This is a genomic window from Streptomyces sp. NPDC001927 (assembly GCF_053594455.1).
On the sequence record NZ_JBSFEN010000001.1, the window covers coordinates 1 to 55,752 of the forward strand.

Here is a 55,752-nt window from a genome sequence, read left to right on the forward strand (position 1 = left end):
AGGGCCTGTCGTTTGGATCAGGCCGGATCAGGGAGCGGGGTCTGGTGCGTGCGATCGCAAGGCGGAGGAGGGAGTCAACGCGGAGCGTTGGCGACCGACGACAACGCGGCGAGGCGCGGTGCCAGGGCCCGCGAGCCCGGCATGATCCAAACGGCAGGCCCTAGGCCGTACCCTCGACCCTTGCCGATCGTACGGTCGGGGTGCCCGGATAGCATCCGGCGCATGGAGCCCACCGAGCCGCAGCTGAAGGTCGTCGTCGCCGACGCGGTCGCCACCGTCGTCATCGCGAACCCGGCCAAGCGCAACGCGATGACGGCCGCGATGTGGCGGTCCCTGCCCGAGCTGCTCGCGCCGCTCGCCACCGACCCCGAGGTCCGCGCGCTCGTGCTCACCGGCGAGGGCTCCACCTTCTGCGCCGGCGCGGACATCTCGACGCTGCGGGAGCCGGGCGACGAGCAGCAGTCGCTCGCGGTACGGGCCGAGGAGGCGCTCGCCGCCTTTCCCAAGCCGACGCTCGCGGCCGTCCGCGGCTTCTGCGTGGGCGGCGGCAGCCAGCTCGCCGCCGCCTGCGACCTGCGGTTCGCCGAGGAGGGCGCGCGGTTCGGGGTCACCCCGGCGAAGCTCGGGATCGTCTTCCCCGCCTCCTCGACCCGCAGGCTGGCCGCCCTGGTGGGGCCCTCCGCCACCAAGTACCTTCTCTTCTCCGCCGAGTTGATCGACGCCGAGCGGGCGCTGCGCACCGGTCTCGTGGACGAGGTCCTGCCGGTGGGCGAACTGGACAAGCGGGTGGCCGAGTTCACCCGGGTGCTCGTCGGGCGCTCGCTGCTCACCCAGGCGGCGGCGAAGGAGTTCGCGGACGGCCGCACGGACCGGGACGCGCACTGGGCCGAGCAGGCACGCGGCAGCGGCGACACCGCCGAGGGGGTCGCCGCCTTCCTGGAGCGCCGCGCGCCCCGCTTCACGTACGGCCTCTGATTCCCCGGCCGGGGTCCGCTCAGCTCTTTTCGGCGAGGTCCTTCGTGGCCGTGCCGCGCCAGTGGGCGACGATCGCCGCCGGGGCCTTCTCCGGGGAGCCCGCGTCGTACGGCGGCTGAGGGTCGTACTCGGTCAGGAGCTGGATGGTCTGGGCGGTCTCGTCGCCGGCGATCCGGCCGATGAGGTGCAGCGCCATGTCGATGCCGGACGAGACGCCGGCGGCGGTGACGTACTTGCCGTCGAAGACGACCCGCTCGCCGGTGGGCTCGACGCCGACCGCCCGGAGCTCGTCGAAGGCGAGCCAGTGGGTGGTGGCGCGGCGGCCGTCGAGCAGGCCCGCGGCGCCCAGGATCAGGGAACCGGTGCAGACGGACGTCGTCCAGGTGCTCGTCGCGTCGGCGGTACGGAGCCAGTCGAGGATCTCCGGGTCGTTCATCGCCTCCCGGGAGTCGGGGCCGCCGGGGACGAGGACGATGTCCGGGTGCGGCACCTCCGCGAGGGTCTTGTCGGCGACGAGCGCGAGGCTGCCCTGGTCGTTGCGGACGGGCCCGGCCTCCTTGGCGACGAAGACGGTCTCGGCCCCGGGGATGCGGGCCAGGAGCTCGTACGGGCCGACGGCGTCGAGGGTGGTGAAGCGCTCGTAGAGCAGGACGGCGATCTGCACGGTAGGGTCCCTTCGGTCAGTGGGTGGGTGGCGATTTCAGAGCGTGGTCCGCGGTGCGTTCGGTACGGACGCGTTCGGTACGGGTGCGTGGAAGCGGCGGCGGTAGTCCGCCGGGGCGGTGCCCATGGCCTTGACGAAGGCTCGGCGCATGGCCTCGGGGGTGCCATAGCCGGCGGCCCGGGAGACCTCCTCGACGCCGTCGACCGACTCCTCCAGGAGCCTGCGCGCGTGTTCGAGCCGGACCCGGTCGACGTACCGGCCCGGGGTCGTGCCGGTCTCCGCCTGGAAGGCGCGGGCGAAGTGGCGCGGTGACAACCGGGCGCGGGCCGCGAGGGCCTCGACGGAGAGGTCTCCCGCCGGGTGTTCGGTGATCCACTGCTGGAGGTCCCGCAGCGGCGCGCGCTGGGCGGTCTGGGCGGCGAGCTGGGCGCTGAACTGCGCCTGGTTGCCCGGGCGGCGCAGGAAGACGACCAGGTGCCGGGCGACGGTCAGCGCGGTGTCGCGGCCCAGGTCCTCCTCCACGAGCGCGAGCGCGAGGTCGATGCCCGCGGTCACACCGGCCGACGTGGAGACGCGGCCGTCGCGGACGAAGATCGGGTCCGGGTCCACGTCGACCCGGGGATAGCAGCGGGCGAGGTGGTCGCAGGCGATCCAGTGGGTGGTCGCCCGGTGGCCGTCGAGGAGCCCGGCCTCCGCGAGCAGCAGGGCGCCGGTGCAGACGGAGACCAGGCGTTCGGCGCGCGGGGCGTGCTCGCGCAGCCAGTCGATCAGGCGCGGGTCGGGACGGCGGGTGCCCTCGCCGCCGGGGACGAGCAGGGTGTGCGGGCGGTTCGCGGCGGCGAGCGTCGTGTCCGGGAGCAGCCGCAGGCCGCTCTGGGTGCGGACCGGTCCCCCGTCGAGCGAGGCGGTCACGATCGGGTAGGTGCCGCCACCGGCGCGGCCCGCGCCGGCGAACACCTCCACCGGTCCGGTGACATCCAGGCTCTGCACATCGTCGAAGAGGACGACGAGCACGGGTCGCTTCGTCATGTGCACCATCCTTGGCGGAGCACGTGACGTCCGCAATGACGAAGAACCCACCTTTCCTGCCATCGGAACGGGGACGCGTCCCCCGGGGTTCCGGTCGTACCGACCAGTCGGTAACGTTCCGTCCATGACCTCTCTGCCGCCCCGCGCGGGCCGCCGCTGCCACCACATGCTGAACCCGATGCACTCCACGGTGTACTTCTCGCCCGACCTGGACACCGAGTTCAAGGCCCTCGGCTTCGAGGACCCGGCGGCCATGCGGCTCGCCTCGCGCAGTGCCGCGATGGGGGCGGTCGGTGCGGGAACCGTCGCCGCGGCGTTCTACAACTACAACGTCGAGTTGCTGGCCCGGCACCTGCCCGCCGTCTGGGACATCGCCTCGCCCGCCGAGGTGGGGGCCGCACGGCTGCGAGCCGTGGACAGCACCCTGCGCCGTCTCCTCGGCGAGGAGGCGATCGCCTCGGCCGAGATGACGGAGGCCGCCGAGCTCGCGCTGCGCGCCACCGAGGCCTGCACCCGGCACGCCCGGCCGCTCTACTCGGCCCACGCCGACCTGCCGGTCCCCGAGGCGCCGCACCTGCGGTACTGGTACGCCACGACGCTGCTGCGCGAGCACCGCGGCGACGGCCACCTGGCGGCCCTGCTGACCGTGGGCCTCGACCCGCTGGAGGCGATGGTCAGCCACACGGCCACGGGCCTGGGCATGAACCCGCGCTGGGCCCTGGGCACCCGGGGCTGGGGGCGCGCCGACTGGGACGCCGCCGCCGAGCGGCTGCGGGAGCGCGAGCTGATCGACGCGGAGGGCGAGCTCACCGCCGCGGGCACGGCGCTGCGCGAGGAGCTGGAGGAGCGGACGGACCAGCTGGACACCGCCCCGTACGAGCACCTGGGCGCGGCGGGCGTGGAGCGGCTCACGGAGCTGGGCAAGGCCTTCCGGAACGCGGCGTTCCTGGCCGGTGCCTTCCCGACGGACCTCAACGCCAAGAGCTGACCCGAGGCCGCCCCCGGTCCGCGGCCGCGCCACCGGACACGGCGGGGCCGGGGCGCGTGCGGGGTTCCGGAGCGTAAGACGGCACAATGCACTCGCAAGCTTGAGGCACGAGAAGGCGAGTCGGGACACCGTGACGACGTCCATCGAAGGCAGGATCGCCGAGGAACTCGGCGTACGTGAGCGACAGGTGAGGGCGGCCGTCGAGCTGCTCGACGGCGGCTCGACCGTGCCGTTCATCGCGCGCTACCGCAAGGAAGCGACGGAGATGCTCGACGATGCGCAGCTGCGCACGCTGGAGGAGCGGCTGCGCTACCTCCGGGAGCTGGAGGACCGGCGGACCGCCATCCTCGACTCCGTACGGGAGCAGGGGAAGCTGACGGCCGAGGTGGAGGCCCAGCTGCGGGCCGCCGACACCAAGGCCCGTCTGGAGGACATCTATCTGCCCTTCAAGCCCAAGCGCCGCACCAAGGCGCAGATCGCCCGCGAGGCCGGTCTCGAACCGCTGGCGGAGGGGCTGCTCGCCGACCCGTCGGTGGAGCCCGCGGCGGCCGCGGTGGCCTTCGTGGACGCCGACAAGGGCGTCGCGGACCCGGCGGCGGCTCTGGAGGGCGCCCGCGCCATCCTCACCGAGAAGTTCTCCGAGGACGCCGACCTGATCGGCGAGCTGCGGGAGCGGATGTGGGGCCGTGGCCGGCTGGCGGCGAAGGTGCGGGACGGGAAGGAGGAGGCGGGCGCGAAGTTCGCCGACTACTTCGACTTCGCGGAGCCCTTCACCGCGCTCCCCTCGCACCGGATCCTCGCGATGCTGCGGGGCGAGAAGGAGGACGTCCTCACCCTGGAGCTGGAGCCGGAGGAGCCGTCCGAGGTGCCCGGCCCGACCGCGTACGAGGGGATGGTCGCCTCGCGCTTCGGCGTGGCCGAGCGGGGGCGTCCGGGCGACAAGTGGCTCCTCGACACGGTCCGCTGGGCCTGGCGGACCCGGATCCTGGTCCACCTCGGGATCGACCTGCGGCTGCGGCTGAGGACGGCCGCCGAGGACGAGGCGGTCCGGGTCTTCGCGGCGAACCTGCGCGACCTGCTGCTCGCGGCCCCGGCGGGGACGCGGGCGACCCTGGGCCTGGACCCCGGCTTCCGTACGGGCGTCAAGGTGGCCGTGGTCGACAGTACGGGCAAGGTCGTCGCCACCGACACGATCTACCCGCACGTCCCGGCGAACAAGTGGGACGAGTCGCTGGCGAAGCTGGCGCGGCTCGCGAAGGAGCACGCGGTCGAGCTGGTCGCCATCGGCAACGGCACGGCATCGCGCGAGACGGACAAGCTCGCGACCGAACTCATCGCCAAGCACCCCGAGTTGACGCTCACCAAGGTCATGGTCTCGGAGGCGGGCGCCTCCGTGTACTCGGCCTCGGCGTTCGCCTCGCAGGAACTGCCGGGCCTGGACGTCTCGTTGCGCGGCGCGGTCTCGATCGCGCGGCGGCTGCAGGACCCGCTGGCCGAGCTGGTGAAGATCGACCCGAAGTCGATCGGCGTCGGGCAGTACCAGCACGACCTGTCCGAGGTGAAGCTCTCCCGCTCGCTCGACGCGGTGGTCGAGGACTGTGTGAACGGTGTCGGTGTCGACGTCAACACCGCGTCCGCACCGCTGCTTTCGCGGGTCTCGGGCATCGGCGCTGGCCTCGCCGAGAACATCGTGGCGCACCGCGACGCGAACGGCCCGTTCCGCTCGCGGAAGGCACTGAAGGACGTGGCGCGGCTCGGCCCGAAGGCGTATGAGCAGTGCGCGGGCTTCCTGCGGATCCGCGGCGGGGACGACCCGCTGGACGCGTCCTCGGTGCACCCGGAGGCGTACCCGGTGGTGCGGCGGATGGTGAAGACGACGGGTGGCGAGGTCGCGTCGCTGATCGGCAACTCCGGGGTGCTGCGGTCGCTGCGGGCGGATGAGTTCGTGGACGAGACCTTCGGTCTGCCGACGGTCACCGACATCCTGCGCGAGCTGGAGAAGCCGGGGCGCGACCCGCGGCCCGCGTTCAAGACGGCCACGTTCAAGGAGGGTGTCGAGAAGATCGGCGACCTCGTGTCGGGGATGGTCCTGGAGGGCGTGGTCACGAACGTGGCGGCGTTCGGGGCGTTCGTGGACATCGGCGTGCACCAGGACGGGCTCGTCCATGTGTCGGCCATGTCCAAGACCTTCGTCAAGGACCCGCGCGACGTGGTGAAGCCGGGTGACGTGGTCCGGGTGAAGGTCCTGGACGTCGACATCCCGCGCAAGCGGATCTCGCTGACGCTGCGGCTCGACGACGAGGCGACGGCGGACGCGGCGGGGGCGCCGCAGCGGGAGCGCGGGGAGCGGCGCGAGCGCGGTGACCGCGGCGAGCGCGGTGGCCGTCCGCCGCAGCAGCGGCGCGGTCAGGGGCAGGTGCAGGGCGGCCAGGGCCAGCGGTCGGCCTCGGCTCCGGCGCCCGCGAACAGCGCGATGGCGGACGCCCTGCGCAAGGCCGGCCTGCTGAACAACGAGGGCGGCGGCGGGAAGCGGCGCGGCCGCTGACGCGATGCGGGCCCGGCCGTGAGGCCGGGCCCGTCGCTTCCGTGCGGGCTCGCCGCAGCGCGCTGTGTCAGGCGTTCGGGAGGAAGCGGAGGGCCCATTCGGCTCGGTTGGCGACCGTCAGGTCGTCGTCCTCGGTCAGGGGCTGGAGGAGGGCGCGGGAGCGGGCCGGGTCGGCCTGGACCAGGTCGACGATCTCCGCCGCCAGGGAGTCCTGGTCGTCGCCGAGGTCCACGGAGGAGGCCCGCAGGAGCGCCGGCAGGGCGTCCGGGCCGCCGATCGCGGCGAGGACGCCGCCGAGCAGCTCGCGGGCGTAGGCGTTGCGCTCGACGAGGGCCCGGTCCAGTTCGGCCTGGAGCCGGGGCAGCAGCGCCGCGTCGCCCGAGGCGGCGATCTCGTCGGCGAGGTCGATGGTCTCGTCGACATCGGCGTCGAGGTCGTCCAGCATCTCGGTGAGCCGGGTCAGCAGGTCGGTCATGGTGTCTCCTGGAATGCGCCGTCCCTCAGGACGGGGACCGTCTCCGAGGTGTCGACCTCGGCGGCCACTGCGACGTCCTGCGGATAGCCGTACTCGTACAGTTCACGCCCCGAAGCGCAGCTGTGCAGCTCCGCCACCGGGTCCTCCGTCGCCTCCCACAGCGTGGCCGCCGCCCGCGCCTCGGGCGTCAGGGTGTACGGGCCGAGGCCGCGCAGGGCCGACAGGACGGCGCCCGCGCCGAGGAGGTCCTCCAGGGCGGGGCGCAGGGAGCCGTCGGGCCACCGCTCGCCCGAGGCGATCACCGCGAGTGGCCTCGACTCGGAGCCGTAGCCGTGGGCGGCCAGCCGGCGGGCGACCGCCGTGCGGTTGCGGAGCGAGGCGGCGACCACCGTGGCCCCGCCCGCCCCCGCAGCGATCGTGGAGCCGTTCGGGGACGGCAGGACCAGGCGCGGGGTCGGCGGGGCGGCCCGCAGGGCGGCCGGGGAGAGCGTCCACGGGGTCTCGGGCGTCGCCTCGCTCCGGCCGACGGCGAGGGCCGCGTCGCGCTCGGTCGCGTACGCGGCCGAGCTCTCGTCACGCCATCGGTACGGGAGGACGGACGTACCCGCCTCCACCGCCACGCCCACCGACGTGGTGAAGGAGAGGACGTCCACGACGACCAGGCACGCTGCGTCCTTCGCCAGGACGGCGGCCTCGGTCGGGCCCCAGCCGAGGGCGACACCCATCAGAGCTCGGTCACCTTGCCGGCCGCGACCTCGACGCGACGGGTCGTACGGACCGCGTCCAGCATCCTCCGGTCGTGCGTGACCAGGAGAAGCGTGCCGGTGTAGGTGTCGAGCGCGGACTCCAGCTGCTCGATGGCCGGCAGGTCCAGGTGGTTCGTCGGCTCGTCGAGGACGAGGAGATTGACGCCCCGGCCCTGGAGGAGGGCGAGCGCGGCCCGGGTCCGCTCGCCCGGGGAGAGCGTGGTGGCGGGGCGCAGCACGTGCGCGGCCTTGAGCCCGAACTTCGCCAGCAGGGTCCGTACCTCCGCCGGCTCGGTCTCGGGGACGGCCGCGCAGAACGCGTCGAGCAGCGACTCCGAGCCGTGGAAGAGCTTGCGGGCCTGGTCGACCTCGCCGACGACGACGCCCGAGCCGAGCACGGCGTCGCCCGCGTCGAGCGGGAGGCGGCCGAGGAGCGCGGCGAGCAGCGTCGACTTGCCGGCCCCGTTCGCGCCGGTGATCGCGACCCGGTCGGCCCAGTCGATCTGGAGGGTCGCGGGCCCGAAGCGGAAGTCGCCGCGCCGGACCTCGGCCTCGCGCAGGGTCGCCACGACCGAGCCGGAGCGCGGGGCGGAGGCGATCTCCATCCGCAGCTCCCACTCCTTGCGGGGCTCGTCCACGACGTCGAGCCGCTCGATCATCCGCTGCGTCTGGCGGGCCTTCGCGGCCTGCTTCTCGCTCGCCTCGCCGCGCAGCTTCCGGCCGATCTTGTCGTTGTCGGTGGCCTTGCGGCGGGCGTTGCGGACGCCCTTGTCCATCCAGTTGCGCTGCATCAGGGCGCGGCCTTCGAGGGCGGCCTTCTTGTCGGCGAACTCCTCGTACTCCTCGCGGGCGTGCCGGCGGGCGGTGTCCCGCTCCTCCAGGTACGCCTGGTAGCCGCCGCCGTAGAGCGTGATCTGCTGCTGGGCGAGGTCGAGTTCGAGGACCTTGGTGACCGTACGGGTGAGGAACTCGCGGTCGTGGCTGATGACGACCGTGCCCGCGCGGAGCCCCTGGACGAAGGATTCGAGCCGCTCCAGACCGTCGAGGTCGAGGTCGTTGGTGGGCTCGTCGAGCAGGAAGACGTCGTAGCGGGAGAGGAGGAGGGAGGCGAGACCGGCGCGGGCGGCCTGGCCGCCGGAGAGCGAGGTCATCGGCTGGTCGAGGCCGACGGTCAGGCCGAGGGACTCGGCGACCTCCTCGGCCCGCTCGTCGAGGTCGGCGCCGCCGAGGCCGAGCCAGCGCTCCAGGCTCACGGCGTACGCGTCGTCGGCGCCGGGCGCCCCGTCGACGAGGCCCTGGGTGGCCTCGTCCATGGCGGTCTGCGCCGCCGCCACGCCCGTACGGCGGGCCAGGAACTCGCGGACCGTCTCCCCTTCGCGCCGCTCGGGCTCCTGCGGGAGGTGGCCGACGGTCGCGCTGGGCGGCGAGAGCTTGAGCTCGCCCTCCTCGGGGGTGTCGAGCCCGGCGAGCAGCCGCAGCAGCGTCGACTTGCCGGCGCCGTTGACGCCGACGAGGCCGATGACGTCGCCGGGGGCGACGACGAGGTCGAGGCCGGCGAAGAGGGAGCGTTCGCCGTGGCCGGCGGCGAGATCCTTGGCGACGAGAGTGGCAGTCATCAGGGGATGAATCGTATGCCACCGGCCCGACGCACCGTGGTGCGCCCGGACCGGTCCCGGTACGGTCCGGCCATGAGCGACGACGTGATCGTGGTGGGGGGCGGGGTCATCGGTCTGACGACGGCCCTGACGCTGGCGGAGCGCGGCCTTCGGGTACGGGTCTGGTCCCGGGACCCGGCGCCGGAGACGACCTCGGCGGTGGCGGGGGCGCTGTGGTGGCCGTACCGGATCGAGCCCGCGGCGGAGGTGGGCAGCTGGTCGCTCGAGTCGCTGCGGGTGTACGAGAAGCTCGGCGCCGAACCGGTGGCGACCGGGGTACGGCTCGTGCCCGGCGTCCACGCCGAGGTGGACCTCGCCGACCTGGGCGACTGGGCGCGGGAGGTCTCGGGGCTGCGGCAGCTCGCGGCGCCGGAGGTGCCGGGGCCGCACGGGGTGGGTCTGGCCGCGGTGCTGCCGCTGATCGACATGCCGGTCCACTTGGCGTGGCTGCGGGGGCGGCTCGAAGCGGCCGGCGGGGCCGTCGAGCGGCGGACCGTGTCCGGCTTCGCCGAGGCGGCCCGGTCGGCGCGGGTGGTGGTGAACTGCGCCGGGCTCGGCGCCAGGGAGCTCGTACCGGACGCGGGGCTGCGGCCGGTGCGGGGGCAGTTGGTCCTCGTGGAGAACCCGGGCGTCGAGGAGTGGTTCACGGCGGCCGACGCGGCGGCGGACAAGACGACGTACTTCTTCCCGCAGCCGGGGCGGCTGATCCTGGGCGGGACCGCCGAGGAGGGCGACGAGCGCCTGGAGCCCGATCCGGCGACGGCTGCCGCGATCGTGGCGCGGTGCGCCCTGATCCGGCCGGAGATCGCCGGTGCGCGGGTCATCGGCCACCGGGTGGGCCTGCGGCCGGCCCGGGCGGGCGGGGTCCGGCTCGACATGGAGCCGCTGCCGTCCGGCGGCCGCCTGGTCCACAACTACGGCCACGGCGGCGCGGGCGTCACGGTCGCCTGGGGCTGCGCCCGGCGCGCGGCGGAGCTGGCGTGCGCCTGACCGCGGGGACGGGGGCGGGCGACCCCGCCCCCGGTCACGGTCCTTCGCCCGACGCGCTCGTGCCCGGGCCGATGCGGAGTTCGAAGTCTCCGTCGTACCTCTCGTGGCCCGCGATCACGGCGAGTTCGATGACCTCCTCGCCCACCTCGCCCCGGACGATCAGCGGGTCCCTGCGCAGGTCCCGCATGAGCGCCACGCACATGCCGATCATCACGAGGACGAACGGCGCGGCCACTAGGATCGTGAGGTTCTGCAGGCCCGCGAGGGCGTCGCCCTGGCCGTCGCCGATCAGGAGCATGATCGCGGCGACGGCCCCGGTCACCACGCCCCAGAACACGACCACCGGTCGGGTCGGTTCGAAGGTGCCGCGCTGCGAGAGCGTGCCCATGACGATCGACGCGGCGTCCGCGCCCGACACGAAGAAGATGCCCACGAGGATCATCACGAGCAGGCTCATCGCCCCGGCGAGCGGGAACTCCTGAAGCACACCGAAGAGTTGACCCTCGGGCGTGGTCTCCTCCGTCAGCCGGCCCTCCTCGCTCAGCTTCATCGCGGTGCCGCCGAAGACGGCGAACCAGACCAGGCTCACCGCGCTGGGCACGAGGATGACCCCGCCGACGAACTGGCGGATGGTCCTGCCCCGGCTGATCCGGGCAATGAACATGCCGACGAAAGGCGTCCAGGAGATCCACCACGCCCAGTAGAAGACCGTCCAACCGCCCAGCCACTCATGGATGTTGTCGCCGCTGGTCGCCTCGGTCCGGCCGGCCAGCTGCGGCAGGTCGCCGAGGTAGGCGAAGATCGAGGTGGGCAGCAGGTCGAGCACGATGATGGTCGGGCCCGCGATGAAGACGAAAACGGCGAGGATCAGCGCGAGCACCATGTTCGTGTTGGACAGCCACTGGATGCCCTTCTCGACGCCCGAGACGGCGGACACGACGAAGGCGACCGTCAGGACGGCGATGATGCCGACGAGCAGCCCGGTGCCGGTCTTCTCCAGCCAGCCCAACTCCTCGACGCCGCTGCCGATCTGGAGCGCTCCGAGCCCCAGTGAGGCGGCCGAGCCGAAGAGGGTCGCGAAGATCGCCAGGATGTCGATGAACCGGCCGGGTCCTCCGTTGGCCGCCCGCTTGCCGATCAGCGGGGTGAAGACGGCGCTGATGGTCTGCCGGCGGCGGCGCCGGAAGGTGGAGTACGCGATCGCGAGCCCGACGACGGCGTAGATCGCCCACGGGTGGAGGGTCCAGTGGAAGAGGGTGGTGGCCATCGCGGTCGTCATCCGCTCGGCCGAGTCGACGGGGTGGGTGCCAGGCGGCGGAGTGCCGTAGTGGGCGAGCGGCTCGCTCACGCCGTAGAACATCAGGCCGATGCCCATGCCCGCGCTGAACATCATCGCGATCCACGACACGGTCCGAAACTCCGGCCCCTCGCTCTCGTGGCCGAGGGTGATCCGGCCGTACCGGCTGATCGCGAGCCACAGGGCGAAGACGACGAAGCCGGAGGCGGCGAGCATGAACGCCCAGCCACCGTTGCGGATCAGCCCGTCGAGGAGGTCGCTGGAGACGCTCTCCAGGCTGTCCGTGGCCGTGGCGCCCCAGATCACGAAGGCGAGGGTGAGGACGGCGGTGACACCGAACACGATCCGATCCGTCCGGGCCTTGGGGTGGTGGCCGGGGCGGCGCGGAAGGTCCGCCGTCACCGACAGCCCCTCCCGGCCTCCCCGGCCACCGCCGCTCCCGGACTCCCCGGCTGGCTGATCATCCTGCGACACAGGTTCCGTACCTTTCACTGCATTACGGGACAAACACACTCCGTAAGGCAGCAGTACCACAGGTGACTCGCCAGTTCCGGGACCAACTCAGCCCGTCCGTTCGTCAGCCCGTCAACACACCTCCACCGGCCGTCCGGTGGTGAGCCGGTACGCCGCCCGGCCGTCCAGCAGCAGCGGGACCAGGGCGCGCCCGGACTGGCGCAGGGGCACCAACACCCCGTCGCCGTCCCGCCGGACCGTGATCCCGTGCAGCGCCAGCTCGTCGCCGAACTCGGCGTACTGCGCGGCGTCCAGGCGGTAGCCGCAGGGCGGGTCCTGGACGATCTCGGCGGGTTCGGCGGGGTCGTTGTCGGCGCCGCCGAGCATGACCGGTCCCCGGTCGGCGAAGCCCGTGTGGCGGGCCGCCGCCGTGGCCGCGCCGAGGATGCCGCGCCGCTCGTCGACGTACGCGAACGCGCCCTTCAGTGCGACGAGTTGGGTGGTCACCCGGCGCCGCTTGTTGCGCGCGTCGTCGTCGGCCTCGGCCTGGGTGAGGGCCTCGATCCGGGTCTCGACGAGCAGGCCGACGGAGTGCTTGACGCCGGCCGTGTTGCGCAGGATGCGCTCCTGGCCGTCGCCCGCGACCTGCTTCACCGGCTGACCGGTGTGCGGGTCGGTCCAGATCCCGTATATGCCGCTGCTGAAGCCGGAGATCCCGGCGGCCGACCGGACGTAGGACTCCGACAGGGTGTGGGCCTCGTCGTGCACATGGGTGTCGGTGTTGAGGTTGCGCGGCCAGAGGGCGAGCAGGTCCTTGTCGTAGTACGGCGAGGTGCCGTCGTACTCGTGCAAGTCGTAGACCAGCTCGGGGCGCCGGTCGCGGATGAGCGCGGCGAGCGCCCGGCCCTCGGCGGTCGCCAGCGCGAGGTGGTCGCGGTTGACGTCGACGCCGTCGGCATTGCCCCGGGTGTCGGCCTCGCGGCCGTCCGGGTTGGCGGTGGGGACGACAAGGACGGTCGTACGGGCGAGGAAGCGCAGGGTCTCCTTGTCCCGCGCGTACGCCAGGTCGCGCACGGTGGTCAGGCAGGCTTCACGGCCCGACGGTTCGTCACCGTGCTGCGAGCAGACGAGGAGCACGGTGGTGCCCGTCGTACGCGCGCCGACCGTGGTGAGCCGGATCGGGCGGCCCTGCTTGGTCGTTCCGACGGTCCGCACCGCGACCCGGTCGCTCGCCCGGTCGACGGCGGCGAGGAAGGAGGCCTCCTCCGTCTCGGTCGTCCACCGGGCGCCGTGGCTGGTCTCGAAGCCGGTCCGTGGGGGCTGCGCCGGGCCCGCCCCGCCGTGCGCCTCGGCGGGCACGGCGACGAGCGGGAGGCCGAGGGCGGTGACGCCCGCGACGAGGGCGAGCGTGCGCCGTGCGGGACGGCTCGGGCGGCGGCTTGGTGCGCGGGTCATCGGGCCTCACCCGGGACGGGGATGCCCGGGCGTGCGGGCCCGACACCCGTGAGCGGCCGCTCGGCCTGCGCCGAGCGGGCGTCGACCGTACCGGCGGTCGCCCGCGTGAACGCCTCGACGCCGCCGACGAGCGGCAGTTTCGCCGAGGTCCTGGCGAGGTCGAGGGTGAGCGTCGGGGTGGTCGACGGCGGATCGAGGAGGTCCTTGTCCGTGCCGCCGACGATCAGGGCGAGCCGGTGGCCGGCCGGGACGACGTGGTCGGTGGCCGCCAGCTTGAGCGTGATCGTGTACGCCCTGCCGGGGGTCAGCGGCCGGCCCTGCTTCGGGTTCGCCCAGGTGCCCAGGTCCGCCCAGCCCCGGCTGACGACGGTGTACCCGACGTCCGCCGTCCTGGCCTTCGTCTCCTTGAAGCAGGCGGAGTCGCCCTCGGTGCTCGCGCCCCAGCAGGTCCGTTCGGTGAGGGTGGTGATGCCCTCACCGGGGGCCGCGTAGTCCCGGATGGTGTCGGGGCCGAGGTCGACGAGTACGGCCGAGAGGTGGGCGGTCGCGGTCGTCGGGGTGGCCGTGACGGTCACCGCGGAGGAGCCGGAGAGCCGCAGGTCACGGGTGAGCGGCCGGGTGGTGAACCCGGCCTGGGCGGAGGTCGGGTCGTCGATCCGGGCCGCCCAGTCGGTCTCGCCGAGCGCCGGGTCGTCGGTGAAGGTCTCCGTGGCGCCGGGGGCCGCGGGGGTCCGGCCGAGAGTGCCGGCGCGGGGCTCCTGGCCCGTTCCGGGGCGCAGGGTGGTGGGCTCGGTGGCGCGCGGCGGCCAGACGCGGTCGGTGGTCCAGCGGTCCGGGGCCCGCTCGATGTCGGCCATCGGCTCGCGGTCGATGCCGTTGTCGTAGCCGAGGAGCTCGTGGTCGAACCAGCGGTGCAGGGTGCGGACCCAGTCGGCGCGCCGGAAGTCGAAGGGGTCGACGTGGCCGGTCTGGGAGAGCCAGATCTTGCGCTCGACGCCCTGCGCGGCGAGGGCGTCCCACCACTGGCCGAACTGGTTGGCGCGGACGTTGAGGTCCTGCTGCCCGTGCACGACGAAGACGCTCGCCTTCACCTTCCGGGCGTCCGGGACGTGGTTCCGCTCGCTCCAGGCGGGCGTCCAGTCCCCGCTGTACGGGGTGCCCGCGGTGACGCGCTCCTGGACCGCGCCACAACGGGCGGCCGCCTCGGGGCTGTTGACGTACTCGGAGAGCCAGCTCGGGTTGGCGTTGTAGAGCGGGGCGCCCTGCGAGTGGAAGTAGTCGTACCAGGAGGAGATCGCCCCGATCGGGACGATCGTCTCCAGGCCCTCGACCCCCGTGGCGGCGACGCCGTTGGCGATCGTGCCGTCCCAGCTCTTGCCGATCATGCCGACCTTGCCGGTGGACCAGTCCGTGCCCTTCGCCCGCTCGGAGCCGGTACGGGTCGTGTAGCCGCGCGCGCGGCCGTTCAGCCAGTCGACGACCGCCTTGGCTGACTGGACGTCCGAGCGGCCGCCGACGTCGTCGCAGCCGTCGGAGCGGTTGGTGCCGGCGAGGTCGACGGCGACGAAGGCGTAGCCGCGCGGCACGAAGTAGTTGTCGTAGAAGAGCGGGAACTGGGCCGGCTTCCCGGCGGCGTCGTAGGTCTTCTTCTGGCTCTCGTTGCCGCGTCCGCAACAGGCGTAGTACGGGCTGGCGTCCATGACGACCGGGATCTTCCGGCCGGTCGCGGCGGTCTCGCGCGGGCGGACGATGTCGGCGGCGACCCGGTCGGTGCGACCGTCCCCGTCGCCGTCGAGACCGGTGTCCACCCAGACGGACTCGCGTATCGCGTCGCCGTAGGAGTACACGGGCTTGGACTCGCGCACGGCCCAGTCGGCCGCCTGGGTGTCCGCGGCCAGAGCGCCGGACGGCGAGACGAGGGCGGACAGCAGGGCGGCCGTGGCGGCCACGGCGAGGGTTCTGCGCGACGGACGGGCTCCGCGGGTTCTCCGCACACGTATCGGCATGGGGCGGAACGTACCCCCGTCAACTCCCGCGCAAAAGAGTGCCGTCGGGAGCGGAGAGGCACGAGTGGGGCCGGAGGGTCCGTTTCGGCCGAATGGCGATCGTGTGAAAGGAGGTCCTCTGGACGTGACGGGGCATCACCGCGCTGAATAGCGTCGCTAAGGACCGAACACCATGCATGCTTCTTACCGACTTGGAGCTCTCGTGCACCGCAGACTTGTCGTTCCGAGCGCACTCGCGGCGTCCCTCCTGCTGGCGATCCCGGCATCCGCCGCCGACTACGTTCCGGGCGCATCGGGCATCGGCGACCCCTACTACCCGGCCAGTGGCAACGGCGGCTACGACGTCTCCCACTACGACCTGCGGCTGACCTACCAGCCCGCGACCGACCTCCTGGAGGGCACGGCGACGATCCTCGCCACCACCAAGCAGAACCTCTCCCGCTTCAACCTCGACCTCGGTCTGAAGGTCAGCGAGGTGCGGGTGAACGGCAAGAAGGCCCGGTTCACCACCAGCGGCGAGCAGGAGCTGGAGATCACCCCGGCGACCCCGCTGGAGAAGAACCGGACGATCTCGGTCGTCGTGCGGTACGCGGGCAAGCCCTCCGAGGTGAAGATCGGCGGCTGGACCGCCTGGCACCGCACGCCGGACGGCGGTGTGGCCGCCCAGGAGCCGGACTCGGCCGCCTGGTGGTTCCCGTCCAACGACCACCCCCTGGACAAGGCGACCTTCGACGTCTCGGTCTCCGTGCCGGACGGCACGCAGGCCATCAGCAACGGCGTGCTCCAGTCGCAGTCCTCGCGGCTCGGCTGGACCCGCTTCAACTGGCGCTCCAACAAGCCGCAGGCGACCTATCTGGCCACGCTCGCGGTGGGCAAGTTCGACATCACCACGGACAAGACCGCGAAGGGCCTCCCGGTCCTCAACGCGTACAGCAAGGACCTCGGCGACAACGCGGGCGCGGCCCGTGCCTCGATCGAGCGGACGGCCGAGGTCGCGGAGTGGCTGGAGGAGGTCTTCGGTCCTTACCCGTTCAACGCGCTCGGCGGCTACGTTCCCAACGTGACCAGCGGCTACGCCCTGGAGACGCAGACCCGGCCGTTCTACAGCCCGCGTCAGTTCTCCAACGGGGCGAACGTGTCCGTGGTCGTCCACGAGCTCGCGCACCAGTGGTACGGCGACAGCGTCTCGGTCGACCGGTGGAAGGACATCTGGGTCAACGAGGGCTTCGCCCGCTACAGCCAGTGGCTCTGGTCGGAGAAGGAGGGCGAGGGCACGGCGCAGGAGCTGGCGGACTACGTCTACCAGACCCGTACCGCCGAGGACCCGTTCTGGACGGTCGCACCCGGCGACCCGGGGCCGGACAACCAGTTCCACATCGCCGTCTACGACAGGGGCGCCCTGGCGCTCCAGGCGCTGCGCAACGAGATCGGCGACGAGGACTTCTTCGCGATCCTGAAGGGCTGGCCGACGGAGTTCGCGTACGGCAACGCCAAGGTCAAGGACTTCGTGAAGTACGCGGAGCGGATCTCGGGCAAGCCGCTGGCCGCGCTCTTCGACACCTGGCTGTACGAGCCGGTGAAGCCGGCCGCGTCGACGGCGGGCGAGTCGGGGATCTCGGCCGGGACGGCGCGTTCGACGGCGGCCGCTCCCGGTGCGCCTGCCGCGTCTGCGAAGCCCGTGCAGCCGAAGCCTGTTCAGCCGAAGTCCTGGAAGAAGATCGCGGAGACGAACACGATCCACGAGCACGGCGGCCCCGAGGGCCACGGCGGTCACTGAGCCGTCGCGTACGCGCCCCGCGCCGCCCCCAGGGGTGGGCGCGGGGCGCGTCCGTGTGCCGCGAGTAGGCTCACCGGCCGTACGGAACGGCAGGCGGGAGCGGGCGGTGGCAGTGGAGACGGAGCGGTACGGGGACCCGGAGGTGCGGGAGGCCGTCGCGCGGCGGGTCGGCGCGGAGTGGGGGCTCGAGCTGCCCGACTCCTTCTTCCGGTTCGCCGACTTCCTCGCCGCGCTCGGACCCGTCGAGCACCGGGCGCTGAGGGACCTGGGGCTCGCGCCGTACGGCGTGATGGACCTCTTCGCGGACCCGTCGGCGCTCCCCCGCGAAGGTCTCGACATCCGGGTGCACGGGCGGTACTACCGCGATCCGCCGGAGTTCCTCACCTTCCTACACGGCGGTACCGACGGCCTGCACTTCGGGCTCTGGTCCGACGACGGGCGCACGTGCGACGGAGTCGCCTCGTACTACACGAACGACGGCGACGGGATCGAGCGGTGCCACCGCACCCCGCTGGAGGCCGTACGGGCCCGGATCGAGCGGGCGGAGCGCGACCTCGCCGACTACGCGGCCGACGGGGACGAGGCGGAGCTCGCCCGCCTCGCCGACCTGGGGCGGCTGCGGGCGGTCCTGACCGGCTTCGAGACCGGGGAGCGTACGGAGACGGGGCTCGCGTACTCCGAGGCGTACGTGTACCGGCGGCAGCCCGTCGACAGCGCACGGATCACGACCATGGACGGCGCGGGGGCGCTGGTCTCCGGGGTGACGGTCCTCGACCGTCCGCCGCACGGCGCGGCCGACGTCCATCGCTTCGGCACCTTCATGGAAGACCTCCTCGACGACGCGGACGCGGCCCGTGCGGCTCGCGACGAGGCCCTTCGGCGGGCGGCGGCGGGCGATCCGGCGGAGGCGCTGGTGCTCGGGCGCGACCTGCACCGCGCGTCGTACGGCCGGGCGGAGCACGAGGCGTACGCGAGCGAACTGCTGGCCGTCGCGTACCGGGAGCTCGACCGCCCCGCGCTCGCCGAGGTCGCGGCGGCCCACCACCGCCACCGGGCGCTGCCGGACGTGGACGTGCTGCGACGGGCTCGCTGAGCGGGGCCCGCATGAGCGCGGCCGGCCGGGGACCAGCCGCCTGAGCCCGCCCACCTGAGCCCACCGACCTGAGCCCACCGACCTGCGACCAGCCGACCCGAGCCCGCCCGCCTGATCCCCGCCCGCCTGAGAGCGCTTTCGATCTCCTCCCTCGCCCGCTCCACCAGGGGTTACCCTCGACGCAGTCAGCACCGTCGCAGCATCGTGCCCGTGGGGAGCCAGCTTTGAGCGAAACGACGTCCGGGACGCGCCCGACCCTGGAAGCCGTGGCCGAGCGCGCCGGGGTGTCCCGGGCGACGGTCTCCCGGGTCGTCAACGGCGGCGCCGGGGTCCGCGAGGCGCTCGCGGAGAAGGTGCGCGAGGCCGTCGCCGAGCTCGGCTACGTCCCCAACCACGCCGCGCGGAGCCTCGTGACCCGGCGCAACGGGGCCGTCGCCGTGATCATCGCCGAGCCCGAGTTCCGGATCTTCTCCGACCCGTTCTTCGAGCAGCAGGTACGCGGCATCAGTCGCGAACTGACCGCTCACGACGCCCAGTTGGTCCTGCTCTGGCTGGAGGGTCCGGGCGACCACGAGCGGATCGCGCGGTACCTCGGCGGCGGGCACGTCGACGGGGCGCTCGCCTTCTCGCTGCACACCGACGACAAGCTCCCGGAGATCGTCCGGCGCGCCCAGGTGCCGACGGTCTTCGGCGGACGCCCCGGCTGGACGGCCGTCGGCGACCCCACGGTGCCGTACGTCGACTGCGACAACCGGGGCGGGGCCCGGGACGCTGTGCGCCATCTGCGCGCGCTCGGGCGCCGCACCATCGCGCACATCACCGGCCCCGGCGACCAGACCTCGTCGCTCGACCGGCTCGCCGGATACCGTGACGAACTGCCCGAATCCGGACCGGAGCTGGTGGCCGAGGGCGCGTTCACGGAGGAGAGCGGTGCGCGCGCGATGGCCGAACTCCTGCGCCGCCGCCCCGATCTGGACGCCGTCTTCGCCGCCAACGACCTGATGGCCTCCGGCGCGCTGCGCGTGCTGCGCGAACACGGCCGGCGCGTCCCGGACGACGTGGCGCTCGTCGGCTTCGACGACATGCTCCAGGTGGCCGAGGCGACCGATCCGCCGCTCACGACGGTCCGTCAGGACATCGAGGGCATGGGCCGGTTGATGGTACGGCTGCTCATGGGCACCCTCGACGGTACGGGCGTGCCCGAGCCCGTGATCACCACGACCGAACTGGTCCGCCGCGCCTCGGCCTGACCCTTCCGACCCGTCGGATCTCGCGGCGTACGGCTCCTGAAGAGCGGGGACAAGTCACGGCGTAGGCTGAGCTGTTACGCGTTCGACTCTTGACGGGAACCTGGCCTGGGGGGCACGCTCCAGACGCATTCCTGAGAGCGCTCTCAAGACGGAGGCTTCCCATGCGCACCCCTGCCCGAGCCGCCAGAACGACCGCCGTACGGACCACAGCCGTACGGATCGGCGCGGTCGTCCTCACCGGGGCCCTGCTCGCCGCCTGCGGATCCGGTGGATCCGACGACACGTCCGACGGCGCGGGCGGAAAGGTCACGATCACCGTCGACCTCTTCGGCTCGTTCGGCTACAAGGAGGCCGGGCTCTACGCCGCGTACGAGAAGCTCCACCCCAACGTGACGATCAAGCAGAGCGACACCGAGGACGAGCAGGACTACTGGAAGTCGCTCCAGACCCGGCTGGCCGGCGGGGGCGGGCTCGCCGATGTCCAGGGCATCGAGGTCGGCCGGATCGCCTCCGTCACCCAGCAGCAGGCCGACAAGTTCGAGGACCTGACGAAGTACGGCGCGGACGCGCTGAAGGGCGAGTTCGCCGACGCCAAGTGGTCCGCCGCGACCACCAAGGACGGCAAGGTCCTCGGCCTCGGCACGGACGTCGGCCCGGAGGCCATGTGCTACCGCACCGACCTCTTCAAGCAGGCCGGACTCCCCACGGACCGAACCGAGTTGGCGCAGAAGTGGGCCACCTGGGACGGCTATCTGGAGCTCGGCAAGCAGTACAAGGCCAAGGCCCCGGCCAAGAGCGCCTGGGTGGACAGCGTCGGCAGCCTCTACGCGGTCATGATCGGCCAGGAGAAGGAGCGGTACTACGACGCGTCCGGGAAGCTCATCTACGCCGAGAGCCCCGCCGTGAAGTCCGCCTGGGACGCCTCGACGAAGGCCGCCCAGGACGGGCTGAGCGCCAAGCTGGACCAGTGGTCCCCGCAGTGGAACCAGGCCTTCTCCACCGGCTCCTTCGCGACGCTCCCCTGCCCCGCGTGGATGCTCGGCTACATCAAGGGCCAGGCCGGTGACGCGGGCAAGGGCAAGTGGGACATCGCCAAGCTGCCCGGCGGCGCCGGGAACTGGGGCGGTTCGTACCTCTCCGTACCGCGCGCGGCGAAGCACAAGAAGGAGGCGTACGAGCTGATCAAGTGGCTCACCGCCCCCGAGCAGCAGGCCACGCTCTTCACGAAGCAGGGCAACTTCCCGTCCTCGACCGGCGCCATCTCCAAGGTCGCGACGGCGACGGACCCGTACTTCTCCGGCGCCCCGATCGGGCAGATCTTCGGCGACGCGGCCAAGGCCGCCCCGGTGCAAGTGCTCGGGGTCCACGACAAGAACGTCGCCGACCAGATCACCAACGCGCTCAGCGAGGTCGAGCGCAAGGGCACCTCGCCCGAGAAGGCGTGGTCCAACGCCCAGAAGGGTGTCGAGAACGCGGTCGGATGACGCGCGGGGGCGGGGGCCGGGCTTCCGGCCTCCAGGCGGCCGGCGCCGCGCCCGGGGTTCCAGCACCCCGGCGGCGGCCCGGCTTCCGGCCCACCGCCCCCACCCCTCCGTACCCGCAGGAATCGCACCCGCTCATCCGACCCGAAGGGCCGCACCGTGACCCTGACCGCCTCCGGGCCGACGGCGGCGCCCGTCCCGCCGTCGCCGGCCCGGCCCTCCGGACCGGCGCGCCGACGCAGACGGTCCGCGCTCGTCCCGTACGCCTACATCGCCCCGTTCTTCACCCTGTTCGCGGCCTTCGGCCTGTTCCCGCTGCTCTACACCGCGTTCGTCTCGCTCTACCGCGTCGAGCTGCAGACCCCCGGCGACATGGAGTGGCGCGGCTTCGGCAACTACACGGCGCTGCTCACCGACGAGTTCTTCTGGACCGCGCTCCGCAACACGTTCACCATCGGGGTCCTGTCCACCGTCCCGCAGCTCGCGATGGCGCTCGGCCTCGCCCATCTGCTCAACTACAAGCTCCGTGGCCGGACGTTCTTCCGTACGGCGATGCTGCTGCCCTACGCGACCTCCGTCGCCGCCGCCACCCTCGTCTTCGCCCAGCTCTTCGGGCACGACTACGGACTCGTCAACTACGCGCTCTCGCTGGTCGGTTTCGACCCCGTCGACTGGCAGAACAACACGGTCGCCTCGCAGATCGCGGTCTCCTCGATCGTCGTCTGGCGCTGGACCGGCTACAACGCGCTGATCTATCTCGCGGGCATGCAGTCGATCCCCTCCGAGCTGTACGAGGCGGCGGAGATGGACGGGGCGTCGCGCTGGCGGCAGTTCTTCCATGTCACCCTGCCCGGGCTGCGGCCCACGATCGTCTTCACCACCGTCGTCTCCACGATCGGCGCGACCCAGCTCTTCGGTGAGCCCCTGCTCTTCGAGGGGTCGATCTCGGGCGGCATCTCGCACCAGTACCAGACGCTCGGGCTCTACCTCTACGAACAGGGCTGGGGCTTCTTCCATCTCGGCCGCGCGGCCGCCATCGCCTGGCTGATGTTCCTGCTCATTCTCGTCCTCGTCGGGGTCAACGCCCTGATCGTGCGGCGCCGTTCACGGAAGGAGGGCCGCGCGTGACCACCCGTGTCGCCGGCCGTACCGGGCGCGGGGGCCGGGTCACGTACGCCGTCCTGATCCTCGCCGTCCTCGTCTCGGCCTTCCCGTTCTACTGGACGATCGTCGCCGCCAGCCGTTCCAACGCCGATCTCGCGCAGGTGCCGCCGACGCTGCTGCCGGGGCCGAACCTGATGCGCAACTTCGAGGCGGTGATGGAGGAGGCGGACATCGGCAAGGCCCTGTTCAACTCGCTCATCGTCTCCGGCTCCATCACCGTCGGCACCGTGCTCTGCTGCACCCTGGCCGGGTTCGCCTTCGCCAAGCTGCGCTTCCGGGGCCGGGGCGCGCTCCTCGCGATCACCGTCGGCACGATGATGATCCCGCCGCAGCTCGGCGTGATCCCGCTCTTCATGCTCATCGCCGAACTGGGCTGGGTGAACCAGCTGCAGTCCGTGATCCTGCCCGGTCTGGTCTCGGCCTTCGGGGTGTTCTTCATGCGCCAGTTCCTGGTGCAGTCGCTGCCCGACGAGCTGATCGAGGCGGCCCGGGTCGACGGGGCGTCCTCGGCGCGGATCTTCTGGTCGATCGTGGTGCCCGTGGCCCGGCCTGGCATGGCGGTGCTGGGGCTGCTCACCTTCATGGCCGCCTGGAACGACTTCTTCTGGCCGATCATCGCGCTGTCCTCGCAGGAGCCGACCGTGCAGGTCGCCCTCCGCCAGCTCGGCGGCGGCTATGTCCACGACCAGTCCGTGATCATGGCCGGCACCCTGCTCGGCACGCTGCCCGTGCTGCTCGTCTTCGGCCTGCTCGGCCGGCAGATCGTCGGCGGCATCATGCAGGGCGCCGTCAAGGGCTGAGCAGGTGGCCGACCGTACCCTCTTCCTCTCACAGGAGTTCTCCCTCCATGAACGCTCTCTTCCCTGACGGCTTCCGCTGGGGCGCGGCCACCGCCGCCTACCAGATCGAGGGGGCCGCCACCGAGGACGGCCGCACCCCGTCCATCTGGGACACCTTCAGCCGTACGCCGGGCAAGGTGCGCAACGGCGACACCGGTGACATCGCCGCCGACCACTACCACCGGGTCCGTGAGGACGTGGCCCTGATGAAGGAGCTCGGCCTCACCGACTACCGGTTCTCCCTCTCCTGGTCCCGGGTCCAGCCGACCGGTCGCGGCCCGGCCGTCCAGAAGGGCCTCGACTTCTACCGGGGCCTGGCGGACGAGCTGCTCGAAGCCGGGATCCGGCCGGTCGCCACGCTGTACCACTGGGACCTGCCCCAGGAGCTGGAAGATGCGGGCGGCTGGCCGGAGCGGGTGACGGCGGAACGCTTCGCCGAGTACGCGGGGCTCGCCGCCGAGGCGCTCGGCGACCGGATCACCACCTGGACGACCCTCAACGAGCCCTGGTGCGCGGCCTTCCTCGGTTACGGCTCCGGTGTGCACGCCCCGGGCCGTACCGACGACGCGGCCGCGCTGCGCGCCGCCCACCACCTCAACCTGGCCCACGGCCTGGCCGCCCAGGCGCTGCGCGCGGCCGTGCCCGCCTCGGCCGAGCTCTCGCTGACCCTCAACCTGCACTCGATCAGGCCGCTGTCCTCCTCCTCCGAGGACGCGGACGCGGCCCGCCGGATCGACGCCGTCGCCAACCGGATCTTCCTCGACCCGGTCTTCCACGGCCGCCTGCCGGCCGACCTGGTCGAGGACACGGCGGGGATCACGGACTGGTCCTTCGTCCGGGACGGCGACCTGGAGGCGATCTCGACCCCGATCGACTCGCTCGGCATCAACTACTACACGCCCACCATCGTGGGCGCCGGTGTCTCGGAGTCACCGTCGCCGTACCCCGGCGCGCCGGGCATGGTGCGGTTCGAGCCCGCGCCGGGGCCGCGTACGGCGATGGACTGGCCGGTGGACGCGGACGGGCTGTACGAGCTGCTGGTCCGGCTCCGGGACGAGCTGCCCGGGGTGCCGCTCCTGATCACCGAGAACGGCGCGGCGTACGACGACTACGCCGACCCGGAGGGCGAGGTCCACGACCCCGAGCGGGTGGCGTACCTCGACGCGCACCTGGCGGCCGCGCACCGCGCGCTCGCCGAAGGCGTCGACCTGCGCGGGTACTTCCTCTGGTCGCTCCTGGACAACTTCGAGTGGGCCTACGGCTACGGCAAGCGGTTCGGGATCGTGCACGTGGACTTCGCGAGCCAGCGCCGTACGCCGAAGGACAGCGCGCGCTGGTACGCGGAGGTCATCGGACGCGGGGGCCTGGCGCGCTGAGCGCTAGCGCTGGGCGGACGCGGCTTGGCGCCGGGCCTCCTGGCGCGCCTTTCGGGCGAGGGGGAGGTAGCGCAGCCGTTCGGGGAGTACGGGCACGACGGCCCGTACGACCCGGGCGAAGCGGCGGAGCCGGCGCTCCTGCTCGTCGGTCCACTCCAGGCCGATGGCCTCGCGGGCTTCCGGCGGCATCAGGCCGACGGTGACGAAGGCGCGGAAGCGGGCGAGGCGGGGAAGGAGTACCGGCCACAGGAGCCTGAGCAGCAGCCGCAGCGGCAGCGGGCCCCGGTCGGGCGGCGGGACGGGCTGGTCGACGGCGGTCAGCTCGCGCAGGACGGCGGTGGCCTCCAGCTCGTCGAGCCTCTTGCGGAAGTACGGCCAGAACTCCTCGACCGTCTGGGGCATGTCCCGGTCGTGGATGCCGAGGATGCGGCCGACCTGGAGCCACTCGGCGTAGAGCTGCCGTTCCTGGGCCTCGGTGAGCGGGCGGTAGAGCAGGCGCAGGCCGTGGTGGTAGACGGGGAAGCCGGTGGCGTGCACCCAGGAGTAGTGGGCCGGGGTGAGCGCGTGGTAGCGGCGGCCGTGGGCGTCGACGCCCTGGATGTCCCGGTGGAGTCTGCGGAGCCGGCGCCCCTCCTCGGCCGCGGCCTCGCCGCCGTACACCCAGAGCTGTACGGAGCGCAGGGAGCGCTCGCCCCGGCCCCAGGGGTCGGTGCGGAAGACGGAGTGCTCGTCGACGCCCGCGCCGACGGCGGGGTGGGCGACCTGGAGGGCGAGGGCGGCGGGCAGCATGAGGAGCCCCCGGACGTCCCCGGCGACGCTCCAGAGGACACCGCCGGCGGGCGGCGGCTGGGGCGTCTCGGCCGGGTGCGGTGCGGTCATGCGGGCGGTTCCTCTCACGTACTCAGCCTGCCCCGTTCCGGGCCTTTCCGGCAAAGGGCACAAAAGATCGGGGCCGCGTCCCGGGCGTCGGCCCGGGGCGCGGCCCCGATCACGTGGTGCGGTGCTGCGTGGTGCAGTACGGCGCTGTCCGTCAGGCGCGGTCGGCGCCGACCGGCTCGCCGACGATGCGGCCGGCCAGGGCGCGGGCCCAGGCCTCGACGTCCTGGTTGAGCTCGCGCTCGGCGGACTCGCGCTCGGCGGCGATGCTGGCGGTACCGGCGGCGAGGATGGCCTCGCGCTCGCGGGTGCCCTCGGCACGGGCGGCGGCGATGGCGGCGGCGCCCTCCTCGGTGGCCTGCGAACGGATGCGGGCGGCCTCGTGGCGCGCCTCGGCCAGCTCGGCCTCGTACTGCTCGCGGATCTCCGCGGCCTGGGCACGGAGGCCTTCGGCGCGGTCTTCGCCACCCGCGATGGCGTCCTCGCGCTGAGCGAGGGTGCGGTTGATCTTCGGCAGGATGCCCTTGGCCAGGATCAGGAAGGTCAGGGCGAACAGCACCACGCCAAGGATCAGCTCAGCCGTGACGGGGTTGAGCGGACCGAGGTCCATGTCGAAGATCGTCGAATTCTGCGCGAGGGTCATGCGCGCATCTTACCTGGTCCAAGAAGCGACAATTCAGGCATCAGGACGAGAGTTGACGGCAGAGTTGGCATGTTCGTGCCGGGCTCGCAAGATTCCCGGCATCCAACGGCTACCGGAAGGTAACTAGGGCTGATTGCATGTGCGTCGCCGGTCGAACCCCCACTCAGAATCGGGAGATCCTGTGTCCCCGCTCGCCCCGCTCCACCGCAGATTCCTCGGTGCCGCCGTGTCCGGCGCGCTCGCCGCCGCCACGCTCGCCGCGACCGCCCCCGGAGCGTCCGCCGCCTCCGCCGCCGAGACGCCCCGGCTGAAGGTGCTCACGTACAACGCCTTCCTGTTCAGCAAGACGCTCTACCCCAACTGGGGCCAGGACCACCGGGCCAAGGCGATACCCGCCGCGTCCTTCTACCAGGGCCAGGACGTGGTCGTGATCCAGGAGGCCTTCGACAACTCCTCCTCGGACGCGCTCAAGGCGAACTCGTCCGCCCAGTACCCGTACCAGACGCCCGTCATGGGCCGCAGCAAGAGCGGCTGGGACGCGACCAGCGGGGCGTACTCCGCCACGACGCCCGAGGACGGCGGCGTGACGATCCTCAGCAAGTGGCCGATCGTCCGCAAGGAGCAGTACGTCTACAAGGACGCCTGCGGCGCGGACTGGTACTCGAACAAGGGCTTCGTCTACACCGTCCTCAACGTGAACGGCACCAAGGTCCACGTCGTCGGTACGCACGCCCAGTCCACGGACCCGGGCTGCTCGGCGGGCGAGGCGGCGCAGATGCGCAGCCGCCAGTTCAAGGCGATGGACGCCTTCCTCGACGGCAAGAACATCCCGGCGAACGAGCAGGTCATCGTGGCCGGCGACATGAACGTCGACTCGCGGACCTCCGAGTACGGCACGATGCTCGCCGACGCGGGCCTGGTGGGCGCGGACGCGCGTACCGGTCACCCGTACTCCTTCGACACCGAGCTGAACTCGATCGCCTCCTACCGCTACCCGGACGACCCGCGCGAGGACCTCGACTACGTCCTCTTCCGCTCCGGCAACGCGCGCCCGGCGAACTGGACCAACAACGTGGTCCTGGAGCAGAGCGCGCCCTGGACGGTCTCCAGCTGGGGCACGCAGTACACGTACACGAACCTGTCGGACCACTACCCGGTGACGGCGTACTGACCTGATCCGGTCTGACCTTGTTTGACCTGGTCCGAGCTTGCCCGACCGGCCCGGGGTTCGAGGACGAGCCGTCCTTGAGCCCCGGGCCGGCGTCCCTACACTGGCCGGCATGGCATGCCGCATCAGTGAGCTGGTCATCGAGTGCGCGGACCCCGAGCGGCTCGCCGCGTTCTGGAGCGAGGTGCTCGGCTACGTCGAGCTCGTCCGCGAGGACGACGGCAGCATCGAGATCGGGCCGCCGGACGCCGGACCCGGCGGCGCGCGGCCCACGCTCGTCCTCAGCCCGAGCAGCGAGCCCAGGACCGGGCCGCGCCGGATGCACTTCGACGTCAACGCCACCGACCGGGACCAGGACGCCGAACTGGAGCGCCTGCTCGCCCTCGGTGCCAGGCCCGCCGACGTCGGCCAGACCGGCGAGGAGAGCTGGCACGTCCTGGAGGACCCGGAAGGCAACGCGTTCTGCCTCCTGCGGGCCCGACTGCAGGCCCTCTGACGTCGTCCGCGCCCAGTGCCTAGGGCCGGGCGGCGAGCGCGTCCATCACCGCCCCGGCCACCGCGCGCATCCGGTGCCGGCGGAGATCCAGGACGGGGGTGAGGGTCGAGAGGCCGTGGGTGGCCAGCAGATTCATCAGGGCCCAGATCGCGTCGGGGCGGCCCGTGAGGGGGAGCTCCCGGCCGTCGGGGGTGATGACCGTGGCCTCGGTGGTGCCGGCGAGGAGGTTGGTGCGGGACCAGTCGATGACGTACGCGCCGCCGTTCGGGCTCGCGTACAGGACGACGTCCTTGGTGCGGTGCAGGACCGCGAGGTAGTTCACGGGGACGGTCAGCCGGCGGGCGGCGTCGAACGGGGGTGTGCCGTCGGCGGGCTGGATGCGCAGCACCGTGTCGAGGACCGGCCCGTGGTCCTGGAAGGTGTCCGTCGGGCTCATCTTGAGGAACCGGCCGCGGACCAGGACTCCGCCGCGGCGCGACCAGCGCCGGCTGACGGAGCCGAAGGCCGCCGGATCGCCCGGGAGGCTGTCCACGATCCACCGGGACTCCTCGCCCGGCTCGGTCACCGGTGCGCGCTCCTCGGGAAACGTTCGGGCCCATTCGGCGACGGCGGTGTAGCGCGCCGCCGTGGCCGCGTCGAGGCGACGGAGGTCGATCGTGTCGCCGGCCATCGCGATGCCGCCGACGTCCCGGGAGATCCGCATCTGCCGCAACTGGCGCCCTGTGAACCGGGTGATGTCCGTCGTCCGGCCGTCGAGGTCGATGACCCTGCCGGTCCTGGTGCCCGCGAGCAGGGTGCTGCGCGGCCAGAGCGGGGTGACCTTGCCGGCCGGGTCGACGAGGACGGCCAGGCGGCCCGCGGTGACCGCCGACAGACAGACGGAGGGCACCCGCCACTCGTCCGTGACCTCGAACTCCCCGGCGCCGTCGGGCCCTTCCTCGTCGCGCACCCGCAGCTTCAGACGGACCAGGGGCGTGAACTCGTCGGGGGTGTACGTGCCCGAGTAGGTCGTGAAGGTCGCCTCGCCCTCGGGGCTGTACCGCACGAGCGAGGCCTCCAGGACGTCCGCCCGCTCCAGCCGTGCCTGCGGGTGGCCCCGCGGGGACTCCGGCGCCCACAGGACGAAGGTGTGCTCGCCGTACGGGACGACGTCCTCGTCCTCGGCCGTGTCCCGGCGGGTGATCCGGGGGAACTGCCTGCGTGCGGTCGTGCGGGCCATGAAGGGGATGGGTGCCGAGACGGCCAGTCCGGCGGCGAGCGCGATCCAGGCCCAGTCCTCCCCGTGGCTCCAGGCGACACCTCCGGCGACGAGCCCGATGGGGCCGGGAGCGCACAGGACGACGGCGAGCAGCAGGTGGCCCACCATCACCCCGCCGTAGCTGCGCTGCCTCTCCACGACGGCCACGGTGCCTACCCGCCGAAAGTGCTGTAGGCCCACAGTCCGACGACACCGGCGACGCATATCAGCACCGCCCATGAGGCGAGGCCCGTGTGACGTCTCTTCCGGGGCCGAGGGGCCTGGTCCTCGCTTCTGCCCTTGCTCTTGGCGGGGCGCTCGGTACGGGCCCTGGGCGGCCGGGTCTCCGCGGCGGCGACGTCGGCGAGCAGGCGGCGGCAGACCGCGGCCAGCTCGGTCGTACCGACGGAGAGGTCGACCACGATCTCCGAGCGGGCCGGTGCCGTGGTGCCGCCGTCCAGGAGGCGGCCGGCGCGCAGCCGCGCCTGGTTCCTGCCACCGGTCGGGGCCAGACTGATCCAGCGCTCCACGTGTTCCCCCCGGATCACGACACCGCCCCCGCGCTCCCGGTACACGGTGTGCTCCCGCCACAGGACCGCGGCCAACTCCGTGGCCGTCTCCCTGAGTTCCGTGTACATGACCCTCCCCTGTCAGCAAACCCCGTGGTCGAACAAGCATGTGACTCTAGCGGCAGGTACACGCCAGGCGCCGCGCGGGCCACCGCCTACGCCTCGAAGTCGTACACGGTGACCCCGATCCCCCGCCCGACCAGCCGCTCCACTATCAACGGCTCGACGAGCGCCCACTTCCCACCCGCAAGCCCGCACCCGATCCGCGGCATGTGCACGGAGGCCCCCAACTCCTCCGCCTTCACGGCAAGCCGCGCGAGCCCCGCGTCAATGGCCTCGTACCGCACGGGCACACCACTGCTCCGCCCGGTCCGTATCCCGCGCTGCCCCACCAGGTTGGCCACCCACACGTACGGCTCGACCTGGACGAACTGGGCCGCCCCGAGCCCGAAGTCGTTCCGCGCCCGCTCCCGGTGCCAGGCGCGGTAGGCCTGCTCCGGTTCGGGCCAGCGCCGCGACAGCGCGAGGACGAACCCCTTGCCCCAGCCGCCCAGGTCGTTGCAGACATGCGCGATGATCTTGACGCCCTTGCCCTGCGGCGCGCTGGCGTCCCCCCGTACGTACGTGATCCCCGTCCCCGTCATGCTCCCAAGGTACGAGCCACCACTGACAGTCTCAGTTCTGTGCCGGCTGTTCCTTGGTGACCCGGGTGCCGGGGTGGGCGAGGGCGCACAGGAAGGCGATGGCCAGGGCGATCGCCATGGCGTAGAAGACCCACTGGTTGGCCTCGGCGAAGTCCATGCGGATCGCGTCTCCGGCGCCTTGGAGGGCCTTCGCCACCGGGCCGTCGCCGGTGGGGGCCCGGCCGTCCGGGTGGCCCGTGACGGCCTCCGCGACGTGGCGGGCCGTCTCTTCCGCCTCGGCGGGCGGCAGACCGCGCTGCTGGAGCGTCGTGGTGATCCGGTCCGTGGAGACGTGGGTCAGGATGGTGCCGAGCACGGCCATTCCGATGGCGGCCGCGTAGTTGCGGACGGTCTGGGTGATACCGGTGACCTCGCCGTACGAGGCGCCAATGGAGCGGTTGACCGCGTCGGTGGAGGCGGGGGCCAGCAGGAATCCGATGCCGGCGCCCGCCATGGCCGCGTACGGCCACTGGTCGTGCATCGACAGGTCGGTCAGTTTCTCCGCCCAGAGGTAGAAGCCGACCGCACCCAGCGCACAGCCGATCTTCATCGCCGGGCGGGCGCCGCGCTTGTCGAGGATCTTGCCGCCCCACTGGGAGGCGATGCCGAAGCCGAGGAAGAAGTACAGCAGGTACAGCGCGGCCTGGTTGGCCGAGGCGCTCAGCGACACCTGGGCGTAGACGGACGCGAAGAAGAACACCGGGACGAACGCGAGCATCGCGAAGAACAGCACCAGGTTGTCGACGGTGAAGGCCCGGTCCCGGAAGACCTCGAAGTTGATCAGCGGGTGCACGGTCCGCCGCTCGTACGCGAAGAAGAGCACCAGGACCGCCAGACCGCCGACGACGCAGACCCAGGTCGCGACGCTGCTCCAGCCCCAGGCCGAGGCCTGCTGGAAGCCCAGCACGCTCAGCCCCATGCCGGCGGCGACGAGTACGGCTCCGACGACGTCGAGGCGCTCCCGACGCCGGCTCTCGGGGATCCGGGCCATCACCGTGAGCACGATCGCGATGACGGCGACCGGCACGTTGACCCAGAAGATCGCCCGCCACGTCCATTGGGTGAGCCAGCCGCCCAGCAGGGGGCCGAGGGCGGTCAGGGCGCCGGAAAGACCGAAGAACAGAGCCAGCGCCCGGCCGCGTCGTTCGACGGGGAACACGGCGATGACGACGGCCAGTGCCGCCGGGAACATCAGGGCGGCGCCCAGGCCCTGGGTGGCGCGGAAGACGATGAGCCACGTCTGCGCGAAGTCGTCGTCGGGAACGCAGCCGCACAGCACCGACGAGACGACGAAGAGCACGGTGCCCACCAGCATGATCCGCCGGTGCCCGAAGAGGTCGGAGAGCCGCCCGCCGAGCGCGAAGAACGCGGCGAGGGCGAGCAGATAGGCATTGACGACCCACTGCATCCCGGACGCGGAGAGGCCGAGCTCGGAGGTGATGTTCGGCGCGGCGATCGACACGATGGTCTGATCGATGAACGTCATGGACACCGCGAAGAGCATCGCCGCCAGGGCGAGATTCTGGCGCGGAGCCCCTGAGCCCGCGCCGGCGGCCGGACCGGAGGATGTGGAAGTGCCTGCCATGTACGGATGATCACCCTGGACCGCCCCACCTGCATGCCGGGCTCACCCACACGCGACGACGGCAACGGCATACGGACGCCGTCGCCGGCGACCTCAGGTCTTCGACGACCACCAGGCCGGGGAGAAGCCGATGGACCAGACATCCCCTCCCTCGGGTCCTCCGGCGACGACGAAGATCCTCGCGCCGGAAATCGAGGTCGGGCATCGGGCCAGGCCAGAACGGACCCTGCCGACGCCGCGCACGGGGCATCGCGCCGCCGGCAAAGCCGCCTGACGCTTTTACAACACCAGTGAGACAGCAATACTGTTGCACCGATGGCATAGAGGGAACGGCACGGCACCGGAAGCGAGGCGTCTCCGATGGGTACCGAGACCGAGGAGCACGCGTCGACGTTCACCGTCGACGAGCTGGCCGCGCGGGCGGGTGTGACCGTGCGGACCGTACGGTTCTACAGCACCAAGGGGCTGTTGCCGCCGCCGGTCATCGGGCCGCGCCGGGTCGGGCGCTACGGAGCCGACCACCTCTCCCGACTGGCTCTGATCGAGGAGCTTCAGCGGCAGGGGATGACGCTCGCGGCCATCGAGCGGTATCTGCACCAGCTGCCGCCCGACCTCAGCGCACGGGACCTCGCCGTCCACCGCGCGCTCGTCGCCTCCTGGGCGCCCGAGTCCGCCGAGGAGATCACTCGGCGCGAGCTGGAGCGGCGCGCCGGGCGGGCGCTCGCCGACGCGGACGTCGACCGGCTCGCCGCGATGGGCGTCCTCGACAAGGGCGCCGACCCGGAGGTCTTCCGGCTGGACGCCACGCTGCTGCGACTCGGGGTCGAGCTCCTCGACGTCCCCATCGCCCACGAGACGATCCTCGCCTCCCGCACGGTTCTCCTCGAACACGCCCGCGCGGCCGCCCACGAGCTCTCCCGGCTCTTCCGCGACGAGGTGTGGAACCCGTACCGCGAGAGCGCCGAGGACCCGGACCACGTCGCCGCGATGAAGTCGCTCTCCGCGCACATGCAGCCGATGGTGATCCAGGCCCTGGTGACCGCGTTCCAGCGGTCCTTGCGGGAGGAGCTGCGGGAGGCGTTCGGTACGGAGGAGCCGGCGGCGGAGGAGGCCGACTAGCCGAGCAGCTTCGGAAGGGTGCCGGGGGTCAGGCCGATCCACAGGTCGTCGCTCTCCCGGATCACGTACATCGCGTCGCGGTCCACGTCCCACCCCAGGGGCACGACGTAGTACCGCCCGTCGCGTTCTAGGAGCAGCCGCAGTCCGGTGTAGCGGTAACGATGGCGCACCCCGCTCGGTAGGAGGTCCTTCGTGACCTCACCGGTGGGGAAGGCCAGCCGATGGCTGCTGAGGAGCATCACGCCGGGCCACTCGGTGACATGGCGGGCGCGGGACCGTGCGTCCCGTTCGGCGGTCTGCACGGTGACCTGGGTGAGCCCCCAGAAGGCGAAGACACCGGCCGCGAAGACCGGCAGCGCCCGGCGCCGGAATCCCTGCGGCCGTCGCCCGCTCGCGTCACGGAACTGCCCCATCAGCAGCCCGGCCGCGATGATCAGCGGGGCGACCCACCCGTAGGGCTGGATCTCGGTCCACAGGGCGAGCAGGACCACCCCGGTGAGTACGACCGGGAGTTGCAGTCGGCTCGCGAGGACCTCCGCGCGGGAGGGCTCGCGGGACGCCGATCCCCCGCTCGCGCGGGCCTTTTCCCCGAACCAGGGGCCGGAAACCAGGAGCACGATCACGCCGATGGCCACCAGGGCCTCCAGCTTGAGCATGTGGAGGCTCTGCGTCACCTGCTCGCCGAAGCCCAGGTCGAGCGCGCTGAGCGAGAGATGGAAGTACGCGAAGAAGGTGCTGGTGTACATCGCCCCCAGGTAGAACATGAGGGCGGCGATGAACGTCCCTTGCGCGATCACGATCTTCAGAAGCGCGGTAGGGCTTGTCGGGTCGTTCCCGCTCGCCGGATCGCTCCCCCGGGCCTGCCGCACGGCCTCCTGATCGTGCGGCGGCTGCTCCTCGGGCTCGCTCACGTGCCGTCGGGATCGGGCTGCTCCGGCGGGACGGGCGGCTGGGGCTTGGGGCTGTCCGGCACCAGGCTGGGGCTCGGCGCGCTGGTCGGGCCGTCGTCGTCGGTGCGTGTGGCTGTCGGCGGGGGCGGTGGCGGCGCGATCGAGGGGTCGCCGTCGCCCGTGGGCTGAGTGTCCCCGCCCGGATCCTCGTCGAGTTCCTCGTCCGTGTCCTCGGACGTCTCCTCGGTCACGACCGAGGGCGTGGGGTCCACCGGCTCCTTCTTGTCGGGGTCGCACCCGGTGAGCAGGGCGACGCCGCACGTGCTGAGCAGGGCAAGTCTGGCGATCCGGAACCAGCGACCGGTCTTCACCCGCATCCGACCTCCTTGATCGGCTGCGAGCGTAAGCGGCCCCGGTGCACCCGGCCCGGCCCCGCGCGCAACGGCCCCGCCGCGACCCTCGATCGGATGATCGAGGGGTGACGCGGCGGGGCCGTTCAGCCGAGCCGAGCAACGTCACGCGTCACGCGTCCGTGAAGACCTCGCCCCGCTCCGCCTTCTCCACCAGCAGCGCCGGCGGCTGGAAGCGGTCGCCGTACTTCTCCGCCAGTTCACGCGCGCGTGCCACGAAGCCGGGCAGGCCGCCCTCGTAGCCGTTGATGTACTGGAGCACGCCTCCGGTCCACGCCGGGAAGCCGATGCCCATGATGGAGCCGATGTTGGCGTCGGCGACCGAGGTCAGGACGTTCTCCTCCAGGCAGCGGACCGAGTCCAGCGCCTCGGAGAAGAGCATCCGCTCCTTCATGTCCTCGAACGGGATCTCCACGTCCGGGCGCCCGAAGTGCTCGCGCAGGCCCGGCCAGAGGCCGACGCGCTTGCCGGTCTCGTCGTACGTGTAGAAGCCCGCGCCGCCGCTGCGTCCCGTACGGCCGAACTCGTCGACCATCCGGTCGATGACCGCGTCCGAGGGGTGCCCGGCCCACGTGCCGCCGGCCTCCTCGACCGCGCGCCGCGTCTCGTTGCGGATCTTGCGCGGCAGCGTGAGGGTCAGCTCGTCCATCAGGGAGAGGACCTTGGCCGGGTAGCCGGCCTGCGCCGCCGCCTGCTCGATCGAGGCGGGCTCGACGCCCTCGCCGACCATGGCCACGCCCTCGTTGATGAACTGCCCGATCACCCGCGAGGTGAAGAAGCCGCGCGAGTCGTTGACGACGATCGGGGTCTTCTTGATCTGCCGTACGAGGTCGAAGGCGCGGGCCAGCGCCTCGTCGCCGGTGCGCTCGCCCTTGATGATCTCCACGAGCGGCATCTTGTCGACCGGGGAGAAGAAGTGCAGGCCGATGAAGTCCTCCGGGCGGGAGACCCCCTCGGCGAGGACGGTGATCGGCAGTGTCGAGGTGTTGGAGCAGAGGAGCGCGTCCGGCTCGACGACGTCCTGGATCTCCTCGAAGACCTTGTGCTTGAGCGCGGTGTCCTCGAAGACGGCCTCGATCACGGCGTCGCAGCCCGCGAGGTCGGCCGGGTCGGCCGTCGGGGTGATGCGGGCGAGGAGTTCGTCCGCCTTCGCCTGGGTCGTACGGCCCCGGGAGACGGCCTTGGCACACAGCTTCTCGGAGTACGCCTTGCCCTTGGCCGCGGACTCCGCCGAGACGTCCTTGAGGACGACGTCGATGCCGGCGCGGGCGCAGGAGTAGGCGATGCCGGCGCCCATCATGCCCGCGCCGAGGACGGCGACCTTGCGGACGCGGCGCGGCTCGATCCCCTGGGGGCGGTTGGCGCCGGAGTTGACGGCCTGGAGGTCGAAGAAGAAGGCCTGGATCATGTTCTTCGCCGTCTGGCCGGTGACCAGCTCGGTGAAGTAGCGGGCCTCGATGGTCAGCGCGGTCTCGAAGTCGACCTGGGAGCCCTCGACGGCGCAGGCGAGGATGTTGCGCGGGGCCGGGTAGGGCGCGCCGTTCAGCTGCTTCTTCAGATTGGCGGGGAAGGCCGGCAGGTTGGCGGCGAACCGGGGGTTCGACGGCGTTCCGCCGGGGATCTTGTACCCCTTGACGTCCCAGGGCTGCTGCGACTCGGGGTTGGCGTCGATGAAGGCGCGCGCCTTGGCGAGCATCTCCTCGGGCGTGGCCGCGACCTCGTGGACCAGGCCGTTCTCCAGGGCGCGCTGCGGGGAGTACTGGGTGCCCTGGAGAAGGACCTTCAGGAGGGCGTCGGCGATGCCCATGAGGCGTACGGTGCGGGTGACGCCGCCGCCCGCCGGGAGGAGGCCGAGGGTGACCTCGGGCAGGCCGATCTTGGAGCCGGGGGTGTCGAGCGCGACGCGGTGGTGGGAGGCGAGGGCGATCTCGTAACCGCCGCCGAGGGCCGCGCCGTTGATCGCGGCGACGACGGGCTTGCCGAGGGTCTCGATGCGGCGCAGGGAGCGCTTGATCTCCGTACCGGTGTCGAAGGCGAGCCGGGCGTCCTCCGGGCGGAGCCGGACCATGTCCTTGAGGTCGCCGCCCGCGAAGAAGGTCTTCTTGGCGGAGGTGTAGATGATGCCGCGGATGGAGTCCTTCTCGGCCTCCGCGCGGTCGGCGATGGCCGCGATCGAGTCCTTGAACGCCTGGTTCATGGTGTTCGCGGACTGGTTCGGGTCGTCGAGGACGAGGGTGACGACGCCGGTCTCGTCCTGCTCCCAGCGGATGGTGGTGCTCTGGCTGCTCATTGCTGCTTCTCCGTAAGGCTGGTGGGACGGACGGTCAGACGCGCTCGACGATGGTGGCGACGCCCATGCCGCCGCCGACGCACAGCGTCACCAGGCCGTAGCGCTTGTCCTGGCGCTCCAGCTCGTCGACGACCGTGCCGAGGATCATCGCGCCGGTGGCGCCCAGCGGGTGGCCGAGCGCGATGGCGCCGCCGTTGACGTTGACCTTGTCCAGGCTGATGCCCATGTCCTTGACGAAGCGGAGCACGACACCCGCGAAGGCCTCGTTGATCTCGACCAGGTCGATGTCGTCCATCGTCAGACCGGCCTTGGCGAGTGCCTTGCGGGTCGCCGGGGCGGGTCCGGTGAGCATGATGGTCGGCTCGGAGCCGGAGACGGCCGCGGCGACGATCCGGGCGCGGGGCGTCAGACCGTACCGCTCGCCGACGGCGCGGGAGCCGATGGCGACGAGCGAGGCGCCGTCGACGATGCCGGAGGAGTTGCCGGCGTGGTGGACGTGGTCGATCTTCTCCACCCAGTGGTACTTCTGCAGCGCGACCGCGTCGAAGCCGCCCATGTCGCCGATGCCGGCGAAGGAGGGCTTGAGGGCGGCGAGCGAGTCGGCGGTGGTGCCCGGGCGCATGTGCTCGTCGCGGTCGAGGACGACCAGGCCGCTGCGCCGGTCCGTGACGGGGACGACGGAGCGGTCGAAACGGCCGTCCTTCCAGGCGGCCGCGGCGCGCTCCTGGGAGAGCGCGGCGTACTCGTCGACGTCGCGGCGCGAGAAGCCCTCGATGGTGGCGATGAGGTCGGCGCCGATGCCCTGGGGCACGAAGCCGGTCTCGAAGTTGGTCATCGGGTCGGCGAACCAGGCGCCGCCGTCGGAGGCCATCGGGACGCGCGACATGGACTCGACGCCACCGGCGAGGACCAGCTCCTCCCAGCCCGAGCGGACCTTCATCGCGGCCATGTTGACGGCTTCGAGGCCGGAGGCACAGAAGCGGTTCTCCTGGACGCCGGCGACGGTGTCGGGCAGGCCGGCCGCGATGGCGGCGATCCGGGCGATGTCGGAGCCCTGGTCGCCGACCGGGCCGACGACACCGAGGACGATGTCGTCGATGGCGGCCGGGTCGAGGCCGGGGAAGCGGCCCTGGAGTTCGTGGATGAGTCCGACGACCAGGTCGATGGGCTTGGTGCCGTGCAGGGCGCCATTGGCCTTGCCCCGACCGCGCGGGGTGCGGATCGCGTCGTACACATACGCTTCGGTGCTCACGAGCAGCCTTTCAACGATTCAGCGATGAGGGTGGAGGGGAAGTCAGCCCAGCAGGGAACGTCCGATGATCTCCTTCATGATCTCGGTCGTGCCGCCGTAGATGGTCTGGATACGGCCGTCCGTGAACGCCCTGGCGACCGGGAACTCGGCCATGTAGCCGTACCCCCCGTGCAGTTGGAGGCACCGGTCGGCGACGCGCTTCTGCAGCTCGGTCGCCCACCACTTGGCCATCGAGGCGTGGACGGCGTCGAGCTCCCCGTTCGAGTGATCGACGATGCACCGGTCGAGGAACGTACGGGTGACGGCGCACTCGGTCGCCATCTCGGCGATCTCGAAGCGGATGTGCTGGAGCTTGGCCAGCGGGCGCCCGAAGGCCTCCCGCTCCTTCACGTACCGGGTGGTGATCTCCAGGAGGTGTTCGGCGGCGGCGATGCCGGCCACCGCGATGGCCATCCGCTCCTGGGCGAGGTTGGTCATGAGGTGGACGAAGGCGCCGTTCAGCTCGCCGAGGAGGTTCTCCTTGGGGACGCGGACGTCGTGGAAGAAGAGTTCGGCGGTGTCCTGGGACTTCTGGCCGATCTTGTCCAGGTTCCGGCCGCGCTCGAACCCCTCCATGCCCCGCTCGACCACGAGCAGCGAGAGCCCGTGCGCCCCGCCCTCGGGCGTCGTCCTCGCGACCACGATCACCAGGTCGGCGAGGATCCCGTTGGAGATGAAGGTCTTGGAGCCGTTGAGCACCCAGTGGTCGCCCCGGTCCTCGGCGCTCGTCCGGATGCCCTGGAGGTCGGAGCCGGCGCCCGGCTCGGTCATCGCTATCGCCGTGATCAGCTCGCCCGTGCAGAAGCCGGGCAGCCAGCGGCGCTTCTGCTCCTCGGTGGCGAGCGAGGTGAGGTACGGGCCGATGATGTCGTTGTGCAGGCCGAGGGCGATGCCGGGCGCGCCCGCCCGGGTGAACTCCTCGGCGAGGACGGCGCTGTAGCGGAAGTCGGGGTTGCCGCCGCCTCCGTACTCCTCGTCCACCGCCAGGCCGAGCAGCCCCTGGCGCCCGGCGGCGAGCCAGGCCTCGCGCGCGACGATGCCGTCCTTCTCCCACTGCTCGTAGTGGGGCAGCACCTCCTTGGCGAGGAAGGTACGGACGGTGGCGCGGAAGTCCTCGTGGTCGGCGGTGTAGAGCAGGCGCTTCATGCTTCCTGGCCTTTCAGGGAGGGGACGGCCCAGTCGCGGGCGATCTCGTCGGTGTCGGCGCCGGGCAGCGCGGGGCCGGTACGGACGGTCCCGGGGGTGGCGGAGAAGCGGGGCGCGGGGGCCGGCTGGGTGAGGCCGCCGTGCTCGACGAAGGTGGCCCGGGCGGCGAGGTGCGGGTGGGCGGGGGCCTCGCGCAGCGAGAGCACGGGGGCGACGCAGGCGTCGCTGCCCGCGAAGACGGCCGTCCACTCGTCTCTCGTACGGGTACGGAAGCGGGCGGCGACGGCGGTACGGAGCTCGTCCCAGCGGCCGAAGTCGCGGCGGGCGGGGGCGAGGTCCTCGATGCCGAGAAGCCGGACGAACTCGTCGTAGAACTGCTGCTCCAGGGCGCCGACGGCCATGTATCCGCCGTCGGAGGTCTCGTACGTGCCGTAGAACGGGCAGCCGCCGTCGAGCAGGTTGACTCCGCGCCGGTCCTGCCAGCCGCCTGCCGCGAGCATGCCGTGGATCATGGTGGCGAGGTGCGCGGAGCCGTCGACGATGGCGGCGTCGACGACCTGGCCCTCGCCGTGCGCGCGGGCGTGCTGGAGCGCGGCGAGGACGCCGACGACGAGGTAGAGCGAACCGCCCGCGTAGTCGCCGACGAGGTTGGCGGGGACGGTGGGCGGGCCGTCCGGGTCGGGGCCGATCATGCCGAGGGTGCCGGTGATCGCGAGGTACGCGATGTCGTGTCCCGCGGTCGCGGCGAGGGGGCCGTCCTGGCCCCAGCCGGTCATCCGGCCGTAGACGAGCTTCGGGTTGCGGGCGAGGCAGGCGTCGGGGCCGACGCCGAGGCGTTCGGCGACGCCGGGCCGGTAGCCCTCGATCAGGATGTCGGCCCGCTCGACCAGGTCGAGGACGGTCGCGGGGCCGCCGTCGGCCTTGAGGTCGACGAGGGCGGAGCGCTTGTTGCGGTTGGTGAGGTCGTACGCGGGGTCGATGCCGAGCCCGGGACCGCCCGGTCGGTCGACGCGTACGACATCGGCGCCGAGGTCCGCGAGGAGCATGGCCGCGAACGGCCCGGGCCCGATCCCCGCCAGCTCCACCACGCGCACCCCGGAGAGCGGCCCGTCCGAGGTGGTGCGGTGCGTCGCCGTCGTCGCCGCCATCGAGCCCCCAGCTATGTGACACCAATGATGTAACACCGGTGATGCTAGGAACGTGTTCCACTCCGCACAAGACCCCAGGCCGAGCAAGCGCTTGGAATTTCGCCGCGGAACCTGCCGGGCCCCGATCGGCGCCGGATAGGGTCCCGTCATGCGCACATCACGACGCGGAATGACCGCCCTGCTCGCCGTACCGCTCGCGGCCGCCCTGCTCATCTCGTGCTCCGCCTCGGGAGAGGACACCGCGGCGGACGCGACGGCCGGCTCGACCGCCTCGCCGGTCGCCACGGGAGCCGACGGGGGCGCGGGCGCCGAAGCGAGCACGGACCCCGGCGTGGCGGAGGCGACCGACGGGGAGCCCACGCCCGGTCCCGAGCTGGTGCGGGACGCCTTCGCCGGGCTGCAGGCCACGCTCAATGACAGCTGCGCCACCGACTGCGCGTACTTCCTGGGCCGCGTCCACGAGGAGCTCGACGGGCTCGACCGCGCCATGAAGGCGGACCCGAAGGGGCCGGGCCACTTCCCCGAGCCGATCGCCTGGATCGAGAAGCTGCGGACCACCCTGGCGGGCGACACCACGTACCCGAACCTGAAGAAGCACCAGACCCTGCTGATCTCCACCCGGGACCGGATCAACACCTGGATGCAGGGCCACCCGGACGACTACCGCTGACGGATCCTCCCGGAGCTACCGCTAGGCTCCGCGCTCGCAGATGAAGCAGGGGAAGCCGCAGGGGAAGGCGAGGGCCGTATGGAGAACGGGAACGGTGTGGAGCGGGACACGGCGGAGCGGGCGTACGACGTCGTGCTCTTCGGGGCAACGGGGTTCGTCGGCGAGCTCACCGCGGAGTATCTGGCCGAGCACGCGCCGCCCGGGTTCCGGTGGGCGCTCGCCGGGCGCAGCCGCGCCAAGCTGAGCGCGCTGCGCGAGCGCCTCGCGGCGCGGTGGCCCCGCTGCGCCGAGCTGCCGCTCGTCGTCGCGGACTCCACGGACGCGGCGTCCCTGCGCGAACTGGCCACGTCGACACGGGTGGTGGCCACCACGGTCGGCCCGTACATCTGGTACGGCGAGCAGTTGGTGGCGGCGTGCGCGGAGGCCGGCACGGACTACGTGGACCTCACCGGCGAGCCGGAGTTCGTCGACGAGATGTACGTACGCCACGACGCCCGCGCCCGGGAGACCGGCGCGCGGATCGTGCACGCGTGCGGCTTCGACTCCGTACCGCACGACCTGGGCGCCTACTTCACCGTCCAGCAGCTGCCCAAGGACGTCCCGCTGCGGATCGACGGCTTCGTGCGCGTCGGCGCCATCTTCTCGGGCGGCACGTTCGCGTCCGCCCTGACGGCGATGGGGCGCGGCCGGGAGACCCTGCGCGCCGCGCGCGAACGGCGGCTGCACGAGCCCCGGTTGGTGGGCCGCAGGGCGCGCGCCCCGATCGGCGGGCCGCGCTTCAGCCGGGAGACCGGCACCTGGGCGCTGCCGCTGCCGACCATAGACGCCCAGGTGGTGGCCCGTTCGGCCCGCGCGCTCGACGCGTACGGCCCCGACTTCGTCTACCGGCACTACGCCTCGGTCAAGACGCTCCCGATGGCGATCGGCGGCTCCGCCCTGGTCGGCTCAGGGCTTGCAGCGGCCCAACTCGCGCCCGTACGGCGCTGGCTGATGAGTCGTTACGAGGCCGGGCAGGGCCCGAGCGAGGAGCGGCGCGCACGGAGCTGGTTCACCGTGCGCTTCGTCGGCGAGGGCGGCGGACGGCGCGTCTTCACGGAGGTCTCGGGCGGCGACCCGGGGTACGGCGAGACGGCGAAGATCCTCGCCGAGTCGGCGCTCTGCCTCGCCCTGGACGACGGCCTGCCGAAGACCTCGGGACAGGTCACGACGGCGGTCGCGATGGGCGACGCGCTGATCGACCGGCTGCGGGCGGCCGGCATCCGCTTCCGGGTGGCGTACAAGGGCTGACGCCTCCCCGGGTGCCGTGGGCCCTCAGTGGCGTACGAGACAGAAGGGGTGGCCGGCCGGGTCGGCGTAGGTGCGCCAGGCCCGGTCGCCGCCCCCGTCGTCGAGCAGCGAGGCCCCGAGCGCGAGCACCGCGTCGTGGGCGGTCTCCAGGTCGGCGACCCGGACGTCGAGGTGGAACTGCTGCTCGGGCGCTCCCCAGACGGGCGGGCGGTGGTCGGCCACGCCCTGGAAGCAGAGCACCGGCGCACCGGAGGCGTCGTGCAGCGTCGCCCAGGCCTCGTTGAGGGCCCACTGCCCGTCGGGGCGGTTGATCTCACCGCCCAGGACCTGCTGGTAGAAGACGGCGAGCTCCATGACGTCGGTGCAGTCCAGGACCACACACTGGAGCGTGCCGATCATGCCGACACCCAGGCGACGACGACGTAGATCATGGCGCAGACCCAGGCCAGGGCGAGAAGACCGGCCCCGGCGAGCAGGGTGTGCATGCCACGGCCGGCGGTGCGCGGAGGTGCGGAGACGGGGGATGTCATGGGCCCCAGCCTGCCGCGCGTGATCACGCCCCGCCATCCGTACGCGTACTCAGTCCCGCTACTCATCCCCCACCCCGTCCGCCCCCAGGGCCGCACGGAGAGCACGGCGGCAGAGGGAGTCGGCGTGCCGGGTCGTCTCGGGGATGCGGTAGCGCGGGGCGAGCAGCAGGGTGTGGGCGCAGGCGTTGTCCAGGGAGACCCGGTGGCCGACGGAGACGAAGACGGGCTTCACCCCGGCCTGCGTGCGCAGGGCCCGGCCGACCTCCTCCGTACCCGATGTACCCGATGCACCCGACGTACCGGACGCGAGCAGCGGGCTGAAGTCGCCCCGGTCCGGGCCCGGCAGGTCGTGGTCGAAGGTGAAGGGGTTCTTCGCGACGCCGATCGACGGGCGTCCGGTCAGCACGCCCAGGTGGCTCGCGAGGCCGAAGCGGCGCGGGTGGGCGAGACCGTAGCCGTCGCAGACGAGCAGCCCCGGGTCCGCGGTCAGCCCGGCGAGCGCGGCGAGCACGGTCGGTATCTCGCGGAAGGCGAGCAGCCCCGGCACGTACGGGAACGACACCCGGCCGACCGCCGTCGCCTCCTCCACCACGTCGAGCGTGCGGGCGTCCAGGACGACGGCCGCGGCGGCGACGAGGTCGCGCTCGTCGTCGTAGGCGACGTCGAGCCCCGTGACATGGCCCGTGCCGGGCGCCGGTCCCGGCTCGTCGAGTACGAGCCGCTCCCGCAGCTCCTCCTGCACGGCGCGGGCCGTCGCCTCGTCGGTGGGCCAGCCCTCGGGAACGTCGATGATCGTCATGATGACGGCCACCCTACGGCGCTCCCCCGTCCGACAGGCGAACGGTTTCCGCGCCGCCGTCCGGGCCCCGGGTAGCCTGCCGATCATGTTCGTACTGGAATTGACCTACACCGGCCCGGTCGAGCGGGCCGACGCGCTGCTCGACGCGCACGTCGAGTGGCTCGACGCGCAGTACGCCGCCGGCGTCTTCATCGCCTCCGGGCGCAAGAACCCGCGCGACGGCGGCATCGTGCTCGCCGCCGGGGTCGACCGCGCGGAGATCGAGAAGATCGTGGCGGCCGACCCGTTCACCGTCGAGAACGTGTGCACGTACCGGATCACGGAGTTCTACGCGACGAAGACGGCCGAGGCCCTCGCCCCGTACCGCGAGCAGCTCCCTTCCTGAGGATCTATCGGCCGTTCAGGCGGGCGATCCGGCCCTTCTCGCCGGAGGCCCAGCAGGCGCCGTCCCGGGTGCAGTCGACCGTGTCGTACGAGCCGGTGTCGACGGTCCGCCAGGTACGGCCGGAGTCCGTCGTCAGATCCGTGCCGGTCGGGCCGACCGCGAGCGCGGCAGTCCGGGAATGCGGGAGCCAGGCGACGCCCGAACGGTACGCGGGCGGCGGGGTCGAGGCGGCCTTCCAGCGGCGTCCGCCGTCGCCGGTGACCGCGGCCGCGTGCGGCGAGGGCTGGCCCGCGCGGTAGTCGCCGCCGACGGCGATGCCGTGCGCGCGGTCGCGGAAGGCGAGTCCGAAGACTCCGCGCGCCGGGTCGCCCGCCGGGATCGTGGATTCCGCGACGGTCCAGTTCAGGCCCCGGTCACGGGAGTGCAGCACGCGCGCGGTGGCGCCGCCGCCGGTCGCCAGCCAGACGTCCCTCGGTCCGGAGGAGACCAGGCACTGGCCGCTCGCGGCGAACCCGGCCTCTCCGGGCAGCGCGGCCGGCATCCCCGCGTCGGGCAGCACCGCCCAGGAGCGGCCGCCGTCCCGCGTCGAGAGGATGCGGTACTTCCCGTCGACCGGGTCGCTCATGGCGAGGCCGTGGCGCTGGTCGAAGAAGGTGATGCAGTCGTAGAAGGCGCGCGGGTCGGTGTTGCGGAAGGACTCCGTCCAGGTGGCTCCGCCGTCGTCGGTCCGCAGGACCCGCGAGGCCTCCCCCTCCCCGATCGCGAGGACCACGGCGCGCCGGGCGTCGAAGGCCTCGACGTCGCGCAGCTCCAGCTCCCCGGCCCCGGGCGGCGAGACGTTCCGCCAGCTCCGGCCGCCGTCCGTGGTCCGCAGCACGGTCCCCTTCGAGCCCGCGGCCCAGGCGGTCCTGCGGTCGACGGCCGCGAGGCCGCGGAAACGGGCGTCCGTACCGGTCTCCGTCAGCTGCCAGCCGGCACCGTACGGCCCGGCCTGCGAGGCACCGCCCGACGCACCGCCGGAGCCGCCACCGTCCGACGCGCCGTACGCCGGGACCGTCAGGGCCGCCGCGAGGGCCAGCCCGCTCAGCCCCACCGACATCATTCGTCTCGTCTTCCCCTTGGACGTCATGGCGCCGGAAGCTAGCCCACCCCGGTGACCCCGTCCAGACCGCCTCACGCACGTGGGCGGCGGTGACACAGCTCACGTGACCCCCCAGTGCACGTTCTGGCCCCATCGTTCGTCTTCCCTTGTGTCAGGGAGACGTCAGGAACCGAAGCCGCGCGACAGGAGCTGGCCTTGTCCACCGTCATCGAGCAGGCCGTTCAGGCCCGTCTGGTCGCATCCGCGCCCCGGATGGAAACCGTCCCCGCCACACTGCGGTACGACCGTGAGGACCCTTTCGCGGTGAGCATGGCGTTCCCGCCACCCGCGACCCTGGAGGGCGTCGAGGTCTCCTGGGCGTTCGCCCGCGAGCTCCTCGTCCAGGGCGTCGACGGCCCGGCGGGTCTCGGCGACGTCCGGGTTCGCCCGTACGGATACGACCGTACCGTCGTCGAGTTCCACGCTCCCGAGGGCGTCGCCGTCGTGCACGTCCGGACCTCCGAGCTACGGCACTTCATCCAGCGCTCGCAGCACCTCGTGCCGGCCGGCCGCGAGCACCAGTACCTGGACTGGGACGGGGACCTGGCCCAGCTCCTGGAGGGCTGACGGCGCGGTCTTCCGCCCCATCTCCCCGCCCTGTCCACCCCGTCCGATCCACCCGCGCCTTAATTCGGTTGCCTCCGCTCGGCGTCCGCGCGTACCGTCCTGACCTGGCCCTGTTGTCGCCCGATCGGAGAAGGCCGTTGCTCGTCTGAGGATGCGAGACACCGTGCCGCGCGTGCCCTTGAGCTGCTTCACGCAGCGCCGCGTGTGCCGTCTTCGCCCTCGGCGTACGAGCATTTCCGCCTGCCCGCGCCCCGGTGTCTCACCCGTTGCCCCAGCCCACGCTCTCGCAACAGGGAGGCCACCATGGCGACCCATCCCACGTTCATCACCTGCTCGTCCCTGTCCTTCTCCTGGCCGGACGGCACCCAGGTCCTTGACGACTTCCAGCTCACGGTCGGCCCCGGCCGTACCGGGCTCATCGGCCTGAACGGCTCGGGGAAGTCGACGCTCCTCAAGCTCGTCGCCGGTGAACTGACCCCCGCCGACGGCACGGTCCGTACCGTCGGCGAGGTCGGCTACCTCCCGCAGAACCTGGTCCTGGACACCGCGCTCCGGGTCGACCAGGCCCTCGGGATCGCCGCGACCCGGGCCGCGCTGCACGCCATCGAGGCGGGCGATCCGGCCGAGGAGCACTTCGCCGCGGTGGGCGACGACTGGGACGTGGAGGAGCGGGCCCGTGCCACGCTCGACCAGCTCGGTCTCGGCCACATCGGTCTCGACCGGACCATCGGCGAGGTGTCCGGCGGCGAGTCGGTCCTGCTGCGGCTCGCGGCCCTGCTGCTCGCCCGGCCGGACATCCTGCTGCTCGACGAGCCGACGAACAACCTCGACCTGTACGCCCGTACCCGGCTCTACGAGGCCGTGGACGCCTGGACCGGAGTGCTCGTCGTGGTCAGCCACGACCGGCAACTCCTGGAGCGGGTCGACCAGATCGCCGATCTGCACGACGGCGAGGTCACCTGGTACGGCGGCGCCTACTCGGCCTACGAGGAGGCGCTCGCCGCCGAACAGGAGGCGGCCGAGCGGATGGTCCGGGTCGCCGAGGCCGATGTGCAGCGCCAGAAGCGCGAACTGTCCGAGGCACAGATGAAGTTGGCGCGCCGCAAGCGGTACGGCAGGAAGAGCTTCGACAACAAGGTCGTACCGAAGATCGTCGCCAACGGCCGCAAGGCGGCGGCGCAGGTCTCGGCGGGCAAGCACCGTGCCCTGCACGCCGATCGCCTGGCCGAGGCGCGCGAACGGCTCGATGTGGCGGAGGAGGCGGTGCGCGACGACGACGAGATCAGGATCGAGCTGCCGCGCACCACGGTCCATCCGGGCCGCGAGGTGCTGACACTGCGCGAACTGGAACTGCGGTACGGCGCCCGGGTGGGCGGCGGGTTCGAGCTCCGCGGGCCCGAGCGGATCGCGCTCGTGGGCCGCAACGGGGCCGGCAAGACGACGCTGTTGCGCACGATCGCCGGGGAGCTCGAGCCGGTGGCGGGCGAGGTCGAGACCCATGTGCCGCTGCGGTTCCTGCCGCAGCGACTCGACGTCCTCGACGAGGAGTTGAGCGTGGTGGAGAACGTCGCCCGGTTCGCGCCGGAGGCGACGGGCAACGCGATCAGGGCGCGCCTCGCCCGGTTCCTCTTCCGTGGCGCGCGGGCGGACCAGCCGGCCGGGACGCTGTCCGGAGGGGAGCGCTTCCGGGCGACGCTCGCGGCGCTGCTGCTCGCCGAACCGGCGCCTCAGCTGCTGATGCTGGACGAACCGACGAACAATCTGGACATGGCGTCGGTACGGAAACTGACGGCGGCCCTGGAGGCGTACGAAGGGGCGCTGATCGTGGCGAGCCACGACGTGCCGTTCCTGGAGTCGCTGGGGATCACCCGCTGGCTGCTGCTCGACGGCGAGCTGCGGCCGACGAGCGCGGAGGAGGTCGCGGAGGAGATCGCGGCCACGGTTCAGTAGGGGATCGGCGCTGGGCGTACGGGCTCAACGGTGGAGTAACGCCCAGGACTTCGTCCCGCCACCGGGGGTGAGCACCGGGGCGAGTCCCCAGTCCCCGCCCTGTGTGTCGACCGCCGCGGCCAGCAGCCACATGCTGCGGCTGCGGCGGTCGCGGCACTCCTCGGCCTTGTCGGCCGAGGAATGGGCTGGATGCTGGTCGTAGAGGACGATCCGCAGGGCCTCGAACTGCCAGCGGACGCGCAGGATCATCTCCCGGTCGGGGGTGAAACGGTAGGCGGCGGCGACCAGTTCGGAGGCGGCGAGCACGGCGGTGTCGCGGAGCTCGGTCAGACCGTGCCGATCGAGCAGGCTCCGCACGGCCTGCCGGGCCAGTCCGGCGCAGTAGGCGCCTCCGGGCAGGACCATCGAGTAGCTGAGGTTCTCCCTGGCAGGAGGTATGGGCCCGGCCGCGAGGACGGACGGGAGGCAACGCAGGGCGCCTTTCATCGTGTTGCTCACATTTCCTGTGCGTGTGGGGACGCTCACACACAGGTACGGTCGCCGCGTGTGAGACTGGCGCTACCGACCGTAGCGCACGAGCGGAGCACGGTGCTACTACTTGCGGGTAGTCGTGTCATTCCGGCCAAAACGTCGGCCGCCCGGGCCGGCCAGAAGGGGAGAACGAGCCGTGCCACCCAGGAGCACCCCGACCGCGCGCCAGCAGCGCCTCGGGAACGAGCTGCGCAAACTGCGCGAACAGTCGGGGATGTCGGCCCAGCAGGCCGCCGCCCTCCTGGGCGTCGACCGGACCCGTATCCCGAACATCGAGTCGGGCCGCTTCGGCATCAGTGCCGAGCGGGTGCGCACCCTCGCCTTCAACTACGGCTGCCCGGACACCGGCCTCGTCGACCTGCTCGCCGCGACGGCCCAGGAGCGTGACCGCGGCTGGTGGGAGGAGCACCGCGGGCTGCTGCCGCCGGGGCTGCTCGACATCGCCGAACTCGAGTTCCACGCCTCGGAGTTGCACACCGCCGTCACCACGCACATCCCCGGCCTCCTGCAGACGGAGGAGCACGCGAGGGCGGTCTTCGACACCGCCGACCCGCCGCTGCCAGGACCCGATCTGAAGGCACGGGTGGCCCTGCGGCTGCGCCGCCAGGAGGTCCTGGACCGGGACCGGCCCACGCTCTACGAGGCGGTGATCCACGAGGCCGCGCTGCGGATGCAGTTCGGCGGACCGAAGGTGGCCAGGGCCCAACTGGAGTACATTCTCGCCCGCTCGGAACGGGACACCATCACCGTGCGGGTCATCCCCTTCACGGCCGGCGGTTTCCCGGGCGCGGGACAGTCGTTCACCTATGTGGCGGCGCCCGTGCCACAGCTCGACACCGTACAGCTGGACTCCTCCCACGGCTCGACCCTCCTCGACGCCGACATGCAACTCAGGCGCTATCGCGGGCTGTTGGATCGGCTGCGCGGACTCGCCCTGCCCGAACCGGAATCGCGCGCGTTCATCCAGGCGCTCGCCCAGGACCTCTGAAGGAACCCGTATGAACGTCGTGGACCCCTCCGCCCCCGAGAAGATCGCCTGGAACGATGCCTTCTGCAGCGAGGGCGCCAACTGCTTCCGCTTCGGCCTCGACGACGCCGGCCGCGCCTACATCGGCTCGACCCTGACGCCCGGCGAGTACGTGAGCGACTCGGTCGAGGCGCTGCGCGCGCTGATCTCGGCCGTCAAGGCGGGGCAGGCCGACCATCTGCTCTGAGTAGCCATGATCGAGCCACCTCCGACCCGCCCGGATCCGTGACCTGCCTCTCGGTACGCCGCCACCAGCTGCGCACATAACGGAACGTAACCGGACATCGCCGCAGCGGGCTTGGCCGGGGCCTTACGGGGCCTTAACCTACGGTCTCGTAACCTACGAATCCGTAGGTAGTTCCGTATGCCCTCTCTCCGTCCCCAGGAGTTCCCCGTGACGCTCACCTCTCCCCACCTCGGCAGCTCGGCAGGGTGGACCGACGCGCGGCTCCTCTACGCGCTGGAAGAGGTGGTGGAGAAGGAGCTGAACCGGCACCTGAAGGTCACCAAGGACTGGATGCCGCACGAGTACGTGCCGTGGTCCGACGGCCGGAACTTCCCGGGCTTCTTCGAGGACGGCGAGGCCTGGGACCCGTCCCAGTCCAAGGTCACCGAGGTCGGCAAGATCGCCCTCGTGGTCAACCTCCTCACCGAGGACAACCTGCCCAGCTACCACCACGAGATCGCCTCGCTCTTCGGCCGCGACGGCGCCTGGGGCACCTGGGTGCACCGCTGGACCGCCGAGGAGGGCCGCCACGGCATCGTGATGCGGGACTACCTCCTGGCCTCGCGCGCGGTGGACCCGGACAAGCTGGAGCAGTTCCGGATGGCGCACATGAGCGAGGGCTTCGAGTCCGACAACCGGCACTCGATGCTGCACTCGGTCGCGTACGTCGCCTTCCAGGAGCTGGCCACCCGTATCTCGCACCGGAACACCGGCCACCAGTCGGGCGACCCGGTCTGCGACCGGATGCTGGCGCGCATCGCCACCGACGAGAACCTGCACATGGTCTTCTACCGCAACCTGCTGGGCGCGGCCTTCGAGCTCGCCCCGGACCTGACGATGCAGGCCGTGCGGGACGTCGTCGTGAACTTCCGGATGCCGGGACACGGCATGCCGGGCTTCGAGCGGGCGGCCGCGCAGATGGCGATCGGCGAGATCTACAACATGCGGATCCACCACGACGACGTGCTGCAGCCCGTGCTGCGCTTCCTCAAGGTGCTCCAGATCGACGGTCTCGGCCCGGAGGGCCTGAAGGCCCAGGAGGAGCTGGGGATGTACATGAACGGTCTGGACAGCGAGGCGTCGAAGTTCGACGAGAAGCTGGCCGCGCGCAAGGCGCGCATGGCGGCCCGCGCGGCGGGCTGACCCGCCGCCTCGGCGACTGACCTCCACCTCGGCGGCGTCGGCCGTCGGCTCAGTGAGCGAGCCGGCGGCGGGCGCCGCCGGTGCTCTTCAGCCGGCCCCGCTCCTTCTCGGAGAGGCCGCCCCACACCCCGAACCGCTCGTCGTTCTCCAGCGCGTACTGGAGGCAGGCCTCCCGGCCTTCGCACGCCCCGCACAGCTGCTTCGCCTCGCGGGTCGAGGAGCCGGGGGCCGGGAAGAAGAACTCCGGCCCGGCCTGCGCGCAGAGGGCGTTCTCCTGCCAGGACAGGTCGGGGGCGGTCGGGTCGGTCGTCACGGTGGTGTCGGTCTGCATGGCCGATACGTTGCCGCGCGGCCGTAAACGGTCCCTCAACGTTCGATCAATGCCGACGCGCCGCGTTCGTTCAACGCGGCGCGCCGAGCGTCCCGGCACGGCTCAGGGCCGGCGGAAGAGCGCCGTCCACAGGAACTCCTCGCCGAAGTGCGGGGAGTGGGCGGGCTCGTCCCGCATACGGCGCAGTTCGACCTCGGTCAGCTCCCCGAAGATCCGGCGCAGGGACTCCGGCGTGTAGGCGAGCCCGCCGTGCAGGCCCGGCTCGCGCTCCCGGTAGAACGCGGCGTCGGGCAGCTCCGAGCCCATCGCGCCGGAGGCGAAGCAGGTCAGGGCCAGATGGCCGCCGGGCGCGAGCAGCCGCTCGAGCAGCGCGAGATAGCTGATCCGTCGGTGCGGCGGCAGATGGTGGAAGCACCCCGAGTCGAAGATCAGGTCGTACGGACCGGTCAGCGCGCCGCCGGCCAGTTCGAACGCGTCCCCGTGGTGGAAGCGCACCTCCGCGCCTGCCTCCCGTGCCCGCTCCCGCGCCCAGCCGATCGCCTCCTCGGAGAGGTCCACCGCGTCCACCTCGAAGCCCAGGGACGCCAGGTACAGGGCGTTGCGCCCGGGTCCGCACCCCAGGTCGAGGGCCCGGCCGGGAGCGATCAGGCCGCGCTCGACGTACGAGACCAGGCTCTCGTCCGGCTTGGCGACGAAGAACGGCACCCCCTTGGACCGGTCGCCGTAGAAGCCGTCCCACCAGCCTGCCGCGTCGGTGGTCCAGCGGTCGGCCTCCGGCGCGAAGAGCCCGTCGAGCAGCTTCAGCACGTCCTCGACGTCACGAATGTTCCGGTCCATCCGGCACCCCTTTCCCGATGGCTGAACGCTAGGGGAGATCCCGAAGAAAGCCCAGCTCAGGAGGGGTTTGCGGGGGCTCGGAGAAGGCGCTGTACGGCCCTCCACGCCATGGGTGCGCGAGGGCCGATCACCCCACCCGCGACCCCCTGCGGACGGGTGCCGGCACCCCCTCCGGAGGCCGTCAGGAGGCCCTTCCGCGCGGCCCGCGACCCGGTTTCTGAGGCTCCCCGGTCAGTCCTCGCTCTTCTTCGCCCTGCTCGGCTGCACCCGCTTCGGTTCGCCCGGCATCTTCGGGTACTCCGGCGGGTACGGCAGGTCGCCGAGCCCGTGCTCCGCCTCGTCGCGGCGGGCCAGTTCGAGCAGGCTCTCCAGGCTGAAGCGGTGGTCGTCCATGTCGGCGTGGACGTCGCCGACCTCCGCGTACCGGGCGGGCATGGTCCTGATGTCGAAGTCCCGGGGCACGGCGTCGTCGATCTCGTCCCAGTTCAGCGGGGCGGAGACGGGGGCGTGCGGGCGGGGGCGTACGGAGTAGGCGGAGGCGATCGTGCGGTCGCGGGCGGTCTGGTTGTAGTCGACGAAGATCCGCTCGCCGCGCTCCTCCTTCCACCACTTGATCGTCACCCGGTCCGGCATCCGGCGCTCCAGCTCACGGCCGCAGGCGATCGCCGCGCGCCGGACCTGGGTGAAGGTCCACTGCGGCTCGATCGGCACGAAGACGTGCAGGCCGCGCCCGCCCGAGGTCTTGGGCCAGCCCCGCAGCCCGTGCTCGTCCAGGACGGCGCGCAGCTCGTGGGCGGCGCGTACGGCGTCGGCGTAGTCGGTGCCGGGCTGGGGGTCGAGGTCGATGCGCAGCTCGTCGGGGTGGTCGGTGTCCTCGCGCCGTACGGGCCAGGGGTGGAAGGTGACCGCGCCGAGGTTGGCCGCCCAGAGGACGGCGGCGGGCTCGGTCGGGCACATCTCGTCGGCGGAGCGCCCGCTGGGGAAGGTGATGTGCGCGGTCGGGATCCACTCGGGGAGGTACTTGGGGGCGCGCTTCTGGAAGAAGGACTCGCCGGTGACCCCGTCGGGGTAGCGCTCCAGGGTGGTGGGGCGGTCCCGCAGGGCGCGGGTGATGCCGTCGCCGACGGCCAGGTAGTAGCTGACCATGTCGAGCTTGGTGTAGCCGGGTTCGGGGAAGTAGACCTTGTCCGGATTGGAGACGCGTACCGTCCGCTCGCCGACTTCCAGTTCCACCGCTGCCGTCTTGCTCGCCATGCGTGTCAGCGTAGGGCTCGCCGACATTCCCCGCATACCGGACAATCAGTCCATGGATCTCCCGGTGATGCCGCCCGTGAAGCCGATGCTGGCCAAGTCCGTGAAGAAGATTCCGCCGGGCATGCAGTACGAGGCCAAGTGGGACGGCTTCCGCGCCATCGTGCACCGCGACGGCTCCGAGCTGGTCATCGGCAGCCGCACGGGCAAGCCCCTGACCCGCTACTTCCCCGAGCTGGTCGAGGCGCTGCTCCCCCGGCTGCCGCGGCGGTGCGTGGTCGACGGCGAGATCGTGATCGAGCACGACGGGCGGCTCGACTTCGACCGGCTCTCCGAGCGCATCCACCCCGCCGACTCGCGCGTGCGGATGCTGGCGGGGACGACCCCGGCCCGGTTCATCGCCTTCGACCTGCTCGCCCTCGACGACGACTCGCTGCTCGACACCCCGCTGACCGACCGGCGGGCCGCCCTCGAGGAGATCCTGCGGGGCGTCGACGCCCCGGTCCACCTGGCGCCCGCGACGACCGACCCGGAGGTCGCGGCGCGCTGGTTCGAGCAGTACGAGGGGGCGGGCCTCGACGGGGTCATCGCCAAGCCGCTCGACCTGCCGTACCGGCCGGACGCCCGGCTGATGTACAAGATCAAGCACGAGCGGACGGCCGACGTGGTGGTGGCCGGCTACCGCTTCCACAAGAGCGGTCCCGTCGTCGGTTCGCTCCTCCTCGGTCTGTACGACGACGGCGGCACCCTCCAGCACGTCGGCGTCTGCGCGGCCTTCACCGCCAAGCGGCGCGAGGAGCTGATCGCCGAGCTGGAGCCGCTGCGGATGGACCCGCCCGACGGGCACCCGTGGGCCGCCTGGGCCGAGGAGGCCGCGCACGCGGGCGCCCGGCTGCCGGGCGCGCCGAGCCGCTGGTCGGGGAAGAAGGACCTGTCCTGGGTGGCGCTGCGGCCCGAGCGGGTCTGCGAGGTGGGGTACGACCACATGGAGGGCGACCGCTTCCGGCACACGGCCCAGTTCAAGCGGTGGCGTCCGGACCGGGCGCCGGAGTCCTGCGGGTACGGGCAGCTGGAGGAGCCGGTCTCGTACGACCTCTCGGAGGTGCTGGCGTAGTCCGGCGGGCGGCTAGCCGTACAGCGCGTCGATCTCCCTCCCGTACGCCGCGATGACCGCGTGCCGCTTGACCTTGAGGGACGGGGTCAGCATCCCGTTCTCCTCGGTGAACTCCCCCGCGACGACCCGGAACCGGCGGATCGACTCCGCCCGCGAGACGGCCCGGTTGGCGTGGTCGACGGCCTTCTGGAGGTCGGCGAGCAGCTCCGGGTCCTCGGCGAGCACGGCCACGGGGGTGTCCGCCGGCCGCTTCCGTACGGCCAGCCAGTGCTGGATCGCCTCGGGGTCGAGGGTGACGAGCGCCCCGATGTACGGGCGGTTGTCGCCGACGACCAGGCACTGGCCGACCGGCGGGCGGCTGCGCAGCCGGTCCTCCAGGACGGCGGGCGAGACGTTCTTGCCCCCTGAGGTGACCAGGATGTCCTTCTTGCGGCCGGTGATGACGAGATAGCCGTCCTCGTCGAGGGCGCCCAGGTCGCCGGTGGCGAACCAGCCGTCCCGCAGCACCTCCTGACTGGCCTCGGGGTTGTTCCAGTACCCGGTGAAGACGATGGGGCCCTTGAGGAGCACCTCGCCGTCGTCGGCGATCCGGACGCCGGTGCCGGGCACCGGGCGGCCGACGGTGCCGGGCCGCGGACGCAGGGGCGGGGTGACGGTGGCGGCCGCGCTCGTCTCGGTGAGGCCGTAGCCCTCGTAGACGAGGACCCCGGAGGCGTAGAAGAAGTGGCTGAGGCGGCTGTCGAGCGGGGAGCCGCCGCTGATGGCGTACCGCAGGTTCCCGCCGAGCTCCTTGCGGATCCGCCGGTAGACGAGCAGGTCGTAGAGGGCGTGGGCGGCGGTGAGGCCGGCGCCTGGGCGGGGTCCCGTGCCGAGGGCGTGGCTCAGGGAGGCCTCGCCGTAGCGCACGGCTATGGAGTCGGCGCGGTCGAAGGAGGCGCCCCGGCCGAGCTTCTCGGCGGTGGCGCGGCCGGTGTCGTGGATCTTCTCGAAGAGGTACGGCACGCCGACGACGAACGTGGGCCTGAACCGGCGCAGTTCGGGGCGGAGTTCGTCGGGCTTGATGCTGGGGAACTGGCCGATCTCGATGCGCGCCATCAGACAGGCGAGCTGGATGACGCGTCCGAGGATGTGGGCGAGGGGCAGGAAGAGGAGGGTCGAGGCGGGTTGGCCCGTGATCGCCTGGAAGACCGGGTGCAGCAGCTCCACCGTGGCGCGCGCCTCGGCGTGGAGGTTGCCGTGAGTGAGGGCGCAGCCCTTGGGGCGGCCGGTGGTGCCGGACGTGTAGCAGAGGGTCGCGACCGTGTCCGGGGTGAGCGCGGCGCGGCGCTCGGCCGGTACGGCGTCGGCGATCTCCGCGCCGAGGGCGGCGAGTTCGGCCAGGCCACCGGCGTCGGTCTGCCAGGTGCGGACCGGCTCGGGGAGCGTGGCGGCGGCCTCGGCGACGGTGGCGGTGTGTTCGGCGCACTCGGTGACGACATGCCGGGTGCCGGAGTCGTGCAGGATCCAGGCGACCTGGTCGGGCGAGGAGGTGGGGTAGACGGGGACGGTCTGCCCGCCGGCCGACCAGATGGCGAAGTCGAGCACGGCCCACGCGTACCCGGTACGGGCCATGAGCCCGACCCGCCCGCCGGGTTCGACGCCCGCCGCGATCAGCCCCTTCGCCACGGCGACGACGTCTCCGGCGAACTCGGCGGCGGTGACGGGTCGCCAGTTCCCGTGCTCCTGGCGGCGCATGACGATCGCGCCGGGGTCCTGGGCCGCGTGGACGAAGGGGATGTCGGCGGGGGTCCCGGACGGCGCGGGCCCGGCCGGCAGGGGCGTGTGGGCCTCCCGGACGACGCCGTCCTCCCGCACGAGCCGCACGGGGAAGCGGCAGATCAGGTCGGGGCGCTTCCTTGCCTGCCTCAGGTCCTTGCGTACGCCCATGGCGGCTCCTGTTCGCGGGTGCGGACGGGGAACGAGCGGGACTTCCGGATGGCCTGTCGCCCAGTCAACTTACTCACCCGTAACCAGATTTCAACCTTTCGCGCACGACCGGACCCGAGTGATTCCCCGCCGCCCGGCCGCCCTTTCGGGAACGCCGAGGCTGCCCTTTCGGGAGTGAGATGCTTCACATTCACGTGCGGACGCCCGATCCCAGGTTTGGCGAACAAA

General features: G+C 72.1%; 52 protein-coding genes. 23 read left to right on the forward strand and 29 right to left on the reverse strand.

Annotated features, from left to right (window positions below; all coding sequences use genetic code 11):
• The first annotated feature begins 222 nt into the window (after positions 1-222).
• Positions 223-975: an enoyl-CoA hydratase/isomerase family protein gene (locus tag ACWCO8_RS00005; protein WP_451030145.1), complete on the forward strand. Its 753-nt coding sequence runs from the start codon at positions 223-225 to the stop codon at positions 973-975.
• A gap of 19 nt (positions 976-994) precedes the next feature.
• Here ACWCO8_RS00005 and ACWCO8_RS00010 read toward each other — a convergent pair whose 3' ends face one another.
• Positions 995-1,639, reverse strand: a complete 645-nt coding sequence (locus ACWCO8_RS00010) for a DJ-1/PfpI family protein (RefSeq protein WP_451030146.1) — start codon at positions 1,637-1,639, stop codon at positions 995-997.
• Between the two features lie 36 nt (positions 1,640-1,675).
• A complete protein-coding gene (locus ACWCO8_RS00015; protein WP_451030147.1) occupies positions 1,676-2,668 on the reverse strand; it encodes a GlxA family transcriptional regulator in 993 nt (330 codons plus the stop codon).
• 124 nt (positions 2,669-2,792) lie between these two features.
• Between ACWCO8_RS00015 and ACWCO8_RS00020 the strand changes: the two genes are divergently transcribed.
• Positions 2,793-3,656 carry an SCO6745 family protein gene (locus tag ACWCO8_RS00020; RefSeq protein WP_451030148.1) on the forward strand — a complete coding sequence of 288 codons (864 nt, stop codon included), beginning with the start codon at positions 2,793-2,795 and terminating at the stop codon, positions 3,654-3,656.
• 130 nt (positions 3,657-3,786) lie between these two features.
• Entirely contained in the window at positions 3,787-6,201 is a 2,415-nt protein-coding gene (locus ACWCO8_RS00025) for a Tex family protein (RefSeq protein WP_451030149.1), read from the forward strand.
• A gap of 67 nt (positions 6,202-6,268) precedes the next feature.
• On the opposite strand, the gene ACWCO8_RS00030 is transcribed toward ACWCO8_RS00025, so the two are convergent.
• The 3 genes from ACWCO8_RS00030 to ACWCO8_RS00040 are packed head-to-tail and all read right to left on the reverse strand — an operon-like array spanning position 6,269 to position 9,038.
• Positions 6,269-6,676, reverse strand: a complete 408-nt coding sequence (locus ACWCO8_RS00030) for a hypothetical protein (RefSeq protein ID WP_362002667.1) — start codon at positions 6,674-6,676, stop codon at positions 6,269-6,271.
• Positions 6,673-7,401 (reverse strand): 2-phosphosulfolactate phosphatase, encoded by a 729-nt coding sequence (locus tag ACWCO8_RS00035; protein WP_451030150.1) that lies wholly within the window; start codon positions 7,399-7,401, stop codon positions 6,673-6,675. Before ACWCO8_RS00035 ends, ACWCO8_RS00030 begins: the two co-directional genes overlap by 4 nt.
• Positions 7,401-9,038, reverse strand: coding sequence for an ABC-F family ATP-binding cassette domain-containing protein (locus ACWCO8_RS00040; RefSeq protein ID WP_451030151.1), 1,638 nt, complete (start codon positions 9,036-9,038; stop codon positions 7,401-7,403). Before ACWCO8_RS00040 ends, ACWCO8_RS00035 begins: the two co-directional genes overlap by 1 nt.
• A gap of 72 nt (positions 9,039-9,110) precedes the next feature.
• On the opposite strand from ACWCO8_RS00040, the gene ACWCO8_RS00045 reads away from it, so the two are divergent.
• Positions 9,111-10,067 carry an NAD(P)/FAD-dependent oxidoreductase gene (locus ACWCO8_RS00045; RefSeq protein WP_451030152.1) on the forward strand — a complete coding sequence of 319 codons (957 nt, stop codon included), beginning with the start codon at positions 9,111-9,113 and terminating at the stop codon, positions 10,065-10,067.
• Between the two features lie 34 nt (positions 10,068-10,101).
• Here ACWCO8_RS00045 and ACWCO8_RS00050 read toward each other — a convergent pair whose 3' ends face one another.
• The 3 genes from ACWCO8_RS00050 to ACWCO8_RS00060 form a co-directional block, all read right to left on the reverse strand.
• Positions 10,102-11,838: a BCCT family transporter gene (locus tag ACWCO8_RS00050; protein ID WP_451030153.1), complete on the reverse strand. Its 1,737-nt coding sequence runs from the start codon at positions 11,836-11,838 to the stop codon at positions 10,102-10,104.
• Positions 11,839-11,949: 111 nt separating this feature from the next.
• Positions 11,950-13,272, reverse strand: coding sequence for a M14 family metallopeptidase (locus ACWCO8_RS00055; protein WP_451030154.1), 1,323 nt, complete (start codon positions 13,270-13,272; stop codon positions 11,950-11,952).
• The gene (locus ACWCO8_RS00060) at positions 13,269-15,278 is read right to left on the reverse strand and encodes a Xaa-Pro dipeptidyl-peptidase (protein ID WP_451030155.1); all 2,010 of its coding nucleotides are present in this window, start codon (positions 15,276-15,278) and stop codon (positions 13,269-13,271) included. Before ACWCO8_RS00060 ends, ACWCO8_RS00055 begins: the two co-directional genes overlap by 4 nt.
• A gap of 202 nt (positions 15,279-15,480) precedes the next feature.
• On the opposite strand from ACWCO8_RS00060, the gene ACWCO8_RS00065 reads away from it, so the two are divergent.
• The 7 genes from ACWCO8_RS00065 to ACWCO8_RS00095 all read left to right on the forward strand — a co-directional run bounded on the left by ACWCO8_RS00065 (position 15,481) and on the right by ACWCO8_RS00095 (position 24,258).
• The gene (locus tag ACWCO8_RS00065) at positions 15,481-17,055 is read left to right on the forward strand and encodes a M1 family metallopeptidase (RefSeq protein WP_451030156.1); all 1,575 of its coding nucleotides are present in this window, start codon (positions 15,481-15,483) and stop codon (positions 17,053-17,055) included.
• Positions 17,056-17,161: 106 nt separating this feature from the next.
• Complete coding sequence (locus ACWCO8_RS00070) at positions 17,162-18,148, forward strand: hypothetical protein (protein ID WP_451030157.1); 987 nt, start codon at positions 17,162-17,164, stop codon at positions 18,146-18,148.
• A 224-nt stretch (positions 18,149-18,372) separates the two neighbouring features.
• Positions 18,373-19,398, forward strand: a complete 1,026-nt coding sequence (locus tag ACWCO8_RS00075; RefSeq protein ID WP_451030158.1) for a LacI family DNA-binding transcriptional regulator — start codon at positions 18,373-18,375, stop codon at positions 19,396-19,398.
• Positions 19,399-19,559: 161 nt separating this feature from the next.
• On the forward strand, positions 19,560-20,882 hold the full coding sequence (locus tag ACWCO8_RS00080) for an ABC transporter substrate-binding protein (RefSeq protein WP_362002649.1): 1,323 nt from the start codon (positions 19,560-19,562) through the stop codon (positions 20,880-20,882).
• Positions 20,883-21,038: 156 nt separating this feature from the next.
• Positions 21,039-22,007, forward strand: a complete 969-nt coding sequence (locus tag ACWCO8_RS00085) for a carbohydrate ABC transporter permease (RefSeq protein WP_451030159.1) — start codon at positions 21,039-21,041, stop codon at positions 22,005-22,007.
• Positions 22,004-22,843 carry a carbohydrate ABC transporter permease gene (locus tag ACWCO8_RS00090; protein ID WP_362002647.1) on the forward strand — a complete coding sequence of 280 codons (840 nt, stop codon included), beginning with the start codon at positions 22,004-22,006 and terminating at the stop codon, positions 22,841-22,843. The genes ACWCO8_RS00085 and ACWCO8_RS00090 overlap by 4 nt, the downstream gene beginning before the upstream one ends.
• A 47-nt stretch (positions 22,844-22,890) precedes the next feature.
• Positions 22,891-24,258, forward strand: a complete 1,368-nt coding sequence (locus ACWCO8_RS00095) for a GH1 family beta-glucosidase (RefSeq protein WP_451030160.1) — start codon at positions 22,891-22,893, stop codon at positions 24,256-24,258.
• A gap of 3 nt (positions 24,259-24,261) precedes the next feature.
• Here ACWCO8_RS00095 and ACWCO8_RS00100 read toward each other — a convergent pair whose 3' ends face one another.
• Both ACWCO8_RS00100 and ACWCO8_RS00105 read right to left on the reverse strand, forming a co-directional pair.
• The gene (locus ACWCO8_RS00100) at positions 24,262-25,137 is read right to left on the reverse strand and encodes an oxygenase MpaB family protein (protein ID WP_451030161.1); all 876 of its coding nucleotides are present in this window, start codon (positions 25,135-25,137) and stop codon (positions 24,262-24,264) included.
• Positions 25,138-25,288: 151 nt separating this feature from the next.
• Positions 25,289-25,777: a F0F1 ATP synthase subunit B family protein gene (locus tag ACWCO8_RS00105; RefSeq protein WP_362002642.1), complete on the reverse strand. Its 489-nt coding sequence runs from the start codon at positions 25,775-25,777 to the stop codon at positions 25,289-25,291.
• A 181-nt stretch (positions 25,778-25,958) separates the two neighbouring features.
• Between ACWCO8_RS00105 and sph the strand changes: the two genes are divergently transcribed.
• Both sph and ACWCO8_RS00115 read left to right on the forward strand, forming a co-directional pair.
• Complete coding sequence (gene sph / locus ACWCO8_RS00110) at positions 25,959-26,948, forward strand: sphingomyelin phosphodiesterase (protein WP_451030162.1); 990 nt, start codon at positions 25,959-25,961, stop codon at positions 26,946-26,948.
• Between the two features lie 109 nt (positions 26,949-27,057).
• On the forward strand, positions 27,058-27,441 hold the full coding sequence (locus ACWCO8_RS00115; RefSeq protein WP_451030163.1) for a VOC family protein: 384 nt from the start codon (positions 27,058-27,060) through the stop codon (positions 27,439-27,441).
• A gap of 19 nt (positions 27,442-27,460) precedes the next feature.
• On the opposite strand, the gene ACWCO8_RS00120 is transcribed toward ACWCO8_RS00115, so the two are convergent.
• From ACWCO8_RS00120 to ACWCO8_RS00135, 4 genes are all read right to left on the reverse strand, one after another.
• Positions 27,461-28,837, reverse strand: a complete 1,377-nt coding sequence (locus ACWCO8_RS00120; protein WP_451030164.1) for a hypothetical protein — start codon at positions 28,835-28,837, stop codon at positions 27,461-27,463.
• A 14-nt stretch (positions 28,838-28,851) separates the two neighbouring features.
• Positions 28,852-29,316, reverse strand: coding sequence for a hypothetical protein (locus tag ACWCO8_RS00125; RefSeq protein WP_451030165.1), 465 nt, complete (start codon positions 29,314-29,316; stop codon positions 28,852-28,854).
• A gap of 86 nt (positions 29,317-29,402) precedes the next feature.
• Positions 29,403-29,891 carry a macro domain-containing protein gene (locus tag ACWCO8_RS00130; protein ID WP_451030166.1) on the reverse strand — a complete coding sequence of 163 codons (489 nt, stop codon included), beginning with the start codon at positions 29,889-29,891 and terminating at the stop codon, positions 29,403-29,405.
• A gap of 31 nt (positions 29,892-29,922) precedes the next feature.
• Complete coding sequence (locus tag ACWCO8_RS00135; RefSeq protein ID WP_451030167.1) at positions 29,923-31,515, reverse strand: MFS transporter; 1,593 nt, start codon at positions 31,513-31,515, stop codon at positions 29,923-29,925.
• A gap of 360 nt (positions 31,516-31,875) precedes the next feature.
• Between ACWCO8_RS00135 and ACWCO8_RS00140 the strand changes: the two genes are divergently transcribed.
• Positions 31,876-32,634: a MerR family transcriptional regulator gene (locus tag ACWCO8_RS00140; RefSeq protein ID WP_451030168.1), complete on the forward strand. Its 759-nt coding sequence runs from the start codon at positions 31,876-31,878 to the stop codon at positions 32,632-32,634.
• Here the strand turns inward: ACWCO8_RS00140 and ACWCO8_RS00145 are convergent.
• The 6 genes from ACWCO8_RS00145 to ACWCO8_RS00170 all read right to left on the reverse strand — a co-directional run bounded on the left by ACWCO8_RS00145 (position 32,631) and on the right by ACWCO8_RS00170 (position 39,809).
• Positions 32,631-33,545, reverse strand: coding sequence for a hypothetical protein (locus tag ACWCO8_RS00145; RefSeq protein ID WP_451030169.1), 915 nt, complete (start codon positions 33,543-33,545; stop codon positions 32,631-32,633). The two genes, ACWCO8_RS00140 and ACWCO8_RS00145, sit on opposite strands and share 4 nt — an antisense overlap.
• Positions 33,542-33,901 carry a hypothetical protein gene (locus ACWCO8_RS00150; protein ID WP_451030170.1) on the reverse strand — a complete coding sequence of 120 codons (360 nt, stop codon included), beginning with the start codon at positions 33,899-33,901 and terminating at the stop codon, positions 33,542-33,544. The genes ACWCO8_RS00145 and ACWCO8_RS00150 overlap by 4 nt, the downstream gene beginning before the upstream one ends.
• 145 nt (positions 33,902-34,046) lie before the next feature.
• The gene (locus ACWCO8_RS00155; RefSeq protein ID WP_451030171.1) at positions 34,047-36,224 is read right to left on the reverse strand and encodes a 3-hydroxyacyl-CoA dehydrogenase NAD-binding domain-containing protein; all 2,178 of its coding nucleotides are present in this window, start codon (positions 36,222-36,224) and stop codon (positions 34,047-34,049) included.
• Positions 36,225-36,258: 34 nt separating this feature from the next.
• The gene (locus ACWCO8_RS00160) at positions 36,259-37,476 is read right to left on the reverse strand and encodes an acetyl-CoA C-acetyltransferase (protein ID WP_362002622.1); all 1,218 of its coding nucleotides are present in this window, start codon (positions 37,474-37,476) and stop codon (positions 36,259-36,261) included.
• 42 nt (positions 37,477-37,518) lie between these two features.
• On the reverse strand, positions 37,519-38,661 hold the full coding sequence (locus ACWCO8_RS00165) for an acyl-CoA dehydrogenase family protein (RefSeq protein WP_451030172.1): 1,143 nt from the start codon (positions 38,659-38,661) through the stop codon (positions 37,519-37,521).
• Positions 38,658-39,809 carry a CaiB/BaiF CoA transferase family protein gene (locus ACWCO8_RS00170; protein ID WP_451030173.1) on the reverse strand — a complete coding sequence of 384 codons (1,152 nt, stop codon included), beginning with the start codon at positions 39,807-39,809 and terminating at the stop codon, positions 38,658-38,660. The genes ACWCO8_RS00165 and ACWCO8_RS00170 overlap by 4 nt, the downstream gene beginning before the upstream one ends.
• A gap of 148 nt (positions 39,810-39,957) precedes the next feature.
• Here ACWCO8_RS00170 and ACWCO8_RS00175 point away from each other — a divergent pair, with 148 nt between their 5' ends.
• Positions 39,958-40,479 carry a hypothetical protein gene (locus ACWCO8_RS00175; protein ID WP_451030174.1) on the forward strand — a complete coding sequence of 174 codons (522 nt, stop codon included), beginning with the start codon at positions 39,958-39,960 and terminating at the stop codon, positions 40,477-40,479.
• Between the two features lie 78 nt (positions 40,480-40,557).
• Positions 40,558-41,766 carry a saccharopine dehydrogenase family protein gene (locus ACWCO8_RS00180; protein ID WP_451030175.1) on the forward strand — a complete coding sequence of 403 codons (1,209 nt, stop codon included), beginning with the start codon at positions 40,558-40,560 and terminating at the stop codon, positions 41,764-41,766.
• Between the two features lie 24 nt (positions 41,767-41,790).
• Here the strand turns inward: ACWCO8_RS00180 and ACWCO8_RS00185 are convergent, their stop codons facing one another.
• Genes ACWCO8_RS00185 through ACWCO8_RS00195 form a run of 3 tightly spaced genes read right to left on the reverse strand, consistent with a single transcriptional unit; the run spans position 41,791 to position 43,095 of the window.
• Positions 41,791-42,165, reverse strand: a complete 375-nt coding sequence (locus ACWCO8_RS00185) for a VOC family protein (protein WP_362002613.1) — start codon at positions 42,163-42,165, stop codon at positions 41,791-41,793.
• A complete protein-coding gene (gene mmpA, locus ACWCO8_RS00190; RefSeq protein WP_362002611.1) occupies positions 42,162-42,296 on the reverse strand; it encodes a morphogenic membrane protein MmpA in 135 nt (44 codons plus the stop codon). Before mmpA ends, ACWCO8_RS00185 begins: the two co-directional genes overlap by 4 nt.
• Positions 42,297-42,354: 58 nt before the next feature.
• Positions 42,355-43,095, reverse strand: a complete 741-nt coding sequence (locus tag ACWCO8_RS00195) for an endonuclease V (RefSeq protein ID WP_451030176.1) — start codon at positions 43,093-43,095, stop codon at positions 42,355-42,357.
• Positions 43,096-43,180: 85 nt separating this feature from the next.
• Between ACWCO8_RS00195 and ACWCO8_RS00200 the strand changes: the two genes are divergently transcribed.
• Complete coding sequence (locus ACWCO8_RS00200) at positions 43,181-43,480, forward strand: YciI family protein (RefSeq protein ID WP_362002607.1); 300 nt, start codon at positions 43,181-43,183, stop codon at positions 43,478-43,480.
• 4 nt (positions 43,481-43,484) lie between these two features.
• Here the strand turns inward: ACWCO8_RS00200 and ACWCO8_RS00205 are convergent, their stop codons facing one another.
• Positions 43,485-44,609 (reverse strand): WD40/YVTN/BNR-like repeat-containing protein, encoded by a 1,125-nt coding sequence (locus tag ACWCO8_RS00205; protein ID WP_451030177.1) that lies wholly within the window; start codon positions 44,607-44,609, stop codon positions 43,485-43,487.
• Between the two features lie 168 nt (positions 44,610-44,777).
• Between ACWCO8_RS00205 and ACWCO8_RS00210 the strand changes: the two genes are divergently transcribed.
• Together ACWCO8_RS00210 and ACWCO8_RS00215 are read left to right on the forward strand one after the other, a co-directional pair.
• The gene (locus ACWCO8_RS00210; RefSeq protein ID WP_362002603.1) at positions 44,778-45,188 is read left to right on the forward strand and encodes a spore wall synthesis regulator SsgD; all 411 of its coding nucleotides are present in this window, start codon (positions 44,778-44,780) and stop codon (positions 45,186-45,188) included.
• Positions 45,189-45,491: 303 nt separating this feature from the next.
• Positions 45,492-47,138 carry an ABC-F family ATP-binding cassette domain-containing protein gene (locus ACWCO8_RS00215; RefSeq protein WP_451030178.1) on the forward strand — a complete coding sequence of 549 codons (1,647 nt, stop codon included), beginning with the start codon at positions 45,492-45,494 and terminating at the stop codon, positions 47,136-47,138.
• 24 nt (positions 47,139-47,162) lie between these two features.
• Here ACWCO8_RS00215 and ACWCO8_RS00220 read toward each other — a convergent pair whose 3' ends face one another.
• Positions 47,163-47,636: an ATP-binding protein gene (locus ACWCO8_RS00220; protein WP_451030179.1), complete on the reverse strand. Its 474-nt coding sequence runs from the start codon at positions 47,634-47,636 to the stop codon at positions 47,163-47,165.
• A 169-nt stretch (positions 47,637-47,805) separates the two neighbouring features.
• Here ACWCO8_RS00220 and ACWCO8_RS00225 point away from each other — a divergent pair, with 169 nt between their 5' ends.
• From ACWCO8_RS00225 to ACWCO8_RS00235, 3 genes are all read left to right on the forward strand, one after another.
• Entirely contained in the window at positions 47,806-48,657 is an 852-nt protein-coding gene (locus ACWCO8_RS00225) for a helix-turn-helix domain-containing protein (protein ID WP_451030180.1), read from the forward strand.
• Positions 48,658-48,667: 10 nt separating this feature from the next.
• The gene (locus ACWCO8_RS00230) at positions 48,668-48,883 is read left to right on the forward strand and encodes a hypothetical protein (RefSeq protein ID WP_451030181.1); all 216 of its coding nucleotides are present in this window, start codon (positions 48,668-48,670) and stop codon (positions 48,881-48,883) included.
• A 207-nt stretch (positions 48,884-49,090) separates the two neighbouring features.
• Positions 49,091-50,065 (forward strand): acyl-ACP desaturase, encoded by a 975-nt coding sequence (locus ACWCO8_RS00235; protein WP_362002594.1) that lies wholly within the window; start codon positions 49,091-49,093, stop codon positions 50,063-50,065.
• 49 nt (positions 50,066-50,114) lie between these two features.
• On the opposite strand, the gene ACWCO8_RS00240 is transcribed toward ACWCO8_RS00235, so the two are convergent.
• From ACWCO8_RS00240 to ligD, 3 genes are all read right to left on the reverse strand, one after another.
• Positions 50,115-50,396, reverse strand: a complete 282-nt coding sequence (locus ACWCO8_RS00240) for a WhiB family transcriptional regulator (protein ID WP_451030182.1) — start codon at positions 50,394-50,396, stop codon at positions 50,115-50,117.
• Between the two features lie 102 nt (positions 50,397-50,498).
• Complete coding sequence (locus ACWCO8_RS00245; RefSeq protein ID WP_451030183.1) at positions 50,499-51,233, reverse strand: class I SAM-dependent methyltransferase; 735 nt, start codon at positions 51,231-51,233, stop codon at positions 50,499-50,501.
• 231 nt (positions 51,234-51,464) lie between these two features.
• Positions 51,465-52,487: a non-homologous end-joining DNA ligase gene (gene ligD / locus ACWCO8_RS00250; protein WP_451030184.1), complete on the reverse strand. Its 1,023-nt coding sequence runs from the start codon at positions 52,485-52,487 to the stop codon at positions 51,465-51,467.
• Between the two features lie 52 nt (positions 52,488-52,539).
• On the opposite strand from ligD, the gene ACWCO8_RS00255 reads away from it, so the two are divergent.
• Entirely contained in the window at positions 52,540-53,598 is a 1,059-nt protein-coding gene (locus ACWCO8_RS00255) for an ATP-dependent DNA ligase (RefSeq protein ID WP_362002586.1), read from the forward strand.
• Between the two features lie 12 nt (positions 53,599-53,610).
• On the opposite strand, the gene ACWCO8_RS00260 is transcribed toward ACWCO8_RS00255, so the two are convergent.
• Positions 53,611-55,524 (reverse strand): AMP-dependent synthetase/ligase, encoded by a 1,914-nt coding sequence (locus ACWCO8_RS00260; protein WP_451030185.1) that lies wholly within the window; start codon positions 55,522-55,524, stop codon positions 53,611-53,613.
• Positions 55,525-55,752 lie beyond the last annotated feature (228 nt).

Coding starts and splice junctions, on each gene's coding strand:
- ACWCO8_RS00005 (WP_451030145.1), top strand. CDS start 223: ATGGAGCCCACCGAGCCGCAGCTGAAGGTCGTCGTCGCCGACGCGGTC.
- ACWCO8_RS00015 (WP_451030147.1), bottom strand. CDS start 2,668: ATGACGAAGCGACCCGTGCTCGTCGTCCTCTTCGACGATGTGCAGAGC.
- ACWCO8_RS00020 (WP_451030148.1), top strand. CDS start 2,793: ATGACCTCTCTGCCGCCCCGCGCGGGCCGCCGCTGCCACCACATGCTG.
- ACWCO8_RS00030 (WP_362002667.1), bottom strand. CDS start 6,676: ATGACCGACCTGCTGACCCGGCTCACCGAGATGCTGGACGACCTCGAC.
- ACWCO8_RS00035 (WP_451030150.1), bottom strand. CDS start 7,401: ATGGGTGTCGCCCTCGGCTGGGGCCCGACCGAGGCCGCCGTCCTGGCG.
- ACWCO8_RS00040 (WP_451030151.1), bottom strand. CDS start 9,038: ATGACTGCCACTCTCGTCGCCAAGGATCTCGCCGCCGGCCACGGCGAA.
- ACWCO8_RS00045 (WP_451030152.1), top strand. CDS start 9,111: ATGAGCGACGACGTGATCGTGGTGGGGGGCGGGGTCATCGGTCTGACG.
- ACWCO8_RS00055 (WP_451030154.1), bottom strand. CDS start 13,272: ATGACCCGCGCACCAAGCCGCCGCCCGAGCCGTCCCGCACGGCGCACG.
- ACWCO8_RS00060 (WP_451030155.1), bottom strand. CDS start 15,278: ATGCCGATACGTGTGCGGAGAACCCGCGGAGCCCGTCCGTCGCGCAGA.
- ACWCO8_RS00080 (WP_362002649.1), top strand. CDS start 19,560: ATGCGCACCCCTGCCCGAGCCGCCAGAACGACCGCCGTACGGACCACA.
- ACWCO8_RS00095 (WP_451030160.1), top strand. CDS start 22,891: ATGAACGCTCTCTTCCCTGACGGCTTCCGCTGGGGCGCGGCCACCGCC.
- ACWCO8_RS00100 (WP_451030161.1), bottom strand. CDS start 25,137: ATGACCGCACCGCACCCGGCCGAGACGCCCCAGCCGCCGCCCGCCGGC.
- ACWCO8_RS00105 (WP_362002642.1), bottom strand. CDS start 25,777: ATGACCCTCGCGCAGAATTCGACGATCTTCGACATGGACCTCGGTCCG.
- ACWCO8_RS00115 (WP_451030163.1), top strand. CDS start 27,058: ATGGCATGCCGCATCAGTGAGCTGGTCATCGAGTGCGCGGACCCCGAG.
- ACWCO8_RS00125 (WP_451030165.1), bottom strand. CDS start 29,316: ATGTACACGGAACTCAGGGAGACGGCCACGGAGTTGGCCGCGGTCCTG.
- ACWCO8_RS00130 (WP_451030166.1), bottom strand. CDS start 29,891: ATGACGGGGACGGGGATCACGTACGTACGGGGGGACGCCAGCGCGCCG.
- ACWCO8_RS00135 (WP_451030167.1), bottom strand. CDS start 31,515: ATGGCAGGCACTTCCACATCCTCCGGTCCGGCCGCCGGCGCGGGCTCA.
- ACWCO8_RS00140 (WP_451030168.1), top strand. CDS start 31,876: ATGGGTACCGAGACCGAGGAGCACGCGTCGACGTTCACCGTCGACGAG.
- ACWCO8_RS00150 (WP_451030170.1), bottom strand. CDS start 33,901: ATGCGGGTGAAGACCGGTCGCTGGTTCCGGATCGCCAGACTTGCCCTG.
- ACWCO8_RS00155 (WP_451030171.1), bottom strand. CDS start 36,224: ATGAGCAGCCAGAGCACCACCATCCGCTGGGAGCAGGACGAGACCGGC.
- ACWCO8_RS00165 (WP_451030172.1), bottom strand. CDS start 38,661: ATGAAGCGCCTGCTCTACACCGCCGACCACGAGGACTTCCGCGCCACC.
- ACWCO8_RS00170 (WP_451030173.1), bottom strand. CDS start 39,809: ATGGCGGCGACGACGGCGACGCACCGCACCACCTCGGACGGGCCGCTC.
- ACWCO8_RS00175 (WP_451030174.1), top strand. CDS start 39,958: ATGCGCACATCACGACGCGGAATGACCGCCCTGCTCGCCGTACCGCTC.
- ACWCO8_RS00180 (WP_451030175.1), top strand. CDS start 40,558: ATGGAGAACGGGAACGGTGTGGAGCGGGACACGGCGGAGCGGGCGTAC.
- ACWCO8_RS00185 (WP_362002613.1), bottom strand. CDS start 42,165: ATGATCGGCACGCTCCAGTGTGTGGTCCTGGACTGCACCGACGTCATG.
- mmpA (WP_362002611.1), bottom strand. CDS start 42,296: ATGACATCCCCCGTCTCCGCACCTCCGCGCACCGCCGGCCGTGGCATG.
- ACWCO8_RS00195 (WP_451030176.1), bottom strand. CDS start 43,095: ATGACGATCATCGACGTTCCCGAGGGCTGGCCCACCGACGAGGCGACG.
- ACWCO8_RS00200 (WP_362002607.1), top strand. CDS start 43,181: ATGTTCGTACTGGAATTGACCTACACCGGCCCGGTCGAGCGGGCCGAC.
- ACWCO8_RS00205 (WP_451030177.1), bottom strand. CDS start 44,609: ATGACGTCCAAGGGGAAGACGAGACGAATGATGTCGGTGGGGCTGAGC.
- ACWCO8_RS00215 (WP_451030178.1), top strand. CDS start 45,492: ATGGCGACCCATCCCACGTTCATCACCTGCTCGTCCCTGTCCTTCTCC.
- ACWCO8_RS00230 (WP_451030181.1), top strand. CDS start 48,668: ATGAACGTCGTGGACCCCTCCGCCCCCGAGAAGATCGCCTGGAACGAT.
- ACWCO8_RS00240 (WP_451030182.1), bottom strand. CDS start 50,396: ATGCAGACCGACACCACCGTGACGACCGACCCGACCGCCCCCGACCTG.
- ACWCO8_RS00245 (WP_451030183.1), bottom strand. CDS start 51,233: ATGGACCGGAACATTCGTGACGTCGAGGACGTGCTGAAGCTGCTCGAC.
- ligD (WP_451030184.1), bottom strand. CDS start 52,487: ATGGCGAGCAAGACGGCAGCGGTGGAACTGGAAGTCGGCGAGCGGACG.
- ACWCO8_RS00255 (WP_362002586.1), top strand. CDS start 52,540: ATGGATCTCCCGGTGATGCCGCCCGTGAAGCCGATGCTGGCCAAGTCC.
- ACWCO8_RS00260 (WP_451030185.1), bottom strand. CDS start 55,524: ATGGGCGTACGCAAGGACCTGAGGCAGGCAAGGAAGCGCCCCGACCTG.